The sequence below is a fragment of the Mycobacterium syngnathidarum genome (genome assembly GCF_001942625.1).
Taxonomy (GTDB): domain Bacteria; phylum Actinomycetota; class Actinomycetes; order Mycobacteriales; family Mycobacteriaceae; genus Mycobacterium; species Mycobacterium syngnathidarum.
The window spans coordinates 56,167-113,837 of record NZ_MLCL01000076.1; the positions used below are offsets into that span (position 1 = coordinate 56,167).

The 57,671-nt window shown below is 65.3% G+C and carries 27 protein-coding genes and 1 tRNA gene (1 of these 28 running past the window's edge); 9 read left to right on the top strand and 19 right to left on the bottom strand.

All coding sequences use genetic code 11. The annotated features are described in order from the left end of the window. Positions 1–51 precede the first annotated feature (51 nt). Positions 52–807, top strand: coding sequence for a DoxX family protein (locus BKG60_RS20845; RefSeq protein WP_070189429.1), 756 nt, complete (start codon positions 52–54; stop codon positions 805–807). Between the two features lie 9 nt (positions 808–816). Beyond that, the gene (locus BKG60_RS20850; protein WP_070189428.1) at positions 817–1,311 is read left to right on the top strand and encodes an RDD family protein; all 495 of its coding nucleotides are present in this window, start codon (positions 817–819) and stop codon (positions 1,309–1,311) included. Between the two features lie 61 nt (positions 1,312–1,372). On the opposite strand, the gene BKG60_RS20855 is transcribed toward BKG60_RS20850, so the two are convergent. Further along, complete coding sequence (locus BKG60_RS20855; protein ID WP_070189427.1) at positions 1,373–2,809, bottom strand: GntP family permease; 1,437 nt, start codon at positions 2,807–2,809, stop codon at positions 1,373–1,375. Beyond that, on the bottom strand, positions 2,806–3,321 hold the full coding sequence (locus BKG60_RS20860; protein ID WP_070189426.1) for a gluconokinase: 516 nt from the start codon (positions 3,319–3,321) through the stop codon (positions 2,806–2,808). The genes BKG60_RS20855 and BKG60_RS20860 overlap by 4 nt, the downstream gene beginning before the upstream one ends. Before the next feature lie 122 nt (positions 3,322–3,443). On the opposite strand from BKG60_RS20860, the gene BKG60_RS20865 reads away from it, so the two are divergent. After that, positions 3,444–4,160 (top strand): FadR/GntR family transcriptional regulator, encoded by a 717-nt coding sequence (locus BKG60_RS20865; RefSeq protein ID WP_070189425.1) that lies wholly within the window; start codon positions 3,444–3,446, stop codon positions 4,158–4,160. A gap of 8 nt (positions 4,161–4,168) precedes the next feature. Beyond that, positions 4,169–5,056, top strand: coding sequence for an SCO6745 family protein (locus BKG60_RS20870; protein WP_070189424.1), 888 nt, complete (start codon positions 4,169–4,171; stop codon positions 5,054–5,056). Positions 5,057–5,059: 3 nt separating this feature from the next. Here the strand turns inward: BKG60_RS20870 and BKG60_RS20875 are convergent, their stop codons facing one another. The 7 genes from BKG60_RS20875 to BKG60_RS20905 form a co-directional block, all read right to left on the bottom strand. Next, on the bottom strand, positions 5,060–5,386 hold the full coding sequence (locus BKG60_RS20875; protein WP_070189423.1) for a YnfA family protein: 327 nt from the start codon (positions 5,384–5,386) through the stop codon (positions 5,060–5,062). Between the two features lie 3 nt (positions 5,387–5,389). After that, on the bottom strand, positions 5,390–6,136 hold the full coding sequence (locus BKG60_RS20880) for an ABC transporter ATP-binding protein (protein WP_070189422.1): 747 nt from the start codon (positions 6,134–6,136) through the stop codon (positions 5,390–5,392). Further along, positions 6,120–6,974, bottom strand: coding sequence for an ABC transporter ATP-binding protein (locus BKG60_RS20885; protein ID WP_070189421.1), 855 nt, complete (start codon positions 6,972–6,974; stop codon positions 6,120–6,122). Before BKG60_RS20885 ends, BKG60_RS20880 begins: the two co-directional genes overlap by 17 nt. Then, positions 6,971–8,173: a branched-chain amino acid ABC transporter permease gene (locus BKG60_RS20890; protein ID WP_070189420.1), complete on the bottom strand. Its 1,203-nt coding sequence runs from the start codon at positions 8,171–8,173 to the stop codon at positions 6,971–6,973. The genes BKG60_RS20885 and BKG60_RS20890 overlap by 4 nt, the downstream gene beginning before the upstream one ends. Beyond that, positions 8,170–9,207: a branched-chain amino acid ABC transporter permease gene (locus tag BKG60_RS20895; protein ID WP_070189419.1), complete on the bottom strand. Its 1,038-nt coding sequence runs from the start codon at positions 9,205–9,207 to the stop codon at positions 8,170–8,172. Before BKG60_RS20895 ends, BKG60_RS20890 begins: the two co-directional genes overlap by 4 nt. Before the next feature lie 83 nt (positions 9,208–9,290). Continuing rightward, the gene (locus tag BKG60_RS20900) at positions 9,291–10,502 is read right to left on the bottom strand and encodes a branched-chain amino acid ABC transporter substrate-binding protein (protein WP_070945753.1); all 1,212 of its coding nucleotides are present in this window, start codon (positions 10,500–10,502) and stop codon (positions 9,291–9,293) included. A gap of 196 nt (positions 10,503–10,698) precedes the next feature. Next, on the bottom strand, positions 10,699–11,325 hold the full coding sequence (locus BKG60_RS20905) for an ANTAR domain-containing response regulator (RefSeq protein ID WP_070945754.1): 627 nt from the start codon (positions 11,323–11,325) through the stop codon (positions 10,699–10,701). 83 nt (positions 11,326–11,408) lie between these two features. Here BKG60_RS20905 and BKG60_RS20910 point away from each other — a divergent pair. Beyond that, a tRNA-Leu gene (locus BKG60_RS20910) sits at positions 11,409–11,485 on the top strand. Positions 11,486–11,617: 132 nt separating this feature from the next. Then, complete coding sequence (locus BKG60_RS20915; protein WP_070189416.1) at positions 11,618–12,292, top strand: methyltransferase family protein; 675 nt, start codon at positions 11,618–11,620, stop codon at positions 12,290–12,292. Positions 12,293–12,317: 25 nt separating this feature from the next. Here BKG60_RS20915 and BKG60_RS20920 read toward each other — a convergent pair whose 3' ends face one another. From BKG60_RS20920 to BKG60_RS20930, 3 genes are read right to left on the bottom strand one after another with little or no spacing between them, the layout of a single operon-like run. Then, positions 12,318–20,492, bottom strand: coding sequence for a non-ribosomal peptide synthetase (locus tag BKG60_RS20920; protein WP_070945755.1), 8,175 nt, complete (start codon positions 20,490–20,492; stop codon positions 12,318–12,320). Beyond that, positions 20,489–44,944, bottom strand: coding sequence for a non-ribosomal peptide synthase/polyketide synthase (locus BKG60_RS20925; RefSeq protein ID WP_239252492.1), 24,456 nt, complete (start codon positions 44,942–44,944; stop codon positions 20,489–20,491). The genes BKG60_RS20920 and BKG60_RS20925 overlap by 4 nt, the downstream gene beginning before the upstream one ends. Then, entirely contained in the window at positions 44,934–45,164 is a 231-nt protein-coding gene (locus tag BKG60_RS20930) for an MbtH family protein (protein ID WP_070945756.1), read from the bottom strand. Before BKG60_RS20930 ends, BKG60_RS20925 begins: the two co-directional genes overlap by 11 nt. Positions 45,165–45,819: 655 nt before the next feature. On the opposite strand from BKG60_RS20930, the gene BKG60_RS20935 reads away from it, so the two are divergent. Further along, the gene (locus BKG60_RS20935) at positions 45,820–47,241 is read left to right on the top strand and encodes a cytochrome P450 (RefSeq protein WP_070945757.1); all 1,422 of its coding nucleotides are present in this window, start codon (positions 45,820–45,822) and stop codon (positions 47,239–47,241) included. Positions 47,242–47,248: 7 nt separating this feature from the next. Here BKG60_RS20935 and BKG60_RS20940 read toward each other — a convergent pair whose 3' ends face one another. The 3 genes from BKG60_RS20940 to BKG60_RS20950 form a co-directional block, all read right to left on the bottom strand. Then, positions 47,249–48,514, bottom strand: coding sequence for a glycosyltransferase (locus tag BKG60_RS20940; protein ID WP_070945758.1), 1,266 nt, complete (start codon positions 48,512–48,514; stop codon positions 47,249–47,251). Positions 48,515–48,575: 61 nt separating this feature from the next. Next, the gene (locus BKG60_RS20945; RefSeq protein ID WP_070189411.1) at positions 48,576–49,415 is read right to left on the bottom strand and encodes a TylF/MycF/NovP-related O-methyltransferase; all 840 of its coding nucleotides are present in this window, start codon (positions 49,413–49,415) and stop codon (positions 48,576–48,578) included. A 242-nt stretch (positions 49,416–49,657) separates the two neighbouring features. Further along, a complete protein-coding gene (locus tag BKG60_RS20950) occupies positions 49,658–50,569 on the bottom strand; it encodes a class I SAM-dependent methyltransferase (protein ID WP_070945759.1) in 912 nt (303 codons plus the stop codon). Between the two features lie 276 nt (positions 50,570–50,845). On the opposite strand from BKG60_RS20950, the gene BKG60_RS20955 reads away from it, so the two are divergent. Continuing rightward, positions 50,846–51,622, top strand: a complete 777-nt coding sequence (locus BKG60_RS20955; protein ID WP_278247927.1) for a GAP family protein — start codon at positions 50,846–50,848, stop codon at positions 51,620–51,622. Positions 51,623–51,660: 38 nt separating this feature from the next. Here BKG60_RS20955 and BKG60_RS20960 read toward each other — a convergent pair whose 3' ends face one another. Further along, positions 51,661–52,428 carry a class I SAM-dependent methyltransferase gene (locus BKG60_RS20960; protein ID WP_070189470.1) on the bottom strand — a complete coding sequence of 256 codons (768 nt, stop codon included), beginning with the start codon at positions 52,426–52,428 and terminating at the stop codon, positions 51,661–51,663. A 57-nt stretch (positions 52,429–52,485) separates the two neighbouring features. Further along, positions 52,486–53,766, bottom strand: a complete 1,281-nt coding sequence (locus tag BKG60_RS20965; RefSeq protein WP_070189469.1) for a glycosyltransferase — start codon at positions 53,764–53,766, stop codon at positions 52,486–52,488. Between the two features lie 442 nt (positions 53,767–54,208). Here BKG60_RS20965 and BKG60_RS20970 point away from each other — a divergent pair, with 442 nt between their 5' ends. Further along, entirely contained in the window at positions 54,209–54,964 is a 756-nt protein-coding gene (locus tag BKG60_RS20970; protein ID WP_083284554.1) for a GAP family protein, read from the top strand. A 65-nt stretch (positions 54,965–55,029) separates the two neighbouring features. On the opposite strand, the gene BKG60_RS20975 is transcribed toward BKG60_RS20970, so the two are convergent. Together BKG60_RS20975 and BKG60_RS20980 are read right to left on the bottom strand one after the other, a co-directional pair. Beyond that, positions 55,030–56,316: a glycosyltransferase gene (locus BKG60_RS20975; protein ID WP_070945760.1), complete on the bottom strand. Its 1,287-nt coding sequence runs from the start codon at positions 56,314–56,316 to the stop codon at positions 55,030–55,032. Between the two features lie 108 nt (positions 56,317–56,424). After that, on the bottom strand, positions 56,425–57,671 hold the 3' portion of the coding sequence (locus BKG60_RS20980) for a hypothetical protein (RefSeq protein ID WP_070945761.1). The gene runs 139 nt beyond the window's last position; only the last 1,247 of its 1,386 coding nucleotides appear in the window; the start codon falls outside the window, past its right edge; the stop codon is at positions 56,425–56,427.

Consider the following 57,671-nt stretch of genomic DNA (forward strand, 5'->3'; position numbering starts at 1 on the left):
GCGGGCTGCGGGAACTCCTAGCCCATGTTGATCAGACGAATCGCCCGCCCCATGTTGTCTGCGACCTTCATCGCCCGAGGTGTCGACACCCTGCGCGACCCGAGTACCTCCACCGAGACCACCCGCAGAACACTCGGCGCATTGAGTGCACTACCCGGTCCGGTAGGAGCCGGGGTTCCGAACAACGCAGCAGCCGTGGCACGGGTCAACGCGGCAGTTCAGGTGGTCGGCGGTCTGCTCCTGGCGCTTGGCCGGGCCCCACGCCTGACCGCGGCGGCACTGGCCGTCACCATGTTGCCACGAAGCATCGGCTCACAGGCCTTCCTGAAAGATGCCGACCCGCAACACGCGGCAGCGCAACGCCGTGAGTTCTTCACCGACGTGAGTCTGCTCGGCGGCCTGATCATCGCGGCCGCCGATACGGCGGGTAAACCGTCACTGGCCTGGCGCGGCCGCCGTGCCGCGCAGCAGGTCTCGGCCAACCTCGCGGCTGCAGTTCCCGGTGTGTCCGCCGGTGGTGACGCGCTCACCGACGGCGTGATCGCCGAGCGGATCGGGCACGGATTGGCCGTCGGCGCCGAACGCGGCCGCGAGCTCGCTGATGCGGCTGTGGAACGGGCGGGCGAGTTGGCTCAACTGGCACGCGAACACGGGCCAGAGGTGGCTGACGCCGCACGTGTCCGCGCCGGCGAATTCGCGCTGGTCGCCCGTGAACGCGCACCGGAACTGGCCGAGGCGGCCCGCGAACGCTCCGCTGCGTTGGCCGATCGCGCGCGAACCCAACTCGACCAGCGCCGTGGTCGGTAACGTTGTGGCATGACCACGGGTGACTATCAACCGGGATACGGACAATACGGACAACCGGGCGGCTACCCACCGCCCTATGCCACCCAGACTCCCGGCGGCTTGGTTCGCCGCTGGTTCGCGCGGGTGATCGACGGGATCATCGTCGGGATCGTGGCATTCTTCCTTTCGTTCATCACCGATTCGCTGTCGAACTACTGGGTCACCGGCCTCTTCAGCGGATTGCTGATGTTCGTGTACTTCGTCGGTCTCGAGGTGGCGACGGGCGCGACACCGGGCAAGAAGCTGTTGGGATTGGCCGTGCACGGCCCCGGTGGTACGCCGAAGCCGACGGCGAAGGAGGCGGCGATTCGCAATGCTTTCACCCTGCTGCCGATCATTCCGTTCGTGGGCGGGTTCCTGGGCATCATCGCGATGATCGTCATTGCGGTGACCATCAGCTCCAGCCCCACCAAGCAGGGCAAGCACGACGAATTCGCCGGTGGAACGCAGGTGGTCCGGAGCTGAGAACCGTTGCGTGTGGCGCCCGTTCGCACAGGTGCCACACGCCGGGGCTCGGGTCAGCGGCTCAAATCACCAGCCCCAGCAGCAGGACGACAACCAGGCCGGTCACCGACAGCGCCGTCTCCATCAGCGACCACGACTTGATGGTCTGGCCGACGGTCATCCCGAAATACTCCTTCACGAGCCAGAATCCGGCGTCGTTGACATGTGAGAAGAACAGCGAGCCGGCACCGACCGCGAGCACGACCAGCGACACCTCACCGGCGCTCATCCCCTCGACCAACCCCAGCATCAGGGACGAGGCGGTGATGGTGGCCACCGTCGCCGACCCCGTCGCCAACCGGATCAGGACGGCCAGCACCCACGCCAGCAGGGTGACCGAAAGATTGGCGCCCTTGGCCCATTCGGCGAGCAATGTGCCGATCCCTGTGTCGACCAGAACCTGCTTGAATCCGCCACCGGCTGCGACGATCAGGATGATCCCGGCGACCGGAGGAAGCGACGATTCGATGCATTTCACGATCTGGTCACGAGTCATCTTCGCCCCGCCACCGAGGGTGAACATCCCGACCACCACCGCGATGAGCAACGCCATCAGCGGCTGACCCACGATGTCGAATGTCTGACGCAGCAAGTGCGACGTGTCTTCGACGAAGATGTCGACGAGAGCCTTGCCCATCATCAGGGCCACCGGCAGCAGAACGCTGAACATCGTGATCGCGAAGGTCGGTCGTGTCTTCGTCGGGGTCGCGGTGATGGTCGCGGCCGTGCCGCCGCCCGGGTTGGTGCCGGCCGTGTCCGCCGCGTCGAACCGGTCGGGAACCTCGAGAACGACCCAGCGTCCGGCCAGCTTGCCGAACAACGGACCTGCCACGACGATCGTCGGGATCGCCACCAGTACACCCAGCGCCAGCGTGACCCCAAGGTCGGCGTTGAGCAACGAGATTGCGGCGACGGGTCCCGGATGTGGCGGTACGAATCCGTGCATGGCCGAAAGGCCTGCCAGCGCAGGAATCCCGATGGTGATCAAGGACAGTTGGGAACGGCGTGCCACCAGGTAGATCACCGGCATCAGCAGCACCAGCCCGATCTCGAAGAACATCGGAAGGCCGATGATCGCCCCGACCAGTGCCATCGCCCACGGCAGCGTGCGCGGTGACGCGTGCCCGACGATGGTGTCCACGATCTCGTCCGCGCCGCCGGAGTCGGCGAGCAACTTGGCGAACATCGCGCCGAGGGCGATCAGTATGCCGACACTGGCAGCCGTGGAACCGAAACCGCTGGAGAACGAGGCAAGGACGTCGCTGATGTTCTCGCCCGCGGCGATGCCCACGGTCAGAGCGCCGAAGATCAGTGCGAGGAACGGGTGCAGTTTGACAATCGTGATGAGCAGGACGATCAAGGCTATTCCGGCCAGTGCGGCCAGGACCAACTGCGCGCCGCCCGCCACCGGCTCGACCAGTTCTGTTCCGGCCGCGAGATGAGTGAGCGCCGAGGTCATCGGTTCTCCTGTTCTGTTGTGTCAGTGTCGATTTGGGCCATGTATTCGTCGACTATGGCGTCGATGCTCTGATCCACGTCTATGGCGATACCGACCTCGTCAGGGCCGAGTGGTTCCAGCGTCGCGAATTGGGAATCCAGCAGCGCGGCCGGCATGAAGTGACCAGGGCGGCTGGCCTGGCGTCGGCGGATCACCTCGACTGAGCCGCTCAGATACAGAAATATGACGCCAGGGCAGTGCTGTCGCAGTTGGTCGCGGTATTTGTGTTTGAGTGCCGAGCAGCTCATCACGCCGCCGGCGTGATGATCGGCGAGCCACTGACCGATCGATTCCAACCAGGGAAAGCGGTCGTCGTCATCCAGCGCGTGGCCGGCCGACATCTTCGCGATGTTGGCGGAGGGGTGAAAGTCGTCGGCATCGGCGAACGGCACTCGCATCCGCTGTGCCAACGCCGCGCCGACGGTCGACTTTCCCGACCCCGATACGCCCATGACCACTACCGGTGACCCCATACATCCGCCTCACAATGTGTGTCTGCCGTCACACAGCATGGCGTAAAAGTCATACGATTGCAATACCATCTCGATTACATCGGTTTATTACTGATGTGGCACCGCTATGACACGATGTAACCGTGTCATCGCCCTCAAATGTCGGCGCACTGCATGCCGGCCTGCTGACCACCCTCGGCACCGGAATCGCCTCCGGCGAGCTGGCGGCTGAGCAGGTGCTGACCCTGGACCGCCTCAGCGCCGAGTACGAGGTTTCGCGCAGCGTCGCGCGCGAGGTGATCCGGGTGCTGGAGTCGATGGGCATGGTGGAGTCGCGGCGCCGGGTCGGGATTACCGTCCAACCCGCGCGCAAGTGGAATGTTTTCGATCCCAGACTGATTCGCTGGCGCCTGCACGCCGGCGACCGGGCCGCGATGCTGGCCTCACTGTCGGAACTTCGGCGGGGTTTCGAACCGGCCGCCGCGGCACTGGCTGCCCGGCGGGCCGACCCGGATCAGTGCCGCATTCTCGCTGCCGCCGTCTCGGACATGGTGGTGCACGGCCGATCCGGCGATCTCGACGCATATTTACTGGCAGACAAGGTATTTCACCGGACACTCCTGGACGCCAGCGGAAACGAGATGTTCCGTGCGCTCAACGACGTGGTGGCCGAGGTCCTGGCCGGTCGCACCGAACATGGCCTGATGCCGGACTCCCCCAATCCCGCCGCCATCGAGTTACACGACGAAGTGGCCAGGGCGATCCGGCTGCGTGACGAGGACGCCGCCGAACGTGCGATGCGGGCCATCATCGACGAGGCGGCCACCGCGGTGAAAGAAGGCGACCGGCCCGATGCTTAACTAGCCATATGGGTCGTACTCCCGCACTCGCGCGTCGCTTCTTCGACCGGCTGGAACCCGTACACGCGGTCACCTACTTCGCCCCCGAGTCGCGCGCCGCCCTCGACGCCCTCGGCTACCGCGGCTTCTGGACGGGCTACTTCGCCGCTCGCTCAGCCCCGCTGGGCATCGTGCCTGCCGACGTCGTCGCCGCCACGTTCTACAACTTCACCACCGAGCGGGTCGCCAAGGCGCTTCCCGGAGCGTGGGAGAAGGCAAGTCCGGCAATGCTCTTGCAAGTCCGGTCGGATTCGGCGGCCGCGGCACTGCGACGATCCGGGGTGGCCGAATCCGAGTCGACCCGGTTGGCGGCCGAACTGACCGCGAAGGCTGCCCGCACGGCACCCTTGGATGGCCGTCCGCTCTACGCCGCCAACCGGGCCCAGCCATGGCCCGAGGATCCGATCGCCAAACTGTGGCACGCCGTCACCCTCCTGCGCGAACATCGCGGCGACGCCCATGTGGCCGTTCTGGTCGCCGAGGGCATCAGCGGACGGCAGAGCAATGTGCTGCACGCGGCGGCCGGACGCGTGCCGCGCGAGATGATCATGCGCAGCCGCGACTACGACGAGGAGCAGTGGGCGGGTTATGTCGGGCAGCTGCGCTCGCGCGGTTGGCTCGATGGCGACGGTGAGCTCACCGAGGCCGGACGCGACGTCAAACAGTCGATCGAGGATCGCACCGATGCCTTGGCGCTCGGCGCTCTGGATGCGTTGACCGACGACGAGATCATCACCCTGTTCCAGGTGTTGACGCCGATCACCCGGCAGGTGGTGGCTGCAGGCGACGTGCCGGCCGCCACGCCGATGGGCCTGAATCGGCACGACCTCGACGACGACAGCGCCCATCTGACCTGATGGTCAGCGCGGGGCGTACATGATCAGGCCGACCCCGGCCAGAGCCACCAGCGCACCCGCGACGTCCCAGCGGTCGGGCCGGAAGCCGTCGGCGACCATGCCCCACACCAATGATCCGGCGATGAACACACCGCCGTAGGCAGCCAGGACGCGGCCGAAATGGGCGTCGGGCTGAAAGGCCGCGACGAATCCATAGGCGCCCAGCGCGATCACCCCGGCACCCATCCACATCCAGCCGCGGTGTTCGCGCAGACCTTGCCAGACCAGCCAGGCTCCACCGATCTCCAGTACTGCGGCCAGGACGAACAGCGCGATCGATTTGACCACCATGAGCTAGGCGACGCCGAGGTAGGCGGCGCGAATACTGTCGTCTGCCAACAATTCCCGCGCATCACCGCTGCGGGTGACGTCGCCGGTTTCCAGAATGTAGGCGCGGTCGGACCGGCTCAGGGCCTGCTGGGCATTCTGCTCGACCAGCAACACCGTGGTGCCCTGAGCGTTGATCCCAGAAATGATCTTGAAGATCTGCGATATCACCATCGGGGCCAGCCCCATCGACGGCTCGTCGAGCAGCAGCACCCTGGGCCGGGCCATCAGCGCCCGGCCGATGGCCAACATCTGCTGCTCCCCGCCCGAAAGGGTTCCACCCACCTGAGATCGCCGCTCGGCCAGCCGTGGGAAGGTGTCGAACACCCAGTCCAACCGCTCATCATGCTCGGCGCGGGTGGCGAACTTCCGCCCATAGCAACCCATCTCCAAGTTCTCCAGCACAGTCATCCCCGGAAATACCCCACGCCCCTCGGGAGCCTGGATCAGCCCGTCGATAACGCGCTGATGCGCCTTCACCCGGGAGATGTCGCGGCCCTCGAACCAGATCGAACCCGAGGTCAGCGGCCGCAAGCCCGAGATCGCCCGCATCATGGTCGTCTTGCCGGCGCCGTTGGAACCCAGCAGGGTCACCAATTCGCCCTCGTGCACCACCAGAGAAACCCCGTGCAACGCCTTGATCCGGCCATAGTGCACCACCACATCGCGTACCTCGAGCAGCACCGGAGGGCTCGTCTCAGCCGAGCTCGTCATCGGGCACCCCCAGATATGCGGCGATGACCTTGGGGTCCTCGCGGATGTTCCGTGGCAACCCGTCGGCGATCTTGCGGCCGAACTCCAGGACCACGATGCGGTCGGTCACGCCCATCACCAGGCGCATGTCGTGCTCGATCAACAGCACGGTGTAGCCGTCGTCGCGGATCTTGCGGATCAGCTCGATGAGCGAGGCCTTCTCGGCCGGATTGAACCCGGCGGCCGGTTCGTCGAGGCACAACAGCTTGGGCTCGGTGGCCAACGCACGCGCGATCTCGAGGCGTCGCTGGTCGCCGTAGGGCAGATTCTTGGCCTTCTCCTCGCCACGATGAGCGATCCCGACGAAATGGAGCAGCGCCGCGGCCCGTTCGATGGCCGTCCGTTCCTCGCGCCGGTGCCGCGGGGAACGCACCAGGGCTCCGGGCACCGAGGTCTTGTGCCGCGCGTCGGTGCCCACCATGACGTTCTCCAGAGCGGTCATCTCGCCGAACAACCGGATGTTCTGGAACGTGCGGGCTATCCCGCGTCGCGTGATCTGGTGACGCTTGATCCGGCCGAGCGGGGCGCCATCGAAGTTGACGGCTCCCGAGCTGGGCCGGTAGACGCCGGTGATCGCGTTGAAGCAGGTGGTCTTGCCCGCGCCGTTCGGTCCGATCAGACCCAGGATCTCACCACGGCGGATGTTGAAGCTGACCGAATCCAGGGCGACCAGACCTCCGAACTTGACCGTGAGATCGACTGTCTCCAGCAGGATCTCACCCTCAGCAGCCTGGATCTCGCGGTGCACCCCGGCCAGTTCTTCGACGCTCTCGGTCACACCGGACGTAGGCTCCGTCATAGCACCGGCTCCTTGTCCGACGAGCCGCGCAACAACTGTCGAGCCGATCGGCCGTAGGTCAACAGCTGCTGACGCACGGGGAACAGACCCTGCGGCCGAAAGATCATCAGCACCACCAGGGCCAGACCGAAAAACAGATACTTGAGGTCGCCGAGGTTGATTCCCAGAAACTCCACCCCCAGCAGCCGGTTGGGCAGATAGACCACCACGAAGGCACCGAAGATGACACCGAGCTTGTTGCCCTGCCCACCGAGCACCACTGCGCACAGGAACAACATCGAGTTGATGATGTTGAACGTCGGCGGTGCCACGTACTGAACCTGGCCGGCGTAGAGCGCACCCGAGAGGCCGCCGATCGCGGCACCGATGACGAACGCCCACAACTTGAAGCGGAACGCGTTGACGCCCATCACCTCGGCGGCGTCCTCATCCTCGCGGACTGCCACCCATGCGCGCCCGACCCGGCTGCGCTCGAGGTTGCCGACCAACAGCAGGATTCCGACCATCAGGATCAGGCCGAGCCAGAACCACCAGGTCCCATAGTTCGCCTCCCCAGCCGAGTTGCCGCTGGAGAACACCCCGTTCGGCAGCTTCTCGCTCTCCCCCACCCGCGGGTAGGCAATCTGGTTGAGTCCTCGTGAACCGTTGGTCACATCGGACAGGTTGTCGGCGAGCAGGCGGATGATCTCACCGAAACCGAGGGTGACGATCGCCAGATAGTCGCCGCGCAACCGCAGGGTGGGCGTTCCCAGGATGAGCCCGGCCAGGGCGGTGACCGCCATCGCCAGCGGAAGGCAGGACAGCCATGCCCAGTCCTGGCTGAAGAACCCGTTGGGGCCCACCTTGTTCCACGGACTGTCGGGGCTGGTCAGCAGCGCCACCGTGTAGGCGCCCACCGCATAGAACCCGACGTAGCCGAGGTCGAGGAGGCCGGCCTGCCCGACCACGACATTGAGCCCGATCGCGATGATCGCCACCATCGCGAACTGCGCCATGGTGCCGCCGAAACTGATGCCGGTGGTATTGAGGAAGCCGGGAGTGAACAACGGCAACAGGCCCAGCAATCCGAAACCCACAACGCCGACAAGCCATTTGGCGATACGCGGCAGGCTGGACCACCATTCGCGAATGGCGTCGCCGGGGGCCAACAGCGTTTTGGTCAGCGACCCGGCGGACTGTGAACCCTGTTGCTCGTTCATACCCGCGCCTTCCCGAGGCTCTCACCGAGTATGCCGGTCGGCCGGAACAGCAGCACCAGTACCAGCAGAACAAACGCCACGACATCACGCCACTGCGTACCGAATACCGCCTGCCCGTAGTTCTCCATGATGCCCAGCAGCAACCCACCCAGCAGGGCACCCCGAAGATTGCCGATGCCACCCAGTACGGCGGCCGAGAATGCCTTGATGCCGAGCAGAAATCCGCCCGAATAGATGATGCCCTGCGGCACCTTCAACGTATAGAGCAACGCCGCCGCACCTGCCAGCAGGCCACCGATGAGGAAGGTCCGCATGATGATTCGCTCCCGCGAGATTCCCATCAGCGTGGCTGTGGTCGGATCCTGCGCGACCGCTCGGATACCGCGGCCGAACCTCGTGCGGTTGATCGCGATGTCGGTCAACACAGCCAGCACCAGCGCGGCGCCCACGATCACCAATGTCACGTTCGACACTGACGCGCCGAAGATCGTGAACTGCGATTTCGGCTGGACCAGCACGATGGGCTGCTGGGCGTTGCTGCCGCCGTAGCCCTTCAACAGCTTCGGCAGCACGAAATGCACGAACTCCTGCAGTACGAAAGACATTCCGATGGCGGTGATGAGGAAGGTCAGCGCGCGAGCATTGCGTTTTCGTAGCGGCCGGTAGGCGATGAATTCCAGACCGATGGCCGCCGAGCCCGAGACCAACATCGCGAACAACATGGCAATGCCGAGATACAGCACGGTCAGCGCGACACCCTTGTTGTAGGCGTTGCCGCTCGGCGAGAAACCCAGGATCACATCCAGACAGAAGTAGGCGCCGAACATGCCCAGCATGAAGATCTCCGAATGGGCGAAGTTGATCAGCCGCAGCACGCCGAAGACCAAGGTGTATCCCACCGCCACCAGCGCGTAGATCGCGCCCCAGGACAAGCCGTCGATCGTCAGCTGCCAGAAACCGTCTCGCAGGCCGTCCAGGTTGAAACTGATGTTGGCTGCCAGGCAGGCGGATTGCTCGGCGCACTGGAGGATCATCCGGCGGCGGCTCCTGACTTTGCGATGTGTAGCGAAACGCGTCCGAGCCCGGGCTGCGGGCTCGGACGCGTTTCGTCAGAGGACTACTTGACTTCGTACATCCAGATCAACGTGGTGGTCAGCTCACCCTTGTCGTTCCACTGGTACTTGCGGGCAACACCCTGGCCCTCGTACTTGCGGACGAAGTCGAGCAGCGCCGGCCGGGTGATGGCACCGGAGTCGATGCCCTTGAGCAGGATGGTGCCCAGGTCATAGCCCTCGGTGCTGTAGGTACCCGGCACCTGGCCGAACTTCTGGGTGTACTCGTCGGAGAACGTGCCGGTGGCCGGGCCGCACGGGCAGGACAACAGCGTGCCCTTCGACGATTCGCCGGCCTGGTTGACGAACTGCTGATCCTTGGTGCCGTCGGCGCTGACAAAGGTCGCCGTCACGCCGCCGTCCTTGAGCTGCTGCACGAACGGCGCGGCCTCGGCGTAGTAGCCGCTGTAGAACACCGAGTCGGGAGCCGCCCCCTTGATCTGGGTGACCGCGGCCGAGAACTCCTTGTCCCCCTTCTTCACCGAGATGTTGCACGACGAATCGGCAATCGGGCCAAGGGTTTCACGTACCGCTATGGCCAGACCGAGGCCGTAGTCGGTGCTGTCGTCGACCACACACACCTTCTTGTTGCCCAGCGTGTTCTTGAGGTAGTTGGCAACGGACGGGCCCTGCACGCCGTCATTGGCCAGGCCACGGAAGAACGTGCGCCACCCGTTTTCGCTCAACGTCACGTTGGTGGCCGACGCGGTGGCCGCGACCAGACCGGCCTGGTTGAACACGTCTCCGGTGGCCTTCGTCTCACCGGAGAACGCCGGCCCGACCAGCCCCACGATGAACGGCTCGTCGACGATCTGCGGCGCCACCCCGGTTGCCTTCTGCGGATCGCCTTCGGTGTCAAAGCTCTTGAGCTGCACCTGGCAACCGGCATTGGCGGCATTGTGCTTGTCGATTGCGAGCTGTACGCCGTTCTTGATGTTGATGCCCAGCGCGGCGTCGGGACCGTTGAGCGCGCCCATCATGGCGATCATCACCGGCGGGCAGGTGGCCTTCCCGTCTCCGGCAGGGTCGGCAGGGGTGACCCCCTCGGCGGCGTTGACCTCGGCACCGTTCTCGTCGATCTGGACCTTCTCGACAATCTTCAAGTCGGTCTGCGATGCCTCACCTTGCGGTGAGGATTGGTTACAGCCGGCAATCGCCAGGGCAACCACACCCGCACTTCCGAGAGCAAACGCTTTCCGTGCCACGCGACCGCGCACGCTTCACCTCCGGGTCAGAGTTGTCAGCGGCACCGGCGCCTGTCCTGGTGAGGGCCGGGCGCCGGAGCTTCGGGTAGAACATAGCCAACGACCGGTCCGAGTGCGGGATGTTGAGTGAATGGTCCTTGCGCGGATCCTGGTCGAACGCGCGATATCGGCCCGGCAGAAACGCACAATTAACAGCCGGGCCCTCCGGTCAGCTGTCCTGCGCCGGGGATTCCTCTGAGTCCTCGAGGGTTTCCAGCACCACCTCGGCCACCCGTTTCATGGTGGTCCGGCGGTCCATCGCGGCCCGCTGAATCCACTTGAACGCCTCAGGTTCGGACATCTGATGCTTGCTCTGCAGCAAACCCTTTGCGCGCTCGACCAGCTTGCGCGTCTCAAGCCGATCCCCCAGTGTCGCCACCTCGTTCTCCAGCGCAGCGATCTCGCTGAACCGACTGACCGCCAACTCGATGGCCGGAACCAGGTCGGTGATGCTGAAGGGCTTGACCAGATAGGCCATCGCCCCTGCGTCGCGGGCCCGCTCGACCAACTCCCGCTGGCTGAACGCGGTCAGGATCACGATCGGGGCAATGCGCTTGCTGGCGATCTCAGAGGCGGCGTCGATGCCGTCGCGGCGCGGCATCTTGACGTCCATGATCACCAGGTCCGGGCGCAGCGATTCGGCGAGTTCGACAGCCTCCTGACCGTCACCGGCTTCGCCGACGACCTCGTAACCCTCTTCGCGAAGCATCTCCGCGAGGTCGAGGCGGATGAGCGCTTCGTCCTCGGCGATGAGTACGCGGCGCGGTCTGTCAGCGTCTTTCGGTGACCCGGTCATGGGAGACATTGTGTCGTGGAGGCCGCTGTTCGGCGAGCGCGGGGGGATCCTCTATGGTGGTAGGCCGCAGTACTGATCGGAACGCCCTCGTATCCCAACTGGCAGAGGAAACGGATTCAAAACCCGTACAGTGTGAGTTCGAATCTCACCGAGGGCACCACGCCTCGATCAAAGGCAATGAGCACAGATTCCCGACGGACGCGGCGCCGAACCGCCTGACGGCACCGTCACCGCCCTGTAGGTTAGGCCGAGCGCTGCGTTGTGCGCGCCGGTAGCCGTGCCAGGAGGATCCGTGAAAGCCGTTGCGAGAGTAGTGGCATTCGGGATTGTCGAACTCTTCGCATTCGGCTTGGTGCTGTTCTCGCTCGCCGGGACGCTCGACTTCTGGCAAGCCTGGGTTTTTCTCGTGGTGTTCGCATTGTCGACCTGGATCCCCAGCATCTTCCTGCAGCACGCCGACCCCGAGGCCCACCGGCGCCGTAAGCATGCCGGCCCGGCAGCCGAAACCCGGATGGTGCAGAAGGTCCTCATCGGCGCCTGGTACCTCTCGCTGGCGGCAATGGTGGTGATCAGCGCCCTGGACCATCGATTCGGCTGGTCGTCGGTGCCGGCCGCGGTCTGTGTGGCCGGTGACGTCCTGGTCGTCGTCGGGTTGGGGATCACCAGCCTGGTGGTCATCCAGAACAGTTTCGCGGCCTCCACGGTTCAGATCGAGCAAGGCCAGAAGGTCGTCTCCACCGGTCTGTACGGGGTGGTGCGGCACCCGATGTACACCGGCAACGTGCTGACCATCGTGGGCGTTCCCCTCGCGCTCGGCTCCTACTGGGGCCTGCTGCCCGTCATCTCGGGCCTCATCATGCTGGTCGTGCGCATCCGTGACGAGGAAAAGCTGCTCGTCGAAGAGTTGGACGGCTACCGCGAATACGCGCAGCAGGCGCGCTACCGGCTGGTGCCATATATGTGGTGACGGCCCACCCGGCCCTGCCGCCGCCCTATTGAGCAGGTGTGGTCTCCAATTGCTGGGCCAATTCGCGGACGGACGGGGATTCGAACAACGTGAGAACCGTGAGCTCGACGTCGAGCGCGCCGTTTATCGCGGCGATGGCACGCATCGCAGAAATCGAATCGCCGCCCAACTCGAAGAACGACTCCTCTACCCCGACCCGGTCCACGCCCAGTACCTCGGCGTAGATGCTGGCCACGATCTGCTCGATCAAGGTGGCCGGCGGGCGGTACGCATCGCTGTTCGCACCGGGTTCGGGTGCCGGCAACGCCGCGCGCTCGGGCTGCGCCCCGCGGGCCCAGGCCAGCCGTGGCTGTGCCGAGCCTTTGAGCAGGTCGAAGGACGACAGGCGGCGCCCCGGATGTGCCGTCATCTCCGCCAGCACCTTCTTGAACCGCTCCATCAGTGCCGCGATCGTTTCCCTGTCGAACACGTCGGTGTCGTACTGGACGCGAAGCTCCAGCTCGCGGCCCGGCCCGGCTTGCACCGCGATCGGGTAGTGGTAGTAGTCCCGGCTGCTGAAACCGGTGATGACCAGCCCGTCACCACCGGGTTGTGCGCCTCCCTCGGTCGGATAGTTCTCATAGACGAAGACGGTGTCGAACAGCGTGTCCTGGCCGGTGATGCGATGGATGTCGCTGAGCGCCACGTGCTGGTGGTCGAGCGTGTCGTTGTGGGTCCGCTGCAGCTGCTCGAGCAGATCGACGGTGGTGGTGGCCGGGGTGAAAGTGGCCCGCACCGGCACGGTGTTGATCAGCAGGCCGACCATCGAATCTGCGCCGTCGACCTCGGCAGACCTGCCCGACACGACAGTGCCGAACGCGACGTCCGACTGGCCGGTCAGTGAACTGAGCAGGAGCGCCCAGGCGCCCTGCAACACCACGTTGACGGTGGTGTGATGCGAACGCGCCAGCTTGGTGAGCGCGCGCGTGGTTTTCGCGGGCACCCGATACGAGTCGACGCAACGCTCCCCGAACCGCAGCCGCTGCGGCGGCCCGACCAGGATCGGCGTGTCGAATCCGTCCAGCACCTCGCGCCATGCTGCCCGGGCGGCGTGGTGGTCGCGTTCGGCCAGCCACGTCATGAAGCTGCGATACGGCGACGCCGCGGGCAACCGCAGCCCTTGGTATCCGGCGAAGATCTCCTGCATCAGGATCGGCATCGACCAGCCGTCCAGAACGATGTGGTGATTGGTCAGCACGAATTGGTGCCGGTTGTCCGCGATACGGATCAAGACGGCCCGGAACGCAGGCTGATTCTCCAGGTCGCACACAGCCGCGCGTTCGGCCGCGCAGATCTCCTCGATCTGATCGGCGATGCCAATCCCGTTGGTGTCCAACGTGATATACCGCCAAGGTGCCACCGGCTCTGCGGGAATGACCTGCACCGGTTGTTCGAATTGCGGGCAGAATCGGGCAGCCAGATGCGGATGTCTGCCGACCACCGCCTGCACGGCGTCCCGCAGCCGGTGCACGTCGAGCGGGCCGCTCAACGCCAGATCCAACTGCACCGCATAGACATCGTCGCCGGAGCTGTTCGCGATGCCGGCGTGGTACAGCAGCCCCTGCTGCAATGGCGTCAGGAGCAGCACGTCGGCGATCGGTCCGTCGGCGTGCAGGGTGTCGATCTGCTGCTGGCTCAGCCGGGCCGGGGCGATGTCCGACGGTGTCAGCCCGCCACCACCTCGCCTGACATGGGCGCAGATTCCTGCCAAGGCGTCGAACCACAGCCGGCTGATCCGGGTGACGGCCGTGCGGTCCAGCGCGGTGGGTGCCCATGTCCAGGTGGCGTTCAGATGCGGGCCGGTGTCGGTGTCGATCGTGACGGCATTGAGCTCCACCGAATGCGCCAACGCGATGGGCATCGCCCCGGCAGCACCGGTCAACGACAGGCCTTCCTGGCTGAAGCGCCACACGTCACCGGACGCATAGGCTGCCGGGGATCCCAGCCGTCCGAGGTAGTTGAAGCCGATGACGGGATCGGCGCCGGGCAGGTCCACATCCGGGTTGAGATAGCGCAGCAGACCATAGGTCAGACCGTCCGGCAGCGCTCGAAGTTGTTCTTTGGCGTCTTTGATCACCGCACCAAGCGCGGCATCGCCGGCCACCACCTGTGTCCAGCGCAGCCCTCCGCCACGGCCGCCAAAGCTCAGCGACACCGGGTACTTCGTGGTGAACCATCCCACCGTGCGCGACAGGTCGATGTCGGTGTCACCACCGCCGTCCAATTCCTCGTGGCGGCCGTGCCCCTCCACATCGAACGCGATCGGCGCGCCACCGGTGCCCAGGTACTGCGCCCACGCCAAACCGAAGGCGATCAACAGGATCTCGTGTACCCCGGCATGAAATGCCGCAGGCACATCGCCGAGCAGCATGTGGGTGGTCTCGGCGTCCAGGAACTCGGTCAGATATCCGGCCGTGGCGAACGTATCCTCGGCGGGTTGCGGCGCCGGCAACGCGGCGGGGACCGCGGTCACCTGGCGCCAAGCGCCGGCCTGGCCGACCACATCGGGATGGCGCGCATGTTCGGCGAGTCGATTCGCCCAGCCGGTGAACGACGTACCCGCCGGCGGCAACAGCACCGGTTGCCCGCCGCGGTGCTGGGTCCAGGCGATGTTCAGGTCTTCCAAAACAATTCGCCACGACACGCCGTCGATGGCCAGATGGTGGACCACCAGCGCCAGTTGGCCCGTGGCAGAGCACCACACCGCGCACAGCATCGTCCCGGCTGCTGGGTTCAACCGCGAGCGGGCCGCCGCCAGGGCGTCTTCGGTCAACAGGTCCATCGTCTGCAGACACCCGCGGGCGTCCACCGTGTTGGCTTCAGGCACACTCATCGACCATCCGCCCGCTCCGTCGTCCTCGGCCCGCAAGCGGAGCATGCCGTGGCGATCGAGCAAGGCCTGCAACAGGATTACGACGTCATCCTCGCCGGCCCCGGCCGGGGCCTGCAGCACCACAGTCTGGTTGAACTCGTCGATCGGGCCGTCGGCGGTTTCCAGGCTCTTGAGCCAGCGCATGATCGGGGTCGCCACCACCGGTCCGAGCCCGTCGTCGATCGCCGTGCCGGAGCTGTCGGCCAACCTGACCACCCGCGCCAGGCGGGCCACCGTCTGCTGGACGAAGATATCGCGTGGGCGACCGGTGAGTCCGGCACTGTGCGCGCGCCAGATCACCTGGATCGCCGAAATACTGTCGCCGCCAAGGTCGAAGAACGAGTCGTCGACACCGACCTGGTCCAATCCGAGGACTTGGGCGAAGATGCCGGCCAGGATCTCCTCGACGGGCGTGGCCGGGGCGCGATAGTGATCGACGTCCTGGTATTCGGGCGCGGGCAACGCGCGAACATCGAGTTTGCCGTTGACCGTGAGGGGCAGTGCGTCGATCGCGACGACGGCGGTGGGCACCATGTAGGACGGGAGCCGGTCCCCCAGCGCCACGCGGGTCGCCAGCGGATCTGCGGTGCCGGTGAGGTAGCCGACCAGACGCTTGTCCCCGGGCCGGTCCTCACGGGCGATCACCACCGCCTGCTCGACACCGTCCAACGCCATCAAAGCGGCCTGGATCTCACCGAGTTCGATGCGATAACCACGGATCTTGACCTGCTCATCGGCACGGCCCAGATACTGCAACTGCCCGTCGGAGTTCCAGGACACCAGGTCCCCGGTGCGATACATCCGGTGTCCCGGCGGAGCGAACGGACAGGCCACGAACCGTGACGCGCTCAAGCCGGCCCGGCCCACGTACCCGACAGCCAAACCCGCACCGGCGACATACAACTCACCCACCACGCCGACCGGCACCGGACGCATCCAGCGATCCAGCACGAAAAAGGCCAGGTGCTTGAGCGGCACACCGATCGGACTGACCGCGCGGCTCACGTCGGCGGCGGTGATCTCACGGAACGAGGCATGCACCGTCGTCTCGGTGATCCCGTACATGTTGATCAATCGTGGTAGCACCGGGTGGTCTTCCAGCCACTCGGCCAGCCGTGTCGGGTCCAGCGCCTCGCCACCGAAGACGACCAGCTCAAGTTCCAGCTCAGACCCGGACGCCGGTGACAACTCGTCCGCGGTTTGCAGCGCATAGAACGCCGATGGCGTCTGACTCAACACGCTGACTCGTTCGTGGACCAACAGAGCGTGGAAATCCTCGGGAGACCGCGCCACCGAATCGGATACCACCACCAGCCGGCCGCCGTGTACCAGCGCGCCGAAGATCTCCCACACCGAGAAGTCGAACGCCAACGAATGACTCTGTGTCCACACCTGGCCAGACGACAACTCCAGGTCCGCGTCCAGCGCCTGCAACAGCCGAATCACGTTGCGGTGCGGGATCGCCACGCCCTTGGGTACACCCGTGGTGCCCGACGTGTAGATCACATACGCGATGTCGTCCGGCGTGGGACCGAGGTGCGGCGGACTGTCGGCCTGCCCCGCCACCGCGGCGTCGTCGACAGCGATGACCGTCACGGAATGCCCGGCCAGACGGCCGGTCAGATCCTCGGTGGTGACCGCCACGACCGGCTGGGAGTCGGCGAGCACGAAATCCAGCCGCGAATCGGGCACCGCGGGGTCGACCGGCACATACGCCGCACCGGTTTTCAGCACGCCCATGATCGCCACCACGGCCTCGACCGACCGGGACAACAGCACCGCTACCCGCTGCCCCGGGCCGGCGCCACGCTCGATCAGCAAGTGCGCCAGTCGGTTCGCGGCCCGATCGAGATCTCCGTAGGTGATGTGGCTTCCGCCGAAGCTGACCGCCGGCGCATCGGCAGCACGTGCCACCTGGGTGCCGAACAAGGCCGGGATCGAGCCCGCCTGCGGCGCAGGGCTGGTCAGCGCCGCCCGGTTGCCCACCGTGTACAGGTGCACCTGTTCGTCGGCATCGAGCACGTCGATTGCCGACAGCCGGCGGGCCGGGTCGGCCGCCATCGCCTCCAGCACGCGGTATAACCGGGCGACCAGGGCTTCGATCGTCGACGCGTCGAACACGTCGGTGCGGTACTCCACCGTCCCGGAAATCCCTGCGGCCTGGCCGGTTTCAGTCCAACGTTCCGCCAGGGAGAACGACAGGTCCGTGCGGGCGGTGTGCGTGTCCAATGGCAGCGGGGTGGCCTGCAGATCTCCGAGTGCCAATCCGTCGCCGGAGCCGCCGGCCTGGCCGGGGACGTTCTGCCAGGCCATCATCACCTGCACAAGGGGGTGATGGGTCAGCGACCGGGTCGGGTTGAGTCGTTCGACGAGCACTTCGAACGGCACATCCTGGTGTTCGAAGGCGCCGAGACTGTTGGCACGTACTTGAGCCAGCACCTCGCTGACCGTCGGGTCGCCCGCCAGATCCACACGCAGCACCAACGTGTTGACGAAGAACCCGACCAGATCGTCGAGGGCGGGATCACGACGCCCGGCGATCGGGAAGCCCACCGCCACATCAGAACTGGAGCTCAGCTTCGACAACAGGGTCAGCAGCGCCGCTTGGAGGACCATGAACTTGGTCGCGTTGTGATCACGGGCCAGGCGAGCAACCCGCTGCTGCACATCTGCCGGCCACTCGACATCGATTCGGTCACCCTGTTGCTCGGCCACCATGGGGTACGGACGGTCGGTCGGCAACGCCACGCATTCGGGCATGCCCGCCAGGGCATCGGTCCAGAATCTCAGTTGCTGCGAAATCCGGCTGTCACTGTCTTCCAGATCGCCCAGCTGGGCCCGTTGCCACAACGTGTAATCCGCGTACTGGACCGCCAACGGTTCCCAGCCAGGTGCGTGCCCAGCGCACCGATCGGCGTAGGCCACAGCCAGATCGGTCACCAGCGGGGTGATCGACCACCCGTCGGCGGCGATGTGGTGCACCACGACCACCAGCACATGCTCGTCGTCGGTGACACGGAAAATCCGTGCCAGGAAGGGGATCTCGGCACCCAGGTCGAATCCGTGCCGCGCGGTGTCTTCGACGGCTTCTTGTAACCGGGCTGCCGGCCATCCGCAGGCATCGACGACCTTCCAGCTGAACCCGGTCTGGTCCGCGGCGGCGATCAGCTGATGAGGAGTCCCCTCGACCGTCGGGAACAAGGTGCGCAGGCTCTCGTGCCGCTCCAAGAGGTCGGCAATGGCCGTGCCCAGCGCATCGACATCGAGCGAGCCGGTGAGACGCAGCCCCGCCGCCAGGTTGTACACCGGTGAGGGGCCCTGCAATTGGTCGATGAACCACAACCGGCTCTGCGCGAACGACAGGGGCATCATCTCCGGGCGGTCACCCGCCAGCAATGGCTGCTGGTTCCCGGCACCGTCACCGATGCGAAGCACCAATTCCGCCACCGTCGGAGCATCGAAGATGACCCGCTCTTCAAGCCCGGCGTCCAGGGTTCGGTTGAGCGCGGCCACCAGGCGCATGGCCTGCAGCGAATCCCCGCCGAGTTCGAAAAAGGAGTCGTCGACGCCGACGCGGTCCAGGCCGAGGATCTCGGCGTAGATGCCGGCCACCATCTCCTCGGTCGGAGTCGACGGGGCCCGGTAGTCATCGCCGTGCTGGTATTCCGGTGCGGGCAAGGCCTTCTTGTCGAGCTTGCCGTTGACCGTCAGCGGAACGGTCTCGATGGCAACGATGGCCGTGGGCACCATGTAGGGCGGCAGCTTCTCCCCCAGTGCGTCACGCAATGCGGCGGGATCGCCCGGCCCCGTGGTGTAGCCGACCAGACGCTTGTCCCCGGGCCGGTCCTCACGGGCGATCACCACCGCCTGATCGACACCGTCCAACGCCATCAAAGCAGCTTGGATCTCACCGAGTTCGATGCGATACCCGCGGATCTTGACCTGCTCATCGGCACGGCCCAGATACTGCAACTGCCCGTCGGCACCCCAACTGACCAGATCCCCGGTGCGGTACATCCGGGTTGCGGGCCTGCCCGGAGGACCGAAAGGGCACGCCACATACCGTGTCGCGGTCAACGGCGCCCGCTCCACGTAGCCGTAGCCCAAACCCGCACCGGCGACATACAACTCACCCATCGCACCCGCAGGCACCGGGCGCAACCAATCATCGAGCACGAAGAACGCCAGATCAGCCAGCGGCACACCGATCGGACTGACCGCGCGGCCCACATCGGCGGCGGTGATCTCACGGAACGAGGCATGCACCGTCGTCTCGGTGATCCCGTACATGTTGATCAATCGCGGCGATACCGGGTGGCGGTCCAACCATGGTGCGAGCCGAGGCGGTTCGAGCGCCTCACCGCCGAACACGACAACCTCGAGTGCCGTGGTTTGGCGGCTGAAGTCGGTCTGCCCCTTCTCCACGGCTTGCAGCGCGTAGAACGCCGACGGCGTCTGACTCAAAACGCTGACCTGCTCGGCGATCAACAGGGTGTGGAGCTCCTCAGCCGAGCGTGTCACGGATTCGGGCACCACCACCAACCGTCCGCCGTGGAGCAGGGCGCCGAAGATCTCCCACACCGAGAAGTCGAACGCCAACGAATGACACTGTGTCCACACCTGGCCGGCGGACAACATCACATCTCGATCGATCGCGCCCAGCAGGCGGGTGACATTTCGGTGCGGGATCGCCACGCCCTTGGGCACACCGGTGGTGCCCGACGTGTAGATCAGATATGCGACGTCATCAGGTGCTGCCACGAGTCGCGGCGCGGCGACGGGCTGAGTGTCCGCCACGGCGTCGTCGACAGCGATCACCGGAAAGCCATGTCCGTCAAGGCGATCGGCGAGATCGGCGGTGGTCACCGCGGCCACCGGCCCGGAATCGGCAACCACGAACTCCACCCGGGCATCAGGAACCACCGGGTCGATCGGCACATAAGCCGCGCCGGTTTTCAGCACACCCATGACGGCCACGACGGCCTCGATCGATCGGGAGAACAACAGGGCCACCCGGTGGCCCGGCCTGACGCCACGTTCGATCAGCAGGTGCGCCAACCGATTGGCGGCCTCATCGAGGTCGCCGTACGTGATGTGGCTTCCGTCGAAGCTGACCGCCACTGCCCTGGGATCCCGAGTCACCTGCTCGGAAAACAACTCCGGAATCGTCCCCGTCTGTGGCGTCGTCTCGGTCAGGGCGGACCGGTTACCCCAGCCGTCGAGTTCCTCGAGTTCATCGTCGTCATCGAGATCCATCGACAACAGTCGCCGGTTGGCCTCGGCAGTCACGATCGCGGTTCCTCCCCGGTCATGGCGTCCAGCACCCGCCGGAACCGCGCGACGACCTTGTTCACGCGTTTCGCCGTGAACACGTCGGTGTCGAATTCGACCCGCAGAACCAGTTCGGTACCTGGCATCGCTTGCATCGTCAGCGGGTAGTGGTTGTATTCGCGTCCGTTGACCGCGGTGATGGCCAGACCGTCGGCCATCGACGACGCCACTGTCTCCACCGGGTAGTTCTGATAGACGAACAGCGTGTCGAACAGCTGATCCTGCCCCACGGCACGATGAATCTCGCTGAGCGCCAGATGCTGGTGATCGAGGGTGTCGCTGTGGTGGCGTTGCAGTTCGTCGAGCAGGCCGGCGATGGTGGTGTCGGGTGTGATGGTGGCGCGAACCGGCACGGTATTGATCAGCAGTCCCACCATCGAATCCGCTCCTGCCACTTCGGCCGACCGGCCCGATACCGCGACACCGAAGGTGACGTCGTGCTGGCCGGTGAGCCACATGAGCACCTGGGCCCACGCAGCCTGCAAGACGGTGTTGGCGGTGGTGTGTTGGGCGCGTGCGAGCTCGGTGACGGCCCGGGTCGTCTCGGCGGGCAGCCGGAACGTCTCGGTGGCGCGTCGTCCCGGTGTTGCCCGACCGGGTGCGACCAGGGTCGGGGTGGCAAAGCCGGCGAGGACATCGCGCCAGGCAGTGTTGGCGGCCGCGACATCCCGATCGGCCATCCATGCCACGAAATTCCGGTACGGCGCGGCAGCGGGAAGGCGCTGCCCGTAGTAGCCGGCGAAGATCTCCTGCAACAGGATCGGCAGTGACCAACCGTCGAGCACGATGTGGTGATAGGTCATGACGAACCGGTGCTCGCTGTCCGAGGTCTTGATCAAGGCGGTGCGGAACGCCGTTTGGTGCACGAGATCGCAGACCGAGGCGCGTTCGGCGGCGCACACCTGTGCCACCTGCTCGTCGAGCGTCACTGTGCCCGTGGCCATGTCGAGGTACTGCCAGGGCACCGTGGCGTCGGCCGGGATGATCTGGACCGGCTCGTCGAATCGCTTGTCGAACCGGGCTGCCAAGTTGGGGTGCCGGTTGACCACGGCGCGCACCGCCTCACGCAACCGCAGCGGATCCAGGGGTCCGGTGATGGTGATGTCCAGCTGCATGGCGTAGACGTCGTCATCATTGTTCCTTGTGGCATTGGCCTGGAACAGGAGCCCCCGCTGCAGCGGTGTCAGCGGCAGGATGTCGGCGACCCGGTGATGTTCGGTCAGCTCGTCGATCTGGGGCTGGGTGAGATCGGCCGGCACGATGTCAGATGGCGTGAGGCCTCCGCCACCGGCGCCGACGTACGCACAGATTCCGGTCAGCGCCTCGAACCAGAGTTGACCCAGCCGGCTGACCTGGTCCTCGCCCAGGGCCGAGGGGGCCCACGTCCACGAGGCGTGAAGACTTGGGCCGGACTCGGTTTCAGCGGTGCTCGCGTTGAGTTCGACCGTATGGCCCAGCGGCATGGGGATGGCTGAGGCAACGGATGCGACCGCCGCCCCGTCACTGCTGGGCCGCCACAGATCCGCAGCCGCCTCCGACGGGACTGGACCGGCGGAACCCACTCTGCCGAGATAATTGAACCCGACAGCCGGGTCGGCCCCGAACAGGTCGACATCGGGGTTCAGGTAACGCAGGAGACCGTAGGTCATTCCGTCGGGCAGGGCACGCAGTTGTTCCTTGGCGTCCTTGATGACGCGGCCCAGTGCCGGACCACCGGCCACCACATCGGACCACGGCAGCCTGCCCCGTTGGCCTTCCGGTTCGCCCGTCATGGTCAGGGTCACCGGGTACTTGGTGGTGAACCACCCGACCGTTCGGGACAGGTCGACGCTCGCACCCAGTTCCTCGCTACGGCCGTGGCCCTCGACGTCGATGGTGACCGGCAAGGTCACACCGAGGAATTCGGTCAACGCCATGCCGTAGGCGATCAGCAGGATGTCCTGCACTCCGGCGTGGAATGCGGCCGGCGCTTCTCCAAGCAGCACACGCGTCGTCGCGGCATCCAGCGATGTGGTGAGATGACCTGCGGTTTCGTATGTATCGAGTTCGGGTCGGACCGCGGGCAGCGCCGACGGGGCCGCCAGTACTCGTCGCCAGGCGTCGGCCTGACCCACCACTGCCGCCGAGCGGGCGTGCTCCTCCAGCAGTGTCGCCCACTGCGCGAATGAGGTCCCGGCGGTGGGCAATACGATCGGCTGCCCCTGACAATGTTGTGCCCAGGCGATGTTGAGGTCCTCGAGCAGAATTCGCCAGGACACCGCATCGATGGCCAGGTGATGGACCGTCAGCACCAGCTGGCCGGTGGTGGCCACCCACAGCGCGCTGACCATCTCGCCCGCCGCCGGGTTCAACCGCGACCGGGCTGCGATCAGTGCCTCGTCGGAGACGGCGTCGGCCGAGTCCAGATGTGCTCGTACCGAACCCTTCTCGGGTACCACGAGCGACCAGTTGCCGGTCCCGGCATCTTCAGCACGCAGACGCAACATGGCATGCCGATCGAGCAGGGCCGCCAGTACCGTCTCGACATCGGACTCGGTGACCCCGGCCGGAGCCTGCACCACCACCGTCTGGTTGAACTGATCGACCGGCCGGCCCTCGCGGTCCACCTCTTCCAGCCACCGCATGATCGGGGTCGGCTTCACCGGACCGACACCCTCGTCGACAGGGCCGGCATCATCGTCTGCCACGCCTGCCACTTGCGCCAGTCGGGCGACGGTCTGCTCGACGAAAATGTCACGAGGCCTGCACATCACGCCACACGCCCTGGCTCTCGCGACGACCTGCATGGAAAGGATGCTGTCGCCGCCGAGGTCGAAGAACGAGTCGTCCACGCCGATCCGCTCCAGTCCGAGAACTTCGGCGAAGATTCCGGCGAGGATCTCCTCGACGGCCGTCTCGGGAGCGCGGTACTGGCCGGCGTCTTGATAGTCCGGTGCCGGTAAGGCCCGGACGTCGAGTTTGCCGTTGACGGTCAACGGCAACGCCCCCAGGACCACGATGGCCGCCGGAATCATGTAGGGCGGAAGCCGGTCCGCCAACATGTTTCGGAGGCCCACCGGCTCGGCCGAGCCGGACGCATCGTGGGTTACGTAGCCGACCAGCCGCTTGATCCCCGGGTGGTCTTCGCGGGCGATCACCACCGCCTGCTCGACACCGTCCAACGCACCCAACGCGGCCTGTACCTCGCCGAGCTCGATCCGATACCCGCGGATCTTGACCTGGTCGTCGGCACGGCCAAGGTATTGCAGCTGCCCGTCGGCGCGCCAGCTGACGAGATCTCCGGTGCGGTACATCCGTATTGCGGGCTGCCCCGGTTCCCCGAACGGACACGCCACGAACCGCGTGGCAGTCAAACCTGAGCGGCCCAGGTAGCCAACCGCAACACCCGCGCCGGCCACGTAGAGCTCCCCCGCCACCCCGGGAGGCACCGGACGCAACCACTGGTCGAGTACGAACAACGCCGATGTCGGGACCGGAGCCCCGATCGGTGCCGCGCCCGATCCTGGTTTCAGAGGCGCACTCATCGACGCATACACCGTGATCTCGGTGGGGCCATAGGCGTTGATCACGAGCCGGCCAGGGGCCCAGCGGTCGACCACCTCACCCGGGCAGGCTTCACCACCGAGCAGCAGCGCCACCGATTCCAGTCCCTCCGGGGACAGTGCCCCCGCCGCCGACGGGGTCTGGGTCAGCACGTTCACCTGTTCGCGGACGAGCAGCTCGTGGAACTCGTCGGGTGAGCTCACCACCGACTCGGGCACGACGACCAGACGTGCCCCTCCCAGCAGCGCGGCCCAGATCTCCCATACCGAGAAGTCGAACGCGTACGAATGGCACTGCGTCCATACCGGATTCGTCGGCAGCTGCTCGGGGGTGGACCGGGCCAGGTGAGCCAGATTCTGATGGCTGACCGCCACCCCCTTGGGAACACCGGTGGTTCCCGACGTGTAGATGAGGTAGGCGATGTCCTCGGGTAGCGGTTCCGCGGGTGCGGTGTCGGGCTGGTCCGCAATCGCCGGGTCGTGGACATCGATCGCGCACAGGCCACGGCCGTCCAGCCGGCCGGCCAGAGGGCTGGTCGTGACCGCGGCGACCGGTGCGGCGTCGGCGAGCATGAAATCGATTCGGGCCGCAGGCAGTGCGGGATCGATCGCCAGGTACGCGGCCCCGGCCTTCAGTACCGCCAGCATCGCTACAACGGCATCGGCAGAACGCTCGAGCAGCACGGCCACACAGCTGCCCGGTCCCGCACCCTGACCGATGAGGAAGTGCGCCAAACGGTTTGCGGCCTCGTCGAGCGCGCGGTAGGTCAGGGATCGGCCGTCGAACGTGACCGCGACGGCCTCGGGTGCGCGATTCACCTCGGCGGTGAACAACGCTGGGACCGACAACGGATCTGCAGGCACCGTCGCGGCCAGCGCCGCCCGGTTGCCGACGGCGTCGAGGTGCGCGTGCTCGGCGGCGCCGAGCAGGTCGATCGAGGACAGCGCCCGGTCGGTATCGGCCGTCATCGCCGACAACAGCAGCTCGAACCGGCCGAGCATCGTTTCGATGGTCGCCGTGTCGAACACGTCGGTGCGGAACTCCACCGTTCCGCCGATTCCGGCCGGAGCCCCGGTCTGGGTCCACCGTTCGGCCAGGGAGAAGCTCAGATCCATGCGTGCGGTGTGGGTGTCCGCGGGCATCTGGCTGACCTCGAGATCACCGAGAGCAAGGCCGCCGGTGGACTGGCCGGGTACGTTCTGCCAGCCCAGCGCCACCTGGATCAGGGGGTGATGGGTCAGGGAACGCGTCGGGTTGAGCCGCTCGACGAGCACCTCGAACGGCACATCCTGGTGGTCATAGGCTGCCAGACTGCGGGACCGCACCTGCGCCAAGAGTTCCGCGACCGTCGGGTTTCCGCCCAGATCGGCGCGCAACACCAGAGTGTTGACGAAGAATCCGATGAGTTCGTCGAGTGCGGGGTCACGGCGCCCAGCGATGGGGAAACCGACTGCCACATCGGAACTTCCGCTGAGCTTCGAGAGCAGGGTCAACAGCCCCGCTTGAATCACCATGAAGCTGGTCGCATTGTGCTCACGGGCCACACGGGCGACCTGCTGCTGCAGTTCTGCCGGCCAATCCACGGTGACGATGGCCCCGCGCTGGTCCGCCGTCGGCGGATAGGGCCGGACGGTGGGCAGTTCCACCCGCTCCGGCATACCGGCCAGTGCATCCTGCCAGTAGGCCAGTTGCTTGGCGATACGGCTCCGGCTGTCGTCGAAGTCGCCGAACTGTGCGCGTTGCCACAGCGTGTAATCGACGTACTGGACGGTCAGATCAGACCAGGCGGGGGCCTGCCCGGCACTTCGGGCGGAGTAGGCCACACCGAGGTCGAGCACCAGTGGGGTCAGCGACCAAGCATCGGCGGCGATATGGTGCACCACCGCAGCCAGCACATGTTCGTCTTCGGCAAGGCGGAAAAGTTTTGCCCGCAGCGGTATTTCGGTGGACAGATCGAAAGTGTGCTGCGCGGCCGCGGCGATCGCGTCGTGCAACCTGTCCGCTGTCCAGCCGGCGGCATCGACGACGACCCAGCCGAACTGTGCGGCCTCGAGCGCCAACACCGACTGACGCGGTATCCCGTCGACTGCCGGGAACACGGTGCGCAGGCTTTCATGCCGGGCCACCACGTCGGCGAGTGCAACACCCAGCGCATCGGAATCCAGGCCGCCGCGGATCCGCAAGGCTGTCGCCATGTTGTAAACCGGTGACGGGCCCTGCAATTGGTCGAGGAACCACAACCGGGACTGGGCGAACGACAGCGGGATCACCGCGGGACGTTCTCCGGCCACCAGCGGATCCAGGCGAGCCTCTTGGTCACCGATGTGGGGCGCCAGTTGCGCCACCGTGGGCGCCTCGAACAAGACGCGCACTGCGAGACCGGTGTCGAGGGTGGTGTTGATCGCGGCGACCAATCGCATCGCCGACAGCGAATCCCCGCCCAGGTCGAAGAAGGAGTCGTCGACCCCTACTCGCTCCACACCCAGTACGGTGGCGTAGATCCCGGCCAGAATCTCTTCGGTTACGTTGCCTGGGGCACGGTAGCGGTCGATGTCCTGGTACTCGGGTGCGGGAAGGGCTCGGATGTTCAGCTTGCCGTTCGGTGTCAACGGCAACGTCGGTAATGTGACCACCGCAGCGGGAACCATATAGACAGGCAGTTGTTCGGCCAGTTGGGTGCGCAGCTTGGCCGGATCCGCGGTGCCGGTCACATAGCCGACCAGTCGTTTGTCGCCCGGGCGATCTGCGCGAGCGATCACGGCCGCCTGCTCGACACCGTCCAGTGCGGCCAGAACCGCCTGGATCTCACCGAGTTCGATGCGATACCCGCGGATCTTGACCTGCTCATCAGCACGACCCACGTAGCGCAGCTGCCCGTCGGCGTCCCAGTGCACCAGATCGCCGGTACGGTACATGCGCGCCCCCGGAGCACCGAACGGGCAAGCCACAAAGCGGGTTCCGGTCAGATTCGCCTGGCCCAGATAGCCGACACCCACGCCGCGGCCGGCCACGTACAACTCTCCCACCACTCCAGGCGGCACCCGGCGCAACGCTCCGTCGAGCACGAACAGCGCCGCACCCGCAATCGGCACACCGATCGACGGGGCGCCTGTTTCGGGCGTCAATGGTGCCGTCCTGGAGGCACATATCGTGGTCTCGGTGGGACCGTAGGCGTTCACCATCGTACGTCCGGGTGCCCAGCGCTCCACCAACTCCGCCGGGCAGGCCTCACCCGCCACCAACAACGTCACCGGCCCGAGCCGATCGGGCGTCAGCAGGGCAACCGCGGATGGGGTCTGGCTCAGGACGCCGACCTGCTCGGCGACGAGCAGTGTTTGCAGGTCTTCGGGCGACCGGGCGACCGACTCGGGAACAACCACCAGCCGGCCGCCGTGCAGCAACGCGCCCCAGATCTCCTCGACCGAGGCGTCGAAGGCATACGAATGCCATTGCGTCCACGTCTGTCCGGCCAAAAACGTGTCAGCGGAGCCCAGGAGCCCGATCACGTTCCGGTGGGTGATCGCCACGCCCTTGGGTACGCCGGTGGTGCCCGACGTGTAGATGACGTAGGCGATATCGTCCGGGCTCGGTACCGGCAATGAGGCGCCGTCCGATGTCCAAGACACTGCCGGCGCGTCGTCACCGACCTCGATCACCGTCACACCGCACCCGGCGAGTCGATCGGCCAGACCAGTGGTGACGACCGCGGCCGCCGGCGCGGCATCGGTAAGCATGAATTCGATTCGCGCATCGGGCAGAACCGGGTCGATCGGCAGATATGCTGCGCCGGCGGTGAGTACCGCCAGCATCGATACAACCGCGTCGGCAGAGCGCTCGGCCAGCAAGACCACGCAGGTACCCGGACCCACGCCGTCGGCAACCAGCCTGTGCGCCAACCGAGTTGCCGCCTCATGGACTTCCCGATACGTCATGTGACAGTCGCCGAAACTGATTGCCACCGCCTCGGGCGAGCGGGCGACCTGTTCGGCGAACAACACCGGAATCGAGAGCTCATCCGCCGCGGGCTCAAAAGCCGTCAGTACGGCCTGGTTACCCCAATCAGCCAACCGGGCGTGCTCGGCCTCGTCGAGCAGCTCGAGCGAGGAGAGCCGTCGGGTGGTGTCGGCCGTCATCGCCGTCAGGACACGCTGCCAGCGCGCGATCAGCATTTCGACGCCGGCGGCATCGAACACATCGGTGCGGTATTCCACTGCCCCACCGATCCCGGCTGGCTCACCTTCGGAAGTCCAGCGTTCTCCGAGCGAGAACGTCAGATCCATGCGAGCGGTCTGGGTGTCCACCGGCAACGGGCTGACCTCTAGGTCGCCAAGGCTCAACCCGTCGGCGGGCCCAGTGGCCTGCCACAGGTTCTGCCATGCCAATGCCACCTGAACCAGCGGGTGGTGACTGAGGCTACGGGTCGGGTTCAGCCGTTCCACCAACACTTCGAACGGCACGTCCTGATGTTCGAAAGCAGCCAAGCTGCGGGCGCGCACCTGGGCCAGCAACTCCGCCACCGTGGGGTCCCCGGAAAGGTCCGCGCGCAACACCAAGTTGTTCACGAAGAATCCGACCAGCTCCTCGAGTGCCGGGGACCGGCGTCCTGCGATCGGGAAACCCACGGCCACATCGGAACTCGCGCTCAATTTGGAGAGCACGGCGAGCAGGGCGGCCTGCACCACCATGAAGGTCGTTGCCCCGTGCTCGCCTGCCACCGCACTCACCTGCTGCTGCAACTCGGCGGGCCAATCCACGTCGATGGTCGCGCCCCGCTGATCGGCAACGGACGGGTAGGGGCGATCGGTGGGTAACGCCAGCCGTTCGGGCAGGCCGGCGAGAGCTTCTTCCCAGTAGGCGAGCTGAGCGGAGATCGCGCTGTCACCGTCCTCGAGCTCACCCAGCTGCACACGCTGCCACAGCGTGTAGTCGACATACTGCACAGCCAGTGGCGCCCAGTCCGGTGCGCGGCCCGAGCACCGGCTGGCGTACGCCGCACTCAGATCACGCACCAACGGGGTCAGCGACCAGCCGTCTGCGGCGATATGGTGCACCACAGCCACAAATACGTGATCGTGCTCGTCGACACGGAACACCTTTGCCTGCAACGGGATCTCGGAGCCGAGGTCGAAGCTGTGGCGCACGGTCGTGGCGATGGCGTCGTCCAGGTCAGCCGACGCCCAACCGGTGGCATCGACGACACTCCAACCGAAGTCGGCGCGGTCGACCGGGACCACCACCTGGCGAGGTGTTCCGTCGGCCGCCTCGAACAGCGTGCGCAAACTCTCGTGGCGGGCAATGACGTCGCCCACTGCGGCGCGCAACGCTTCGGCGTCGAGCTTGCCACGAAGCCGCAATCCGACCGGCATGTTGTACACCGGGGACGGCCCGTGCAACTGGTCGATGAACCACAACCGATTCTGGGCGAACGACAATGGAATCACCGCGGGCCGCTCAGGGGCCACCAGCGGCGCCAGATCCCCCGGGCGTTCGCCGATACACAGGGCCAGCTGCGCCACCGTGGGTGCCTCGAATACGGTGCGCACCGACAGTTCGGTACCCAGGGCGGCATTGATCGCCGAAACCAGCCGCATCGTCGAAACGGAATCCCCGCCGAGATCGAAGAACGAGTCGTCGGCGCCGACCCGCTCGACACCCAGCACCCGAGCGTAGATCCCGGCCAGGATCTCCTCGTCGGGCCCGGCCGGCGCGCGGTAGTGATCCACGTCGCGGTAGTCAGGCGCAGGCAGCGCCCGGGTGTCGAGCTTGCCGTTCACCGTCACCGGCAGTGCGGCGAGGGCCACGACCGAGGCCGGAACCATATAGCCCGGTAGCCGTTCGGCCAGGGCCGCGCGGGCTGTGGCCGGATCCGCCGTCCCGGTGATGTATCCGACCAGACGCTTGTCACCGGGCTGGTCCTCCCGGGCGACCACCGCCGCCTGATCCACACCGTCCAGTGCGGTCAGCGCAGACTGGATCTCGCCGAGTTCGATGCGGTATCCGCGGATCTTGACCTGTTCGTCGGCACGACCGAAATAGTCCAACTGCCCGTCGGCTCGCCACCGCACCAGGTCGCCGGTGCGATACATGCGTGAGCCCGGCTCTCCGAAGGGGCACGCCATGAACCGCGATGCGGTCAGACCCGAGCGGCGCCAATACCCGATACCGACGCCGGCACCGGCCAGGTACAACTCCCCGACCACGCCGGCGGGCACCGGCCGCAGCCACTCGTCCAGGACGAAGAACGCTGCCCATGCGGTCGGAGCGCCGATCGGGACAATCTGCGGACCGGCCGATCCGACTTCCAGTGGCCTGCTGGCACAGAGCCACATCGTGGTCTCGGTCGGACCGTAGACGTTGACCATCACCCGTCCCGGTGCCCACCGATCGACCAACTCCGGCGGGCAGGGCTCGGCTCCGATCACCAACGAAGTGCGGTCGAGGCCCTGCACGGGAAGCACTCCCGCCGCCGATGGTGTCTGGGTCAACACCGTGACCCCTTCGCGCACCAGCAGGGCATGGAAATCCTCGGGGGAACGGGTGACCGCATCGGGCACGACCACGAGCCGGCCACCGTGCAGCAGCGCGCCCCAGATCTCCCACACCGAGAAATCGAACGCATACGAATGGAACTGCGTCCACACCTGTCCCGGCTCGAGCGGTACCCCGATCTCGAGCGAGTCGAAAAGCTGCGCCACGTTGCGCTGGGTGACCGCCACTCCCTTCGGCTGACCGGTGGTGCCGGACGTGTAGATGAGGTGTGCCATGTCGTCGGCCGCCGGTGGCGCCAACGGTGTGCTGGGCAGCCTTTCGGCAACAGGTGCGACGACATCGTCCGCATCGAATATCGTCAGGCCATGACCGCTCAGGCGGTCGGCCAAGGCAGCGGTGGTCACCGCGGCGATCGGGGCGGCGTCGGTGAGCATGAACTCGATGCGTGCCTCGGGAAGCGCCGGATCGATCGGCAGATAAGCCGCGCCGCTCTTGAGCACCGCCAGAATTGCCACGATCGCCTCGGCCGACCGCGGGAACATCACCGCAACCCGCTGGCCCGGGCCCACTCCCCCGGCGACGAGCAAGTGCGCCAACCGATTCGCAGACTCGTCGAGGTCGCGATATGTCATCGACCGCGCTCCACAGACCAGCGCCACCGCCTCCGGTGCCCGCGTCACCTGTGCTGCGAACAACTCCGGAACCGACGCCGGCTGTGCCAGTTCGGACAGCACCGCCCTGTTGCCCCATTCGGCGAGGCGGGCGTGCTCCGCCTCGCCGAGGAGGTCCACAGCCGAGAGCGCGCGGCGAGGTTCGGCCGTCATCGCCTCCAGCACCGCCTCTAGCCGCTGAGTGAGAACTTCGATGGCGGCGGTGTCGAACACGGTGGTGTCGTATTCGAGGCGCAGGCGGAGTTCGTCACCGGGTATCGCTTGCATCGTCAGCGGATAGTCGGTGGATTCGTGGCTGGTGAACTCGACGATCTCCAGACTCGCCTCGGCGCTGGACAACGTGGCGGTGTCCACCGGGTAGTTCTCGAACACGAACAGGGTGTCGAACAACCGGTCATGGTCGGTGATGCGGTGGATCTCGCTGAGCGAGATGTGTTGATGCTCAAGGGTCTTGGCGTGAGCGCGTTGGAGATGGTCAAGCAGATCGGTGGTGGTGGTCGATGCGGTGATGTCCGCGCGGACCGGCACCGTGTTGATCAGCAGGCCCACCATCGACTCGGCTCCTGCCAGCTCGGCCGGCCGTCCGGAGACCACCGTGCCGAAGACGATGTCGCGCTGGCCGGTCAATGAGTTCAGCAGTAGCGCCCAGGCAGCCTGCAACACGATGTTGGCGGTGGTGCGGTGCGAGCGCGCGAGCTCGTTGAGCGCCCGGGTGGTCCTGGCGGACAGTCGATGTGACGCTACCCCCCGAGGCCCGGACTCCGATTTCTGCGACGGGTCCACGAGGGTGGGTGTGTCGAAACCTTCCAGCACGTCGCGCCACGCCGCATGGGCTGCCTCGACATCGCGATCGGCCAGCCAGTTGATGTAACTGCGATACGGGGTGGCCGCGGGCAGCCGCTGACCGTGATAGGCGGCGAAGATCTCCTGCAGCAGGATGGGCAGTGACCAGCCGTCGAGCACGATGTGATGGTTGGTCAGTACTACCCGGTGGATGTTCGGGGCGGTATGGATCACGGCGACCCGGAAGGCCGGCGGATGCGCCAGATCGCAGACGGCCCCGCGTTCCTCGGCACACAACTGCTGGAGCTGTTCCTCGCTTGCGACGTGTCCCAATCCGACGTAGCGCCAGCCCGCAGCCGGATCGGCCGGAATGACCTGCACTGGCTCACCGAGCTGGTCGCAGAATCGGGCCGCCAGGTGCGGATGCCGAATCGCCACGGCCTGAACCGCATCCTCCAGCCGGTGCTCATCGAGGGGGCCGGCGACCGTGATGTCCAACTGCACCACATACAGGTCGTCGTCGGCACCCCGCGTTGTGCTGCTGTGGTAGATGAGGCCTTGCTGCAATGCGGTCAGCGGCAGGATGTCGGCGACGCGGTGCTGCCGGGACAACTCGTCGATCTCGGACTGGGTGAGCCGGGCGGGCGCGATGTCGGACGGGCTCAATCCGCCGCCACCGTTGCGCACGTGCTTGCAGATGCCGGCCAGGGCATCGCACCACAGCCCGTGGAGTCGGTTCATCTGTGCTTCGTCGACGGCCGATGGTGCCCAGGTCCAGTTGGCCTGCAACTGAGGGCCGGCGCCGGTGTCGAGGGTCCCCGCATCCAGTGCCACGGTGTGCGTCAACGGCATACGGGTGGCGGCCGCGCCTGTCGCAGACATACCGTCCGCGGAGATCCGCCACAAGTCATCGCTGATGCCGGCGGGCGCGCCGAGACGACCCAGATAGTTGAACCCGAGCGTCGGGTCGGCACCCTCGAGGTCGACATCGGGGTTCAGGTAGCGCAGCAGCCCATACGTGAGTGGGTCAGGCAGTGAACGCAGCTGCTCCTTCGCATCTTTCACCGCTGCGCCCAGAGCTGGAGCCCCCTCGACCACCTGCGACCAGGACGGGCCACCGCCGCTGTCGCCGAAATTCAATGCGACCGGATACTTGGCGGTGAACCAACCCACCGTGCGGGACAGGTCGATGTCGCCGGCCACTTCCTCATGTCGCCCATGACCCTCGACATCGATGGTGATGGGCGCGTCGGCTTTACCCCCGGTGCGGGAGAATTCGGCCACGGCAAGCCCGAACGCGATCAGCAAGATGTCCTGCACGCCGAGATGGAACGCCGCAGGCACTTCACCGAGCAACATGCGGGTGGTTTCGGCGTCCACGGACACCCGCAGCTGTCCGGCGGTCTCATGCGTATCGCGGTCGGGTTGCACCGCGGGAAGCACCGCAGGGGTGTTGGCCACTTTCCGCCACACGTTCGCGTGGGCCACGACGTCGGGGTGGTCGGCGTGCGCGCGCAGCGCTTCGGCCCACCGCTGGAAGGACGTGCCGGCCGGCGGCAGCGCCACCGGTTGTCCACCGCGATGCTGTGACCAGGCGATGTTGAGGTCTTCCAAGATGATTCGCCACGACACCGCATCGACGGCAAGATGGTGCCCGATCAACACCAACTGACGTGTGGAGGTCACCCACAGCGCGCTGAGCATCACTCCGCCCGACGGGTTCAACCGCGACCGGGCCATCGCCAGCGCCTCATCCGTCAGGGCGTCCACCGAACGCACGCAGCCACGCGCGTCGACCGAGCCCGGCTCGGGCACGGTCAACGACCACGGGCCGACCCCATCGGTCTCGGCGCGCAACCGAAGCATGCCGTGGCGATCGATCACGGCCTGTAACAGAGTGACGACATCAGCCTCGGCCACCCCGGAGGGAGCCTGTAGCAGGACGGTCTGGTTGAACTCATCGACTGGGCCGACGCGCGCAACGTCATTGAGCCACCTGATGATCGGCGTGGCCGGCAGCGGCCCGACCCCTTCATCGACTGGGCCGTGTACACCGCCTTCCAGCCCGGGTACCTCGACCACCCGCGCCAAACGCGCCACGGTCTGCTCGACGAACACGTCACGGGGACGGCACACCAAGCCCGCTGCGCGGGCCCGGGCCACCACCTGCATCGACAGGATGCTGTCGCCGCCGAGATCGAAGAACGAGTCGTCGACGCCGACTCGGTCCAGCCCGAGAACCTGCGCATAGATGTCGCCGAGGACCGCTTCGACGGCATCCGCCGGGGCCCGGTAGTCGTCACCGGAGCCATAGTCGGGCACGGGAAGCGCTCGGGTGTCGAGCTTTCCGTTGACCGTGAGTGGCAGCGCGCCGAGCACCACGACCGCGACCGGCACCATGTACGCGGGCAGCCGGTCGGCGAGTTGGGTGCGGATACCGGCCGGTTCGGCGGTGCCGGTGACGTAGCCGACGAGGCGCTTGTCACCGGGACGGTCCTCGCGGACGATCACGGCGGCCTGATCCACACCCTCGAGCCCGGCCAAGGCGGCCTGGACTTCGCCGAGTTCGATGCGATATCCGCGAATCTTGACCTGCTCGTCGGCACGGCCCAGGTATTGCAGTTGCCCGTCGGAACGCCAGCACACCAGGTCTCCGGTCCGATACATCCGTGTGCCGGACGCGCCGAAGGGGCAGGCGACAAACCGTGACCCGGTCAATCCGGTGCGACCGACATAGCCGTAGGCCAGGCCGGCACCTGCCACGTACAGTTCGCCGATGACCCCGGCAGGTACGGGGCGCAACCACTCGTCGAGCACGAACAGCGCGGCGGCGGGGACCGGTGAACCGATGGGAACGACAGACGATCCGGGCCGGCCAGCTTGCAGCGGCGCGCTGATCGCCACGCACATCGTCGTCTCGGTGGGCCCATAGGCGTTGATCATCAGCCGCCCCGGCGCCCACTGGTCGACCACCTCGGGCGAACATGCCTCACCGACCACCACCAACGCCGCCGACTCCAAACCATGTGTCGGCAACGCACGTACGGCAGAGGGCGTTTGAGTGAGCACATCGACTCGTTCGCGTACCAGTAAGGCGTGGAAATCATCCGGTGAGACCGCAACGTCCTCGGGGACGACCACCACCCGTCCGCCGCGTAGCAGCGCGCCGAAGATCTCCCAGACCGAGACATCGAAGGCCAGTGAGTGACACTGGGGCCACACCCCGGGACGAGGCAGCCCGGCATCGAGGCGCTCCAGCAGTTGCGTCACGTTGTGGTGGGTGACAGCAACACCTTTGGGCACCCCGGTGGTGCCCGAGGTGTAGATCAGGTAGGCGACATCATCGGCGTGCGGCATCGGCAGCCCACTGGTCGGATGCAATGCAGGCACCGTGATCTCGTTGGCGTCGACGACCGAAATCCCACGTCCCCGCAATCGGTGGGCCAGGCCGCTGGTGGTGACGGCGGCCACCGGACCGGCATCGGTCAACACGAACTCCAGCCGCGTATCGGGCACGACGGGATCGACCGGCAGATACGCCGCCCCGGTCTTGAGGATCGCCAGGATGGCGATGATGGCCTCGCCGGACCTGTTGGACAGCAGCGCGACGCACTGGCCGGGACCCGCTCCCTGGCCGATCAACTTGTGCGCCAGCCGGTTCGCGGTCAGATCGAGTTCACGGTAGGTCCAGGATCGCTCACCACAGGTGAGCGCCACCGCCTCGGGAGTGCGTGAGACATGTTCGGCGAACAGCGCGGGAATGGAGATCGGCCTGGGTGTCGGCCGTGTCAGCGTTCCGCGGTTGCCGAGGACAGCGAGGCGGGCGTGCTCATCCTCGTCGAGCAGGTCGATCGACGACAGCCGAGCGGTCGGATCTGCGGTCATGGCCGTCAGCACCCGTCGCAGCCGAGCGATCAGGGTTTCGATGGTGCCGGAATCGTAGACATCGGTGCGGAATTCCACGGTGCCGCCGATGCCGGCCGGTTCACCGTCGGCGGTGCGGCGTTCGGCCAGCGAGAAGTTCAGATCCATTCGGGCGGTGCGGGTATCGACGGGTATCCGGGTGACCTGCACATCGTCCAAGACCATTCCGGCGGACGATTCGTTGATGTCATGCTCGGCGAGGTTCTGCCATGCCAGCGCAACCTGGATCAACGGGTGGTGGGCCAGGGACCGAGTCGGGTTCAGTTGATCGACGAGGACTTCGAACGGCACATCTTGGTTGTCGAACGCAGCCAGGCTGCGGGCACGCACTTGCGCCAGGACGTCGGTGACGGTCGGGTCACCGGCCAGGTCCGCCCGCAGCACCAGGGTGTTGACGAAGAAGCCGACCAGGTCATCCAGCGCCGGATCGCGGCGGCCGGCGATCGGGAAGCCCACCGCCACATCGGAACTCGCGCTGAGCTTCGACAGGAGTGTCAGCAGGGCCGCTTGGACCACCATGAAGGTGGTTGCGTTGTGCTCTCGCGCCACCCGGGCGACCTGCTGCTGCAATTCGGCCGGCCAGTCCACCGCCATCGTGGCACCGCGGTGCTCGGCAATCAGTGGGTACGGCCGGTCGGTGGGTAGGTCGATGCGCTCGGGCAGGCCCGCCAACGCGTCCCGCCAGTAAGTCAGCTCGGTGGCGATCCGGCTCCGGCTGTCCTCGAAGTCACCGAACTGCGCACGCTGCCACAGCGTGTAGTCGGCATACTGCACCGGCAGCGGCGTCCAGTCGGGGGCCTGCCCTGCGCACCGATTGGCGTAGGCCTGCCCGAGGTCGGTCACCAGCGGGATGACCGACCAACCGTCCGCGGCGATGTGGTGCACAACCGCGACAAGCACATGCTCGTCGTCGTCGACACGAAACACCTTCGCTCGCAGGGGGATCTCGGTGGCCAGTTCGAAGGTGTGCCGCGCCGCGCCCTCGATGGCCGCCTGCACCTGTGCCGGCGTCCAGTCGGTGGCATCGACAACTTCCCAGCCGAGTGCGTCTCCTCCCGATACCGTCACGATCTGCCGGGGAATGCCGTCGGGAGCGGCGAACAGGGTGCGCAGGCTCTCGTGGCGAGCCACCACGTCGGCCATCGCAGCCCGCAAGGCCTCGATATCGAGTGCACCGATCAAACGGAATGCGGCCGTCATGTTGTACACCGGTGAGGGACCCTGCAATTGGTCCAGGAACCACAAACGGGACTGGGCGAACGAAAGCGGCAGCACCTCGGGTCGTTCACCGGCTATCAGAGGCTCCAACCCAACCTCTGCCCCGCCGATCCTGCGCGCCAGTTGGGCGACGGTGGCCGCGTCGAACAGGGAACCCACCGTGATACCGGCGCGCAGCGACGAATTGATCGCGGCGATCAGGCGCATCGCGGACAGCGAATCCCCTCCCAGATCGAAGAAGGAATCATCGATCCCCACCCGGGGCAGGCCGAGGACACGAGCATAGAGGTCGGCCAGGATCTCCTCGACCGGGTTGCCCGGGGCTCGGTACCGATCGGTGTCGAGATAGTCCGGAGCGGGCAGTGCGCGCCGGTCGAGTTTGCCGTTCACCGTCAGAGGCACTGCGTCGATCGCGACCACCGCGGACGGAACCATATAGCTGGGCAGCCGCTCGGCGAGCCGTGCCCTGGTGTGATTCGGGTCGGCCGTTCCGGTGATGTAGCCGACGAGGCGCATGGCAGCGGAGTCGTCATCGCGGGCGATGACGACGGCTTGGGTCACGCCGTCGAGTGCGGCCAGTGCGGCCTGCACTTCACCGAGTTCGATGCGGTACCCACGGATCTTGACTTGCTCGTCCGCGCGTCCGAGGTAGTGCACCTGGCCATCGAGACCCCACCGAACCAGGTCGCCGGTGCGGTACATCCGGGCGCCTGGCGCCCCGAACGGACAGGCGACGAACCGGGATGACGTCAGCCCTGCCCGACCCCAATATCCGGTTCCCACACCGCGACCCGCGATATACAACTCACCGACCACTCCGGGCGCCACCGGACGCAACCAGGAGTCGAGGATGAACAGCGCTGCGCCGGTGACCGGCGCACCGATCGGCACCGCGGTCCCCTTGCCGAGTGGTTCGCTCAGCGATGCGTACACGGTGGCCTCGGTGGGCCCGTAGGCATTGATCATCACCCGTCCCGGCGCCCAACGGTCCACCAGCTCGGGCGGACAGGCTTCACCTGCCACCACCAGCGCTGCGGACTCCAGACCCTGCGGTGAGATCATGGCCGCCGCCGACGGAGTCTGGCTCAATACGGTGACGCCTTCGGCTACCAGGAGTTCATGAAGGTGGTCGGGCGATGCGGCGACCGCTTCCGGAACCACCACCAGGCGCGCACCGTGGAGCAACGCACCGAAGATCTCCCACACCGAGACGTCGAAGCTGTACGAGTGCCATTGCGTCCACACCTGTCCCGGTCCCGACGACACGTTGGCGCCGAGAACGCCGAACAGCCCGGGCACGTTGCGATGTGGGATGGCAACACCTTTGGGCACACCTGTGGTGCCCGAGGTGTAGATGATGTAAGCGATGTCGGACGGATCCGGACCGGGCATTGCCGTCCGGTACGGAACGGGCACAGCGGGGCCGACGTGGATCCCGTCGTCGTCGACATCTAGGACGGGCACATCGCACCAGCTCAGACGCGGGCGCTGCGCTGCCGTGGTGACTGCGACGACCGGCGCGGCGTCGCCCATCATGAACTCAATACGCGCGTCGGGTAGCGCCGGATCGACCGGCACATAAGCCGCTCCGGTTTTCAACACGGCCAAAATCGCCACGATGGCCTCGGCCGACCGGGAGAACAGCAGCGCCACAACCTCGCCCGGCCCCGCACCGTAGGCCGACAACACGTGTGCGAACCGGGTCGCGGCCTCATCGAGTTCCCGATACGTCATCGACCGACCCTCGAACGTCACCGCCGCGGCATCGGGCGTGCGGGCCACCTGACGGGAGAACAATGCCGGAATCGACTCCGCGACCCCCGGTTCGGACAATATGCGCTGATTGCTCCACTCCTCGAGGCGACTGCGCACATCCCCGTCGAGTAGGTCGATGGAAGACAGCGGCTGCAGCGGGTCGGCAATCATGGCCGCCAGAACCGATTCCAGTCTTTGGATCAAGGCCTCGACGGTGGCGAGGTCGAAGACCGCGGTGTCGAACTCGACGCGAAGCTGCATCTCACGTTCGGCCCGGGAACCCGGATCTCGCCCCGGCAACGCTTGTACCGCAAGCGGGTAATGGTTGGACTCGCGGAAGTCGAATCCGGTGATCGCCATGCCGTCGGGGTCCGAGAACGTCGTGACGTCGATCGGGTAGTTCTCGAAAACCAGCAATGTGTCGAACAGTTGGTCCTGCCCGGTGATTCGATGGATGTCGCTGAGCGCCACATGTTGGTGCTCGATTGTGTCGTTGTGGGCGGTCTGTAACTGGTGCAACAGATCTGAGGTCGTGGTGCCCGGTCTTACGGTTGCCCGAACCGGCACCGTGTTGATCAGCAGACCCACCATCGAATCCGCGCCCTCGAGCTCGGCCGGACGTCCCGACACCGTCGTGCCGAATGCGACGTCATGCCGGCCGGTCAGTGAGGTGAGCAGCAGCGCCCAGGCCCCTTGTAACGCGATGTTGGCGGTGCTGTGATGGGCACGTGCCAGCTCACCGAGGGCCCGGGCGGCTTCTGCGGAAAGCCGGAATGTTTCGATACCGCGCTGCCCCAGGTGGTTTCGGCCCGACGGCGCCACCAGCGTAGGGTCGTCGAATCCGCTCAACTGCTCGCGCCACACCCGGTGGGCGCCCACGAGATCCCGTTCTGAAAGCCAGGTGACAAAGTCACGGTACGGGGTGGGGGCCGGCAACCGTAGCCCTCGGAAGGCCGCGAAGATCTCCTGTAGCAGGATCGGCATCGACCAACCGTCGAGCACGATGTGGTGCGCCGTGAGCACGAACCGGTGCCGGTCGTCGGCGACGCGTAGCAGGCAGGCCCGGAACGCGGGCTGATTGGCCAGATCGCAGACTGCGGTGCGCTCGGCGGCGCAGATGTCCCGAATGTCTTCATCGACACCAATGCCGTTGGTGTCAAGGTCGATACGCCGCCAGGGCACGGTCGGATCTGCGGGGATGACCTGCACCGGCTGCTCGAACTGCTCGCAGAAACGCGCAACCAGGTGGGGATGCCTGCCGGCGACCGCTTGCACCGCCGCGCGGAGCCGGTCGTGATCGACTGGGCCGCTCAACGTGATATCCAGCTGCATCGCATAGACATCGTCAGCGCCCACTGCGGTCCCGGCATGGAACAGGAGTCCCTGCTGCAAAGGTGTCAGCGGTAGGACATCGGCAATCCGGTGCTGACGGCTGAGCTCGTCGATCTGGTGCTGGCTCAGCTCGGCAGCGACATCGGACGGCGTCAAGCCGCCGCCACCGCGCCGGACGTACGCACAGATGCCCGCCAGTGCGTCGAACCACAGTCGGCCGAGCTGATCGAGTTGCGACTCGTCCAGGACAGAGCGTGCCCAGGTCCAGTCGGCGTTCAACCGCAAGCCCGCCTCGGTTTCGATGGTGGCTGCGTTGAGCTCGACGGTATGGCCCAGTGGTGTGGGCACCGCTGCGGCCAAACGGGCCAACGACAAGCCATCCGAGCACATCCGCCATCCATCGCCGGACGCGTCGCCCGCGCCACCCAGCCGGCCCAGATAGTTGAACGCGATCGTCGGATCCGCTTGCGCCAGGTCCACATCGGGGTTCAGGTAGCGCAGCAGACCGTAGGTCACGCCGTCAGGTAGCGCACGAAGCTGCTCTTTCGCATCTTTGACCACCACACCGAGCGCGGCCTCGCCGGCCGCCACCTGTGTCCAAGGCATCGTGGTGGCGCGGCGCCCGAAATCGAACGACACCGGGTACTTGGTGGTGAACCACCCGACGGTGTGCGACAGATCGACATCCCGATCGGCTGGTCCACCCAACTCCTCGTGGCGACCGTGGCCCTCCACGTCGATGGTGATCGGCGTGCCGCTGCACGAGAACTCGGCTGCCGCCAATCCGAACGCGATGAGCAAGATGTCCTGGATGCCGGCATGAAACGCTGCCGGTACTTCACCGAGGAGCAGATGGGTGGTGTCGACGTCGAGTGTCATCGACAGCTGCCCGGCGGTCTCGTAGGTATCGACTTCGGGCCGCGGTGCGGGTAGCACCGGCGATGCGGCCGCACAGTCCCGCCACACGGGCGCCTGGTCTGTCACCTTCGGATCAAGTGCGAACTGGGCGAGCAGGTCTGCCCATCGGGTGAACGACGTGCCGGCGGTCGCCAGGGTCACCGGCCGTCCGCTGCCGTGCTGCGCCCAGGCGATGTTGAGATCTTCCAACATGATTCGCCAGGACACGCCGTCGACGGCGAGATGATGAACGATCAGCATCAGCTGGCTCGTCGACGTCACCCAGACCGCGCTGAGCATTGTGCCCGCGGCGGGGTTCAGTGCCGATCTCGCCGACACCACCGCCTCATCGGACAGCACATCCACCGAGCGCATACATGCAGCGGCATCGACCGATCCCAGTTCGGGCACCGCCAACGTCCAACCACCCGCACCGTTGTCCGCGGCACGCAAGCGGAGCATGCCGTGCCGGTCGAGCAAGGCCTGCAACATGATTGCGACGTCTGCCTCGGTGGCTCCGGCCGGTGCCTGCAGCAGTACCGCCTGATTGAACTCGTCGATGGGACCGCCGGTGTCTCCCCGGCTCTTCAGCCACCGCATGATCGGAGTCGCCGTCACCGAGCCCAGACCTTCGTCGGCCGGCTGATCGATGAGACCGGACGCCTCGACCACTTGGGCCAGGCGGGTCACCGTCTGCTGGACGAAGATGTCACGCGGGCGGCATTTCAGACCTGCCGCACGAGCGCGCGCAGCCACCTGCATCGACAGGATGCTGTCGCCACCCAACTCGAAGAACGATGCGTCGACTCCGACGCGATCCAGGCCGAGGATCTCGGCGTAGATTGCGGCCAGGGTCTCCTCGGTAGGTGTCGAGGGCCCACGGTAGTCGTCGGCCTGCTGGTATTCCGGTGCGGGCAAGGCCTTTTTGTCGAGCTTGCCGTTGACGGTCAGCGGCAGCGCGTCGATGGCGACGATGGCCGCCGGCACCATGTAGGGCGGCAATTTGTCCCCCAACGCCGCCCGCAACTGCGCCGGATCGGCGCTCCCGGTGACATACCCGACCAGACGTTTGTCCCCCGGACGGTCCTCCCGGGCGATCACCACCGCCTGCTCGACCCCGTCCGACGCCGTCAACGCCGATTGAATCTCCCCCAACTCGATACGGTAACCGCGAATCTTGACCTGTTCGTCGCTGCGTCCCAGATACTGCAGGTCGCCGTCGGCGCGCCACGACACCAGATCGCCGGTGCGATACATGCGAGTTGCGGGCACGCCCGCACCACCGAACGGACACGCCACAAAACGCGTGGAGGTCAGTGAGGCCCGGCCGGCATAGCCATAGCCCAAACCTGCACCCGCCACATATAGTTCACCCACCGCACCGATCGGCACCGGTCGCAGCCAGTCATCCAGCACATAAAACGCCAGATCCGCCAGCGGCCCACCGACCGGACTCACACCGCCGTTCACATCGGCGGCAGTGATCTCACGGAACGACGCATGCACCGTCGTCTCGGTAATCCCATACATATTGATCAACCGCGGCAGCCGCGGATGTTCTGCCAACCACGGACTCAGACGCGCCGGTTCCAGTGCCTCACCACCGAACACCACGACCTCGAGCGCCAACCGGTTCTCGGGCCGAGTCACATCGACCGCTTGCAACGCGTAGAACGCCGACGGCGTCTGACTCAACACACTCACGTGTTCGTCGACAAGCAAGGCATGGAACTCTTCAGCCGAGCGGGTCACCGATTCCGGCACCACCAGTAGCCGACCACCGTGCACCAGGGCGCCGAAAATCTCCCATACCGAAAAATCGAACGCCAACGAATGACATTGCGTCCATACTTGACCCGTCGACAACGCCAGCTCGACATCCAATGCCTGAAGCAGACGTATCACGTTGCGATGCGGAATCGCCACCCCCTTGGGCACACCTGTGGTACCCGAGGTGTAGATCAAATAGGCGACATCATCCGGCGCAGGCACCACCGGCAGCGGTGTGCTCGGCCGGCCGTAGACGGCACGATCGTGAACATCGATCACGGCCGGTCCAAGGCCCTCCAACCGATCCATCAGATCGGCGGTGGTCACCGCGATCGACGTATGCGCGTCGGCCAACACGAATTTCAACCGCGAATCCGGCACCACCGGGTCGATCGGCACATACGCCGCACCGGTCTTGAGCACCCCCATCATGGCCACGATCGCCTCAACCGACCGGGAGAGCAGCAATGCCACCCGCTGCCCCGGACCCACGCCACGCTCGACAAGCAAATGTGCCAACCGGTTAGCGGCCGCGTCCAGCCCGCGGTACGACATCGAACTGTCGCCGCAGCTGACGGCCACCGCTTCTGGTTGGCGTGCCACCTGCTCGGCGAACAGCTCCGGAATCGACGTCGACACCGGCGCCGCCCCGGTCAACGCGGACCGGTTGCCCCATTCGTCCAGCTCCGCGAGCGGTTCGCGGACGTCGATCGTGGAAAGCGGGCGATGCGGGTCCACAGTCATCGAGGACAGAACCCGCTCGAATCGGTCCGCCAAGTCTTGGGCGTCGCAACCGGCGAACAAGTGCCCGACGCCGGTCAGGCTGAGATAGAGCTCCTCATCCTTCTGGAGAAAGACCAGGCCGAACTGGTCGACCAGGCCGGTATGGGTGACGGTGCCCGATCCTGGAGCACCGGCGAAATCGGCCGTCGGGATGGTCGGAATGAAATTGATCGCAGGCCGGGTCGACGGGTGACCGGCACCCTGGAATCGCGCCTGACTCTCGATGGCCCGCAAGGGAAATCGTTGATGTCGCAGGGCTCCTTGGATCCGGTTGTCGACATGTTCGCACAGATCGGCGACCGTGGCCCCCGGCGACGTCTGCAACGTCAAAGGCACGACACCCGAGACCATTGCGGGCAACATGAGCACTTCAGGGCGCACCCTGCGGCTGACCGGAAAGTCAAGGACGACTTCAGACCCACCGACCTCTCCCTGCACCAGCAGTGCATAGGCTGCGGTGATCACCGACGCACGGCGCACCCCCAGGACTCTCGAGAGTTCGCGGGCCCTCGCGACCACCGCACTGTCCAGTTGAACTGGGGCGGACGGTTCATACTGGTCGGCTTCGTTTGCGATCGCTGGAGCCAGCCCATCGCGAGGTTCACCGTCGGGTGGAACATTGTCGGACCAATACGCCTGATCGCCGGAGTAATCGTCGGTAGCCTCGTACTCGGACTCGCAGTCGATGAGTGTCTGCAGTGAGCCGAAGATTGTGGGTGGAATCGGCGTACCACCAGCGATTGCTGTGTATACCGCGGCAATTCGATGGCAGACCAGCCCCATCCCGATTCCGTCGATCGCGATGTGATGGCAGCACACAAAAAAGTAGAACTCGTCGGCTCGTGTCTGCAGCAGCGCGAACTTGAACAGCGGACCGCTGAGCGGCATCGGCGTCTGCCGGATCGACGATGCCGCTCGGTAGGCGTCCTGTACCGGATCTACTGATCCCGTCAGGTCATAACGAGCAAGCTTGACATCCGGCTCGTCGACAACCCTCTGGAAAACTTGGCTACCTTCTTCGAAGAAGGTAGCTCGGAGGGGTTCGGCCTCGCGCACCACGTGACGAATCGCTCGCTCGAGGATGTCGTGCTCGATGGATCCGTCGATCCGCGCGAGCATGCCCAGCTGCCATTTGACACCGGCGCGGCCTGTCTCTTCCGCAAGCCAAATGTCCAGTTGCCCCCGCGTAAGCGGAAGCGCCGCTTGCTCACTTCCAGTCGTTCCAGCGTGGGGCTTACCGATCAACAGTCTGACCCTGTGCCAACCTCTCGCGGAGACTCCGTGGCCGGATGTCGGGCCAATGTTGCTCGATGTAGTCCAGGCAGGCCGTCCGGTCGGCCTCGCCGTAGACCACACGCCACCCGGCCGGAACATCCGCGAAGGCCGGCCACAAGCTGTGTTGCTCCTCGTCGTTGATCAAGACGAAGAAACTGCCGCTGTCATCATCGAATGGATTGATACTCACCGGCTCTCCAGACCATCGGGGCGAGTTAAATGGAACACGTTCTAAACGTAGCCCAGACAGCACGATCGCCAGGCATTTTCGGGGAAATCGTCAATATTTGCTGTCCGCTGTCCTACGCCCACAGTTCGGAACGACTCCGCTCCGCGCGTGAACCGTTAGCATGGCGAATTTGCCACAGAACATTGGCATGAGCGCGGCACATCGCCCACCATCGCAGCCAGCACCAGCTCTTTCGGCGATGCTGTCATGGTTTGCCAGAATTTTGCTGACCGCCATACGACTTGCGGCTGCACCGGCCCTGGTGCCGGCCCCGCGGCCACAGGACCGCCTGGAAAAACGAATTCAATCGATCAGAGAATGCTATGCATTCGCTCAGAATCTCACCTGAGTGAAGGTCAGACCGCACCGCTTTCGGCCTCGGCAGCGGCACAACCTGCAGACCACTCAGCGAAGTCACCACGGCGGCAGCGGTATCCGCCGAAAGTCCCCCGCACCCAACTGGACGACGTACGGTTGGGAAATACCGTAGAGCTCAGAGCTGCGACCCTGGATCGACGCGGACACATACCCCCGGCGACCGTCGACCAGCGTCGGTCACAGCCCGAGGTCGTCATGTCGGAATCCGTACCGTCTAGTAGCTAGGGATCACGAAGAAGTGAGCGATACCGCCAAAACCACACTGCCGCCTGGACCTCCGCTTCCCATGGTGGTGCAGTCCGCGTTGATGGCCGGCTTCGGTCTTCGCTTCCTGAGTTGGTGCCAGCGCCGTTACGGCAAGATGTTCACGCTTCGTATTCCCTTGTCCGGCAGGGTCGTCTATCTCGCCGACCCTGCCGACATCAAGACGGTGTACGCGGGCGACCCCCGCGTCTTTCACTCGGGCGAGGCGCATTGGTTCTTTCGTGGGCTGCTGGGCGAAAGCTCGCTCTTCGTGCTCGACGAGGACGCCCACCACGCGCTACGCCGCCTGACAATGCCGGCTTTTCACCGCGACGCGGTGGCGCAACAGGCTGCGCAGATGACCGAGATCGCCGCAGCGAACATCGCCGGTTGGCAGGTGGGCAAGAGCTTCCCGGTGGCGCCGAAGACTACGGAGATCACGCTCGAAGTGATCCTGCGGACCGTCATCGGTGCCAGCGACCCGGCGCGACTGGCGGCGTTACGCAGGGTCGTGCCGCGATTGCTCTACATGAAACCTTGGGAAACACCAGCGATTACGAAGCCGAGCCTCCGTCGCCACCGACCATGGCGAAAGGTGGGCCGACGATTCGCGGAAGCGGACACCTTGCTCTACGCAGAAATCGCCGACCGCCGTGCCGACCCGAATCTGGCCGAGCGAACCGATGTGCTGGCCATGCTGGTCCGCGCCACCGACGACGACGGCCGGTCGATGTCCGACAGCGAACTGCGCGACCAACTGCTGACGGCGATCGCAGCCGGCCACGAGACGACGGCGACGGCGCTGTCGTGGGCATTGGAGCGGCTCACCCGCCATCCCGTCGCACTGGGCAAGGCCGTGCAGGCCGCCGATGCCAGCGCCGCCGGGGATCCGGCCGGAGACGAGTACCTCGATGCGGTGATCAAGGAAACCCTGCGTATCCGTCCGGTGCTTTTCAGTTCGGGCCGGGTGCTCAAAGAGTCGACCGAGATCGGCGGATATCAGCTGCCATCCGACATCATGGTCGACCCGGCGATCGGACTGGTACACGCGAGTGGCGAGGTTTACCGGGACCCGGAGCGCTTCGACCCCGATCGAATGGTCGGGGCCGCTTTGAGCCCGACGACCTGGCTGCCATTCGGCGGGGGGAATCGCCGCTGTCTCGGTGCCACCTTCGCGATGGTCGAGATTCGCCTCGTGCTTCGCGAGATCCTGCGCCGCGTCGAGTTGGGTACCACTGACGCAGCAGACGAGAAGCAGCGAGCGAAGCACGTCACCTTCGTGCCGCATCGAGGCGGGATGATCCATGTTCGTGCGATCAGGAATGCCACACCGCTCTCAACCGAGTCGATGGCTCCTCAGTGCCCAGCAAACGTTCAGCGATCGCCGAACTCGCCGGAGTCGCACCCCCGACGCTGACAAGTCGCTACCGTCGACCGAGGCCGGCGAACTTTTCCACGAGGTCGGCGGTGGCGATCACACTTTCGGCCGATCGGGTCATCCGCGTGGCGAGCTCGCGGGCGCGCACGGCATATTCGGGTTCGAGAATCGTACTCAGGTCGGCGACCAAGGTTTTCTCGGTCATAGCCGAAAAGCGCCTGGAAGTACCCACTTTCATTCGCTTGACCCTAGATCCCCACAGCGTCTGATCGAGATCGGTCGCAAGGATCAACGTGGGAACTCCGGCACGCAAGCCCGCCGCAGTGGTGCCTAGTCCGCCGTGGTGCACGACAGCACGGCAGGCGGGAAACGCGGTCGTGTAATTCATCGAGCCAACTATCTTGACATGCTCCGCTTGCGGAACGTGACTCAAGCCGGTTCCCGCAGCACACACCAGCGCCCGCTCCCCCAGTTGCGCGCACGCCGAGCCGATCATGGCGAGGGTCTCGGTGGCCGACGCCAACGGCAGGCTGCCGAAGCCGAAGAAAATCGGGGGGGTTCCGGCAGCGATCCACGACGCGACCTCAGCGTCGGCCTCACCGGGCAGGTCCATCGTCAGGGCACCGACAAAGGGCCGTTGAGCGGACCATTGCGCCCATTCGGCGGCGAGCCCTGGGAAGACCACTGGGTCATATCCCTGAATCTCCAGTGTCCCGCGTTCGGTGAGTCGCCACGGGGACGGTGACGTGGCCTGCGGCAACGCCAGCTCACCGCGTTGTACGCCCTCGACCCGCCTGGCTTTGCGCCACGCGACCCACTCGCCGGCCTTCATCGCGGACCGGCCGAGCGGTGCGGGCAGGAATGGCACGAACTGCCCATTGGCCCGCAGCGGAAACAGATGCAACGTGGCCAACGGAATGTCGTAGTACTCAGCGACGTTGCCGGCGGCATCCTCGAAGTTCACGCCTGTGAAGAGCAGATCAGCGCCCTCGGACAGGGTCGTCAGCGTGGCGATGATGTCCTTCCAGCACTGCAGGAACGGCTCCACGACCTCGCGCCGCAACTCGATCAGTTCTCGGACCTTCCAGAAATTGCGGAAGAGGTGTGTCCAGAAGTTGCGGTGCGCATCCAATACGTCCTGCAGGTCGGGGCCATAGGGGATCGCCGTCGGGCCGGCGTCCTCGGCGAAGGAAACCAGATCGGGCGGGACGGCCATGTGTACCTCGTGTCCGCGATGCAGGAGCTCGCGGCCGACGGCGACGCAGGGCTCGATGTCACCGCGGGTCCCATAGCTGGCCAGGACGAATTTCATGGCAGATCCTGTTTCGATGTGCTCCCGCGACTCCTGCCGGACAGCGAGAGCTGGGCCGGCACTACTTGCGCCACAGCACAGCAGTCCCGTCTATGTCGACGATCTCGGCGGAGATCTGATGCTCGGTCCGGTAGTCGGTCACGGCTTCCCGGCACGGCTTGAGGTCGTGGTAGTCATCGATGATGCAGAAACCCCCGGGGGACAATCGCGGGTAGAGCGCCTCGAGCGCTTGGATGGTGGATTCATACAGATCGCCATCGATCCGCAGCACGGCGATACGCTCGATCGGCGCATCATGCAGGGTGTCCTTGAACCAACCAGGCAGAAAACGGACCTGATCATCTAGCAGTCCGTAGCGCTGGAAGTTGGCTCTGACCTCCGTTTCGGGCACGCCGAGGATTCCGGCAAGGCTCTGGGTCTTGAGTCCTTTGTCCGCCTTGTAGTTCGCGGGATCCGCAGGTGGCAGGCCCTCGAACGAATCCGCCACCCAGACACTTCGCGTCTCGTCGCCATAGGCTGCCAGTACGGCACGCATCAGGATGCAGGCCCCGCCCCGCCACACTCCACATTCGATGAGGTCGCCGGGTATGTCCTCAGCCAACACGGTCTCGACGCAATGTTGAAGACTCGTGAGTCTCTGCATTCCGATCATCGTCTCGGCCTCGGCCGGCCAATCGATCCCCAAGTCTCGCTTGTGTTTAGCGACCGTGCTGCGATTCTCGTTCGGAGTGGCGCGTGCGAGCCGATGTGCTCCGCCGCGGACCATCATGCGATTGAGTGTCTTGAAATAGAGGCGGCGCCGCAGTGTCCACTGCGCAGGCAGTCGCTCGTGCATCCCGTACCTGGTGAGGTTGCCCCGCATCAGGTCGAGGTACAGAGATCGAACATCGAGGTCGGTCACGTGAAACGGGCCCCCAAGGCGTGTAGTCCAGACAGTTTCGATGACTCTAGCCTCGAACAGGCATGGACTCGGGCTGGTTGGTCGATTCAGATTCAATAGTTGACTCGCCTCGTGCTGCTCGCTCCGTGCACCAAGATCCATGATGGGTTACAGCCAACAGTTGAGGGGGCCCAGCTGGCCGGTTCACTTTGTGCAAGCAATCAGATTGATTGTGGCAGAGCCAATTCCAGGCATCTGATGCATCACATCGCCCGCAGGACAAACCCGGTCTGGTCGCCGCGCTGTTGGCTGTTGAGCGATAACGCGCGTTTCTCCCACTCCCACAGCTGCTTGGGTCCGAACATGCGGAGAATCTTGGGGTCGGTGACCGCCACGTCACGTCGATAGGCTTCGCTGCCGAGGAACTGACCCAAATTCGAATCGTCGAACATCCCGACCACTTGTAATCCGGCCCGCCGTGCGGCCGTCGCCATCCCCCGACGTGACGGTATGACCATGTGCCGGGGCGCGTCGGCCTGCACCCAATCGGCTCCGTAGGTGGTCCAAGCTTCCGACGAGGTCGTCGGCACCCGCGCCAGGCACATTCCTCCGACCGCGAGCTTTTCGTAGGCGACCTTCAGCGTCGCGACCGGGTCTGGAACATGTTCGAGGGAATGGTTGAACATCAGCAAGTCGAATGTGCCGTCGACGGCGCTCAGATCCCGCTTCATCAAGGACACGCCCTCGTAAGACCGGCCGTCGGCCTCGATGAACGGATCGGCACCGAGCAGATTGTTGAATCCAATCCTGCTCAGGCGATCAAGCAGTGCACCGGTGCCACACCCTACATCCAAGATTCGTGCGTCACGCTCAACCTCAAGTTGAGCCAGCATGCTGACGACGTCTCCGCCGAGAAGAACACGGAAGACGCCTTCGGACAGCCGTGTCCCGATGAGGGCACTGAGCATTCGGTTACCGCCGCCATGCAGCTTATTCGAATCATGTTGGCCCACCAGCCATCGGAACGCGCTGGGTTGAGCCGACGCACTGTGCGAGTAGTAGGTGGGCGGGTAATGGCGCATGAGGTCTTCGCCCTCCAGCGCGTCGAGGATCTGCAGCGTGTCACATGCAGTGCAAACGAAATACTCGAAAGCTTCACGAGTGCCGAACATCATCTCGCGGACTTCAATCGCCTGATGAGGACCGATCGAGCCACATAGTCGGCAATCTCTGGTGACCGTGTTCACTCGTCCAACCTCAACACCACCGGCGAAGCATAGCGTTTGCGGAGGCCAGGCGGGCCGAAAACGTGATGGCAGCGGAATCGGCACGTGGACGAAGTTAGCTCTGGCACGCCGACTTTGGTACGCGAGAGCTCGCGCGGCAACTGGAGCCCCAAAAGAGCTGACAGACCGGAGCAAGCTAGTAGTGTTTCGGCGGTGTGGGGTTCGGTGCTTGCGCTAGGGGTTCTGGTAGGCCTCGACCCCATGCGCCTTGGCATCACCTTGCTCGTGATCTCACGGCCACGCCCCGTGCAGAACCTCCTGATGTTCGGCGCCGGATGCGTCACGGCATGCATACCCACATTGGTGTTCCCGCTGACACTGCTGCACCTCACACCCATGTTCAAGTCCACCGCGGAATCCTGGGCCCGCAGTTCCACGGGCGGTTACATTCAAATAGTCATGGGCTCGGTCGCGCTGATGACCGCCACGATGCTGACCGTGCACTTCTGGGTGCGCCGACGGGCGGAGGTGACGACTCCGAAGACCGGCATGTCGACCCTGGTGTCGGACCCGGATACGTCGACGCCGGTCTCGCGACTCCTTGCCCGAGCTCGGGAGACGCCTGCAGAGGGCGGGTCGATTTTCCGGCGGTTGTTGCGGCGCGGCCACGACGCGTGGGAAGACGGCTCCCTATGGGTCTCCTATGTCATCGGCTTTTCATTTGCCGGGGCACCCCCCGACGTGGCCCTGTTCCTGCTTGCGATCGTCGTCGTCTCGGGAGCTGCGGTCGGCACGCAGATCACCGCGACCATTGCGTTCGTCGTCGGTATGCTCGCCGTGGTCGAGGTCGTTCTGATCAGCTACCTGGCCGCGCCTGCGAAAACCGAGGCAGTCGTGCAGCGGCTACACGACTGGGCCTGGGCACACCATCGAAAGATTCTGGTGGCCATGTGCGTCCTGGCCGGCGCAATGCTCATCGCCAAGGGTGTGAACAGCATCTGACCGGCAGGCAGTCGCCGACTCGCCCGGTCCTCACCGGGTCAGGCGCGACTGGCGACCGCCACCGTGGGGCCGAGTCCGCGCCGGGTCCGGAACTCGACAGTGATGGCCGGATCGGCATGTCGGCCAAGCGCACGCAGAGCCGACGGACTGTACGCACGAAGCGAACTTATGAATCCATCGTGTTGCAGCGGCGAGATTCCGACGAACGGCAACACCGCTGCCAACAACGCAACGTGCAGGGGTGCCGGCGGCCTGGGCAGGTCGACGATCAGCAGCTTCTTGGCGGCCCGGGTACCTGCAGCGAACACACGGGCAGCTAGCTCAGGAGGAAGGTGGTGCAAGGACAACGCGAACACCGCCAAGTCGTAATAGCCTTCCGGCGCGTCGATTTCGGTGGCATCCATTTCCCGTACCGTCGCGCGCGGGTGGTTGCCGAGGTCGCCCGCTTCCATACCCGCGACAAAGGCGGGCTCGATATCGGTGACTGTCACCTGCGCGGTCGGATGCTTGGCCAGTAACTTGCGCGACAAGCCACCGAGGCCGGCACCGAGTTCGAGGATCCTCGGCGAGGGCACGTCCGCCACCTCACGAAGCGCCATCCGTGCGCACTTGTCGTGGATGCCAATTCGCCGACGCCGACCGGCGCGGTCGAGTGAATCCATGACCTTACGTTTCAGGTCGTCGACGTCGTCGCGATCCAGATACTCCAGCCGATCGGTCTGCAATCGCCGATCCAGCCAGGAAGCGTCTGGTCCGCCCCGGGGCATCTCCGCAATGTCGCAGGTTCTGCTAGCCACGTGGACCATCATGGATCATCACGGTCGTGATCCGACCCGAAGTCGCAAACTCATCGGAGTAGGTGATCAGCCCACTCGCCTGAGATGGGCGAACTTCTCCAGCAAGTCCGCGGTCGCCGCAACACTTTCGGCGGGATTGGTCATCTGAACTGCTACTTCGCGGGCACGAGCCGCAAATTGCGGTTCGAGAATCGTCCGCAGGTCGGACACCAACGACTTTCGTGTAGTGGCCGAAAGGCGCCGGGTGGTACCGACTTTCAGCCGTTTGATGCGAGCTCCCCACAGCGTCTGGTCCAGATCCGTCGAGAGGACCAGGGTAGGGACGCCGGCGCGGAGGCCCGCAGCGGTGGTACCTGCACCACCGTGGTGCACGACGGCGCGGCAGGCGGGGAACGCGGCCGAATAATTCATGGTGTTCACCACTTTGACATGGTCGGGATGTGCGACACCGCTGAAGTCGCTCGCGCCGGCACAGATCAGTGCTCGTTCACCCAACTCCGCGGTGGCAGCACTGACCATCTCGAGCGTGTCAGCGGCCGAATCGACCGGCATGCTGCCAAACCCGAAGCAGATCGGTGGTGATCCGGCGGCGATCCAAGAAGCGATCTCGTCATCGGTATCGGTCGGCAACTCCATTGTCAACGCACCGACAAAGGGCCGCTGGCCGTCCCACTCAGACCATTCGGCAGCCAGCCCGGGAAAGTAAATCTCGTCGTAGGCTTGGATTTCCAGCGAGCCCCGCTCGGCCACTCTCCATGCGGAGGGGCCACTGGCCTTCGGCAGGCCCAGCTCTCTACGCTGCGGATCCTCAAGCCGTTTCATCATGGGCCAACTGAGCCACTCTGACGCTCTCATCATCGCGCGAGCCAACCGGGGCGGTAAGGACGGGACGAGCTGACCGTTGGGCCGCAGCGGGAACACGTGCAGCATGGCGAACGGGATGTCGAGAGCCTCCGCGACATTACCGGCTGCCTCCTCGCCGATCACGCCGGTGAAAAGTAGATCGGCGCCGTCCGCCAATGACATCAGCGTCTTGCTCACCTCCTGCCAGTACTGGTCAAACAGATGCCATTCCTCGCGCAACAGGCCGGCCAGATCCCTGACCCTCCAGAAGTTCTTCCAGAACTTGCGCAGGAAGCGAGCCCAGAAGTCACGGTTCAGGTCTTGCCACACGCGCACGTCCGGCCCGCAGGGTATGGCTGCCGGCCCGGCCGCCTCGACGAACTCAACCAGATCAGGCGAGACGGCCATCCGTACCTCGTGTCCCCGGCGCAGCAACTCGCGGCCGACCGCGACACCCGGCTCGACGTCACCGCGAGTCCCGTAGAAAGCCAGTACAAATTTCATCGCGGAGACCTCGCGCCTTTCGATCGTCGCGCCCATGGACGCCCAGAGACATCGGTCATTATCCCGATCCCCCGCCGGTTCCGGTCCAAAACCGTGCAGGCGGATCACGAGGAACGTGCGCAAGGTCTGACGGCGAGCCGAAATACATCCATCAGCCGTGCACGCGCACCGTCTCCAGGCCCGTGGAGGACGTCCGGCCGCTCCGAATTGTCCGAGGATGCGTCCCGGCCGGCCGGTCGGCAACATCGCCAGGCCACTCGGTTCGAAGATCAAACTGCAATGACAGCAACCACTCTCAGCAACGAACAGTGGCGGTGCAACCCGAGCACCCACGGCGCGCACGCACGAAGAAGTCAGATCAAGATCACCAGAGTTGCGAAAGCTGCAAAATGCAAACAACCAGCGGGTAGTGTCCCGGGCCGTGTGGGGCTCACTACTCGGGATGGCGGTTCTGATGGCGGTCAATCCCGCTCTGCTCGCCCTCATCCTCCTGGTGATCTCCCGCCCACGTCCGGTGCAAAACCTGCTCGTCTGTTGGATCGGCTGTCTCACGACCAATATTCCGGCACTGGTAATCCCAGTGATGATGCTGCACCGCGCGCCTATGTTCAGTCCTCAGGCTCCGGGCGCGGGGACCGCGACCCGGCACATACAACTCGGCATGGGCGTTCTCGTATTGTCGGTTGCTGCGCTGATCGCGGTGCGCTTCTGGGTGCGCCGCCGAGCACACGCGCAAGCACTGAGCGGCAGCGGCGCCAGCCAGGTGCTGGAATCGGAGAGGCCGGCCCCGATCTCGTCACCGTTCGCCGGTATCGAAGAGACGGCCGAGGGCGGATCAGCCATTCGACGGCTGTTCGGACGTCTTCAAAGAGCCTGGGACAGTGGCGCTTTATGGGTCGCGTTAGTCTGCGGAATGGGATTCTTGCCTGGATTCCCGTTGGTCCTGTTCGTGGCGACGACCGTGGTCTCCTCCGGGGCCTCGACGGGAACGCAGATCATCGCCGTCATCCTGTTCGTTGTCGCGATGTTCGCGGTTTTCGAAGTTGCCGTGGTGAGCCATTTGGTCGCACCGGTACGGACCCAGGCGGTGCTGCAACCAGTGCACGACTGGGCGCTGGCAAACCGCCGCCAGATAATGATCGGCATATTTGTGATGATCGGCCTACTACAGATAGTGAGGGGCTTGGGCGTCATCTGAGGTGGTGGTGGTCGGCTATTCGAACGGATCGGATGCCCAGCGGCTCCGATATGGGACCCGCACGGCTAACCTGCGTCAGTCAAGAAGCCTTGGACGGCAAACCGTTCCAGAAGATCTGCGGTGCTGGCGACGCTTTCGTCAGGTGTGGTCATCTGCGTAGCGACCTCGCCGGCCCGAGCGGCATATTTCGGATCGAGAATCGTGCGCAGGTCTGCGACCAGCGAGTCGCTGGTAACTGTCGAGATACGCCGGCCCAAACCAACTTTCAACTGCTTTACCCGAGCTGCCCAGAGTCCCTGATCGAGCGCGGTCCAATACACCAGCATCGGCACTCCGGCCCGCAGCCCCGCTGACATCGTGCCCATACCGCCGTGGTGCACCAGCGCCCGGCAAGCTGGGAAGACGGCCGCAAAATTCACCGTGTCCACGACCTTGACCCGGCCCGAGTCAGAGGTCGGGCCGAACTCGCTCGAGCCGGCACACACCAACGCCCGCTCCCCCAGCTCCCTACAGGCCGTATCGATCATGGCGAGCGTGTCCGAGGGCGATTTGACCGGTGTGCTGCCAAAGCTGAAGAAGATGGGCGGTGTTCCGGCCGCAATCCAGGCGGCCACGTCGTGGTCGCCCACCGTTGTCAGTTCCATCGTCAATGCTCCGACGAAGGGCCGTTGACCATTCCATTTCGCCCATTCGCCGGCCAATCCGGGAAAGCAGACCTGATCGTAGGCTTGGATCTCGAGTGATCCACGTTCAGCGATCCGCCGCGGCGAGGAGACAGCGGCCTTCGGCAGACCCAGCTGACGGCGTTGAGCATCGTCGAACTTCTTCACCCCACGCCAATTCACCCACTCGTAGACCATCAGCACACCCCGCCCCAACACAGGCGGCAGGAATCCGAGCATCCGGCCATTGGGCCGCACCGGTGAGACGTGAACAGTCGCCAACGGAATGCGGTAATACTCAGCAACATTCACGGCAGGCGGCTCGAAATTCAGAAAAGTGATCAGCAAGTCCGCCCCGTCCGCCAGCGACTTCAGCGTGGTAGAGATTTCCTCCCAGAAACCGACTACAGACTCTCCGATCTCCCGCATCTCACGCCACAGTCCGGCAAGTTCGCGCACCTTCCAGAAGTTGCCGAAGAATCGAATCCAGAAGTCTCGGTGCGCATCCGACCACACCGCAGTATCCGGCCCATACGGGACCGTCGGCAGGCCTGCTGCCTCGGCGAAGTCCACCAGGTCCGGTGACACCGCCAAACGCACGTCGTGCCCCCGACGCAACAGCTCGCAACCGACCGCGACGCACGGTTCCACGTCGCCACGAGTTCCATAGCTCGCGAGCACCAATTTCATAGCGCATCTTTCGACAGAGATCTCCGGTCGACCGGTTTACGAACAACGCTGAAGCACTGAATGTCCGGGGGTCGAAACGCCAAGGCTACCCATGCGTTAACGCGCGCGTCAGTGGATTTCCCCAGTTAGGCCAAACTCGGTCAGGGTTTTTTCTGCCAGTTCACGCAACGCGCAGACGGTGTTCTCCGCTCCGGGCTGATAGGCACCGACACTGATGAAGATCTTGCCGCTGATGCGTCCGGAGAGAATGACGGCGCGGCCGCCTGTTCGTTCGAGGAACTGCCGCGATTCCCGTTGCCCCGTCGTGCGTGCGTTGGCGAAGGCGGCTGTGGTTCCATCGGCCTGACTGATCAATGGGCTCAGATCGCCGAGATACGAAGCGAACACAGGCTGGTCGGGATCCGCCGGTGCGCGGGCCACCATCTGCCTGAGCATCCGGTTCGGCACGAACGAAGGCAGCCACAGCAATTGCTCGGACTCGTCCTGGGACTCTTTCAAGCTCCTCAGCGTCTGTTTGACGGCAGCTCGAATGTCGCGCAGATCCGTGGTGGCCTGTGCCGGATCGACGGCAACCCGCGCATACGACAACGCCATGGCGCGGGTGTCGTCCTCGGAAGTACGGTCGCTGATCGGGATCTGGAGAGTGACGACGCCATCTTTCGCGCGTACCCGCCCGATACCTTCCCCGAATTTGGCCGCGAACGCCGCGGCCAGCGTGTGGCTCCCTCCGCCGAGAGCTTCTGCTCGGGCATCCCAGTCATCCAGATCGACGAATATCGTCAGTGCCGGCACCAGGACAACGTCATCGGCACCGAATGCCTTGGCGGGAACGGGCTGCGGCGCCGGTCGACGGCGATCGTCAACTGCAGTGCGAGTCTGTTTCCGGGCCGATTTGATCGCCGCGACCAGGGCCCGCGCCACGTTGGGCACATCCCGGGATGTTTGCCGAATATCCTGCCCCAACGCGCGCAGTCGTGTGCGCGACTGCGGTTGCGGGTATCCGAGATCCCGAGTTCTGCCCAGGACCCCTTCGATGATGACGAGCGCCAACCCGAGGCCATCGATCAAGTTGTGCGAAAGTACCAGGCTGACCGCCGTCGAGCCGTCGTCGAGGGTGACCACACCGAGGTGCCAGCTCGGACCCGACTCCGCATTGACGGTGATTTGCGAACGTTCAGCGACCCAGTGACTCAATTCACTTCGCGGACGGCTCGACTCGGCGACGTCAAGGTCTGACGGTCCACGATCCAGCACCCACCGGTGGCGGGCAACCGACAGCGCAGGACGCTCGATGCGGCGGCCCAACAGTCCACGACCGAGAAAGTGGTGAAACCGCCGCAACCCTTCGAGATCGA

Excerpts from the sequence above, each read along its gene's own strand:
- BKG60_RS20965 (WP_070189469.1), bottom strand. The coding sequence starts at position 53,766 with ATGAAATTTGTACTGGCTTTCTACGGGACTCGCGGTGACGTCGAGCCG.
- BKG60_RS20950 (WP_070945759.1), bottom strand. The coding sequence starts at position 50,569 with ATGATGTTCGGCACTCGTGAAGCTTTCGAGTATTTCGTTTGCACTGCA.
- BKG60_RS20960 (WP_070189470.1), bottom strand. The coding sequence starts at position 52,428 with ATGGTCCACGTGGCTAGCAGAACCTGCGACATTGCGGAGATGCCCCGG.
- BKG60_RS20970 (WP_083284554.1), top strand. The coding sequence starts at position 54,209 with ATGGCGGTTCTGATGGCGGTCAATCCCGCTCTGCTCGCCCTCATCCTC.
- BKG60_RS20890 (WP_070189420.1), bottom strand. The coding sequence starts at position 8,173 with ATGAACGAGCAACAGGGTTCACAGTCCGCCGGGTCGCTGACCAAAACG.
- BKG60_RS20975 (WP_070945760.1), bottom strand. The coding sequence starts at position 56,316 with ATGAAATTGGTGCTCGCGAGCTATGGAACTCGTGGCGACGTGGAACCG.
- BKG60_RS20880 (WP_070189422.1), bottom strand. The coding sequence starts at position 6,136 with ATGACGAGCTCGGCTGAGACGAGCCCTCCGGTGCTGCTCGAGGTACGC.
- BKG60_RS20905 (WP_070945754.1), bottom strand. The coding sequence starts at position 11,325 with ATGACCGGGTCACCGAAAGACGCTGACAGACCGCGCCGCGTACTCATC.
- BKG60_RS20895 (WP_070189419.1), bottom strand. The coding sequence starts at position 9,207 with ATGATCCTCCAGTGCGCCGAGCAATCCGCCTGCCTGGCAGCCAACATC.
- BKG60_RS20860 (WP_070189426.1), bottom strand. The coding sequence starts at position 3,321 with ATGGGGTCACCGGTAGTGGTCATGGGCGTATCGGGGTCGGGAAAGTCG.
- BKG60_RS20855 (WP_070189427.1), bottom strand. The coding sequence starts at position 2,809 with ATGACCTCGGCGCTCACTCATCTCGCGGCCGGAACAGAACTGGTCGAG.
- BKG60_RS20885 (WP_070189421.1), bottom strand. The coding sequence starts at position 6,974 with ATGACGGAGCCTACGTCCGGTGTGACCGAGAGCGTCGAAGAACTGGCC.
- BKG60_RS20875 (WP_070189423.1), bottom strand. The coding sequence starts at position 5,386 with ATGGTGGTCAAATCGATCGCGCTGTTCGTCCTGGCCGCAGTACTGGAG.
- BKG60_RS20940 (WP_070945758.1), bottom strand. The coding sequence starts at position 48,514 with ATGAAATTCGTCCTGGCCAGCTATGGGACCCGCGGTGACATCGAGCCC.
- BKG60_RS20845 (WP_070189429.1), top strand. The coding sequence starts at position 52 with ATGTTGTCTGCGACCTTCATCGCCCGAGGTGTCGACACCCTGCGCGAC.
- BKG60_RS20850 (WP_070189428.1), top strand. The coding sequence starts at position 817 with ATGACCACGGGTGACTATCAACCGGGATACGGACAATACGGACAACCG.
- BKG60_RS20870 (WP_070189424.1), top strand. The coding sequence starts at position 4,169 with ATGGGTCGTACTCCCGCACTCGCGCGTCGCTTCTTCGACCGGCTGGAA.